This window comes from Methylosinus sporium (assembly GCF_003113265.1).
Classification (GTDB): Bacteria; Pseudomonadota; Alphaproteobacteria; order Rhizobiales; family Beijerinckiaceae; genus Methylosinus; species Methylosinus sporium.
On sequence record NZ_PUIV01000018.1, the window covers coordinates 1 to 57122 of the forward strand.

52 protein-coding genes, 1 tRNA gene and 1 pseudogene (1 of these 54 running past the window's edge) are annotated in these 57122 nt (G+C 65.7%); 36 read left to right on the forward strand and 18 right to left on the reverse strand.

Translation table 11 applies throughout. The features are described 5' to 3' along the window. Positions 1-30 precede the first annotated feature (30 nt). The 16 genes from murB to C5689_RS12025 all read left to right on the forward strand — a co-directional run bounded on the left by murB (position 31) and on the right by C5689_RS12025 (position 17318). A complete protein-coding gene (gene murB / locus C5689_RS11950; protein ID WP_108917503.1) occupies positions 31-951 on the forward strand; it encodes a UDP-N-acetylmuramate dehydrogenase in 921 nt (306 codons plus the stop codon). A 181-nt stretch (positions 952-1132) separates the two neighbouring features. Further along, complete coding sequence (locus C5689_RS11955; RefSeq protein WP_108917558.1) at positions 1133-2647, forward strand: hypothetical protein; 1515 nt, start codon at positions 1133-1135, stop codon at positions 2645-2647. A 62-nt stretch (positions 2648-2709) separates the two neighbouring features. Next, positions 2710-2946, forward strand: a complete 237-nt coding sequence (locus tag C5689_RS11960; protein ID WP_108917504.1) for an AbrB/MazE/SpoVT family DNA-binding domain-containing protein — start codon at positions 2710-2712, stop codon at positions 2944-2946. A gap of 99 nt (positions 2947-3045) precedes the next feature. Further along, positions 3046-3414 (forward strand): type II toxin-antitoxin system PemK/MazF family toxin, encoded by a 369-nt coding sequence (locus C5689_RS11965; RefSeq protein WP_108917505.1) that lies wholly within the window; start codon positions 3046-3048, stop codon positions 3412-3414. Next, the gene (locus C5689_RS11970; protein WP_108917506.1) at positions 3411-4334 is read left to right on the forward strand and encodes a D-alanine--D-alanine ligase; all 924 of its coding nucleotides are present in this window, start codon (positions 3411-3413) and stop codon (positions 4332-4334) included. The genes C5689_RS11965 and C5689_RS11970 overlap by 4 nt, the downstream gene beginning before the upstream one ends. Next, positions 4331-5326: a cell division protein FtsQ/DivIB gene (locus C5689_RS11975; RefSeq protein WP_108917507.1), complete on the forward strand. Its 996-nt coding sequence runs from the start codon at positions 4331-4333 to the stop codon at positions 5324-5326. The genes C5689_RS11970 and C5689_RS11975 overlap by 4 nt, the downstream gene beginning before the upstream one ends. Further along, positions 5323-6636: a cell division protein FtsA gene (gene ftsA, locus C5689_RS11980; protein WP_108917508.1), complete on the forward strand. Its 1314-nt coding sequence runs from the start codon at positions 5323-5325 to the stop codon at positions 6634-6636. Before C5689_RS11975 ends, ftsA begins: the two co-directional genes overlap by 4 nt. Before the next feature lie 97 nt (positions 6637-6733). Then, positions 6734-8440: a cell division protein FtsZ gene (gene ftsZ, locus C5689_RS11985; protein ID WP_108917509.1), complete on the forward strand. Its 1707-nt coding sequence runs from the start codon at positions 6734-6736 to the stop codon at positions 8438-8440. A 209-nt stretch (positions 8441-8649) separates the two neighbouring features. Beyond that, on the forward strand, positions 8650-9564 hold the full coding sequence (lpxC, locus tag C5689_RS11990) for a UDP-3-O-acyl-N-acetylglucosamine deacetylase (protein ID WP_244594678.1): 915 nt from the start codon (positions 8650-8652) through the stop codon (positions 9562-9564). A 199-nt stretch (positions 9565-9763) separates the two neighbouring features. Further along, positions 9764-10570 (forward strand): sterol desaturase family protein, encoded by an 807-nt coding sequence (locus tag C5689_RS11995; protein WP_108917511.1) that lies wholly within the window; start codon positions 9764-9766, stop codon positions 10568-10570. A gap of 196 nt (positions 10571-10766) precedes the next feature. Beyond that, positions 10767-11660 carry an outer membrane protein assembly factor BamD gene (locus C5689_RS12000; protein WP_108917512.1) on the forward strand — a complete coding sequence of 298 codons (894 nt, stop codon included), beginning with the start codon at positions 10767-10769 and terminating at the stop codon, positions 11658-11660. Positions 11661-11707: 47 nt separating this feature from the next. Beyond that, the gene (gene recN, locus C5689_RS12005) at positions 11708-13384 is read left to right on the forward strand and encodes a DNA repair protein RecN (protein ID WP_108917513.1); all 1677 of its coding nucleotides are present in this window, start codon (positions 11708-11710) and stop codon (positions 13382-13384) included. A gap of 101 nt (positions 13385-13485) precedes the next feature. After that, positions 13486-14175: a lytic transglycosylase domain-containing protein gene (locus C5689_RS12010; protein ID WP_108917514.1), complete on the forward strand. Its 690-nt coding sequence runs from the start codon at positions 13486-13488 to the stop codon at positions 14173-14175. A 213-nt stretch (positions 14176-14388) separates the two neighbouring features. Further along, positions 14389-15264, forward strand: coding sequence for a chorismate mutase (locus tag C5689_RS12015; protein ID WP_108917515.1), 876 nt, complete (start codon positions 14389-14391; stop codon positions 15262-15264). 4 nt (positions 15265-15268) lie between these two features. Further along, positions 15269-16390, forward strand: a complete 1122-nt coding sequence (gene hisC, locus C5689_RS12020) for a histidinol-phosphate transaminase (protein ID WP_108917516.1) — start codon at positions 15269-15271, stop codon at positions 16388-16390. Continuing rightward, entirely contained in the window at positions 16383-17318 is a 936-nt protein-coding gene (locus C5689_RS12025) for a prephenate/arogenate dehydrogenase family protein (protein WP_108917517.1), read from the forward strand. The genes hisC and C5689_RS12025 overlap by 8 nt, the downstream gene beginning before the upstream one ends. Positions 17319-17374: 56 nt before the next feature. Here C5689_RS12025 and C5689_RS18420 read toward each other — a convergent pair whose 3' ends face one another. After that, a complete protein-coding gene (locus C5689_RS18420) occupies positions 17375-17710 on the reverse strand; it encodes a hypothetical protein (RefSeq protein ID WP_158271804.1) in 336 nt (111 codons plus the stop codon). A gap of 9 nt (positions 17711-17719) precedes the next feature. Between C5689_RS18420 and C5689_RS12030 the strand changes: the two genes are divergently transcribed. After that, a complete protein-coding gene (locus C5689_RS12030; protein ID WP_158271805.1) occupies positions 17720-18403 on the forward strand; it encodes a hypothetical protein in 684 nt (227 codons plus the stop codon). A gap of 86 nt (positions 18404-18489) precedes the next feature. On the opposite strand, the gene C5689_RS12035 is transcribed toward C5689_RS12030, so the two are convergent. Then, complete coding sequence (locus C5689_RS12035) at positions 18490-18912, reverse strand: VOC family protein (RefSeq protein WP_108917519.1); 423 nt, start codon at positions 18910-18912, stop codon at positions 18490-18492. 182 nt (positions 18913-19094) lie between these two features. Further along, entirely contained in the window at positions 19095-19931 is an 837-nt protein-coding gene (locus C5689_RS12040; RefSeq protein WP_244594682.1) for a patatin-like phospholipase family protein, read from the reverse strand. A 235-nt stretch (positions 19932-20166) separates the two neighbouring features. Here C5689_RS12040 and C5689_RS12045 point away from each other — a divergent pair, with 235 nt between their 5' ends. Beyond that, positions 20167-21282 carry a sensor histidine kinase gene (locus C5689_RS12045; RefSeq protein WP_108917520.1) on the forward strand — a complete coding sequence of 372 codons (1116 nt, stop codon included), beginning with the start codon at positions 20167-20169 and terminating at the stop codon, positions 21280-21282. A 34-nt stretch (positions 21283-21316) separates the two neighbouring features. Here the strand turns inward: C5689_RS12045 and C5689_RS12050 are convergent, their stop codons facing one another. Then, positions 21317-22663 carry an FAD-dependent monooxygenase gene (locus C5689_RS12050; RefSeq protein ID WP_108917521.1) on the reverse strand — a complete coding sequence of 449 codons (1347 nt, stop codon included), beginning with the start codon at positions 22661-22663 and terminating at the stop codon, positions 21317-21319. Between the two features lie 172 nt (positions 22664-22835). On the opposite strand from C5689_RS12050, the gene C5689_RS12055 reads away from it, so the two are divergent. The 4 genes from C5689_RS12055 to C5689_RS12075 all read left to right on the forward strand — a co-directional run bounded on the left by C5689_RS12055 (position 22836) and on the right by C5689_RS12075 (position 25673). Beyond that, positions 22836-23807 carry a quinone oxidoreductase family protein gene (locus C5689_RS12055; protein WP_108917522.1) on the forward strand — a complete coding sequence of 324 codons (972 nt, stop codon included), beginning with the start codon at positions 22836-22838 and terminating at the stop codon, positions 23805-23807. Positions 23808-24405: 598 nt separating this feature from the next. Next, the gene (gene rsfS, locus C5689_RS12065; protein ID WP_108917559.1) at positions 24406-24750 is read left to right on the forward strand and encodes a ribosome silencing factor; all 345 of its coding nucleotides are present in this window, start codon (positions 24406-24408) and stop codon (positions 24748-24750) included. A gap of 69 nt (positions 24751-24819) precedes the next feature. Continuing rightward, positions 24820-25299, forward strand: a complete 480-nt coding sequence (rlmH, locus tag C5689_RS12070; protein ID WP_108917524.1) for a 23S rRNA (pseudouridine(1915)-N(3))-methyltransferase RlmH — start codon at positions 24820-24822, stop codon at positions 25297-25299. A 95-nt stretch (positions 25300-25394) separates the two neighbouring features. Further along, positions 25395-25673, forward strand: coding sequence for a (2Fe-2S) ferredoxin domain-containing protein (locus tag C5689_RS12075; RefSeq protein ID WP_108917525.1), 279 nt, complete (start codon positions 25395-25397; stop codon positions 25671-25673). An 11-nt stretch (positions 25674-25684) separates the two neighbouring features. On the opposite strand, the gene C5689_RS12080 is transcribed toward C5689_RS12075, so the two are convergent. Further along, positions 25685-27232: a DEAD/DEAH box helicase gene (locus C5689_RS12080; protein WP_108917526.1), complete on the reverse strand. Its 1548-nt coding sequence runs from the start codon at positions 27230-27232 to the stop codon at positions 25685-25687. Positions 27233-27483: 251 nt separating this feature from the next. Then, the gene (locus tag C5689_RS18235; protein WP_146188379.1) at positions 27484-27810 is read right to left on the reverse strand and encodes a hypothetical protein; all 327 of its coding nucleotides are present in this window, start codon (positions 27808-27810) and stop codon (positions 27484-27486) included. Positions 27811-28252: 442 nt separating this feature from the next. On the opposite strand from C5689_RS18235, the gene clpS reads away from it, so the two are divergent. The 4 genes from clpS (at position 28253) to C5689_RS12100 (ending at position 33014) form a co-directional block, all read left to right on the forward strand. Next, complete coding sequence (gene clpS / locus C5689_RS12085; protein ID WP_108917527.1) at positions 28253-28681, forward strand: ATP-dependent Clp protease adapter ClpS; 429 nt, start codon at positions 28253-28255, stop codon at positions 28679-28681. Between the two features lie 13 nt (positions 28682-28694). After that, positions 28695-31196 (forward strand): ATP-dependent Clp protease ATP-binding subunit ClpA, encoded by a 2502-nt coding sequence (gene clpA, locus C5689_RS12090; protein WP_108917528.1) that lies wholly within the window; start codon positions 28695-28697, stop codon positions 31194-31196. Between the two features lie 137 nt (positions 31197-31333). Next, entirely contained in the window at positions 31334-32437 is a 1104-nt protein-coding gene (locus C5689_RS12095; protein WP_108917529.1) for a glycosyltransferase, read from the forward strand. A gap of 91 nt (positions 32438-32528) precedes the next feature. Continuing rightward, positions 32529-33014, forward strand: a complete 486-nt coding sequence (locus tag C5689_RS12100) for a DUF2059 domain-containing protein (protein ID WP_158271806.1) — start codon at positions 32529-32531, stop codon at positions 33012-33014. Positions 33015-33018: 4 nt separating this feature from the next. On the opposite strand, the gene uvrA is transcribed toward C5689_RS12100, so the two are convergent. Next, a complete protein-coding gene (uvrA, locus tag C5689_RS12105; RefSeq protein ID WP_108917531.1) occupies positions 33019-36054 on the reverse strand; it encodes an excinuclease ABC subunit UvrA in 3036 nt (1011 codons plus the stop codon). Positions 36055-36398: 344 nt separating this feature from the next. Between uvrA and mtnC the strand changes: the two genes are divergently transcribed. From mtnC to C5689_RS12130, 5 genes are all read left to right on the forward strand, one after another. Further along, on the forward strand, positions 36399-37085 hold the full coding sequence (gene mtnC / locus C5689_RS12110; RefSeq protein ID WP_108917532.1) for an acireductone synthase: 687 nt from the start codon (positions 36399-36401) through the stop codon (positions 37083-37085). Positions 37086-37087: 2 nt separating this feature from the next. Continuing rightward, entirely contained in the window at positions 37088-37417 is a 330-nt protein-coding gene (locus C5689_RS12115; protein WP_108917533.1) for a 2Fe-2S iron-sulfur cluster-binding family protein, read from the forward strand. A gap of 26 nt (positions 37418-37443) precedes the next feature. Then, positions 37444-38391: an aldo/keto reductase gene (locus C5689_RS12120; RefSeq protein ID WP_108917560.1), complete on the forward strand. Its 948-nt coding sequence runs from the start codon at positions 37444-37446 to the stop codon at positions 38389-38391. 84 nt (positions 38392-38475) lie between these two features. Further along, positions 38476-39792, forward strand: coding sequence for a C4-dicarboxylate transporter DctA (gene dctA, locus C5689_RS12125; protein WP_108917534.1), 1317 nt, complete (start codon positions 38476-38478; stop codon positions 39790-39792). Between the two features lie 391 nt (positions 39793-40183). Further along, complete coding sequence (locus tag C5689_RS12130) at positions 40184-40573, forward strand: hypothetical protein (RefSeq protein WP_108917535.1); 390 nt, start codon at positions 40184-40186, stop codon at positions 40571-40573. A 95-nt stretch (positions 40574-40668) separates the two neighbouring features. Here the strand turns inward: C5689_RS12130 and C5689_RS12135 are convergent, their stop codons facing one another. The 8 genes from C5689_RS12135 to C5689_RS12175 all read right to left on the reverse strand — a co-directional run bounded on the left by C5689_RS12135 (position 40669) and on the right by C5689_RS12175 (position 50228). Beyond that, on the reverse strand, positions 40669-43167 hold the full coding sequence (locus C5689_RS12135) for a TonB-dependent siderophore receptor (RefSeq protein ID WP_108917536.1): 2499 nt from the start codon (positions 43165-43167) through the stop codon (positions 40669-40671). A 174-nt stretch (positions 43168-43341) separates the two neighbouring features. Beyond that, on the reverse strand, positions 43342-44277 hold the full coding sequence (locus C5689_RS12140; protein ID WP_108917561.1) for a FecR family protein: 936 nt from the start codon (positions 44275-44277) through the stop codon (positions 43342-43344). A 130-nt stretch (positions 44278-44407) separates the two neighbouring features. Next, positions 44408-44908 carry an RNA polymerase sigma factor gene (locus tag C5689_RS12145; RefSeq protein WP_108917537.1) on the reverse strand — a complete coding sequence of 167 codons (501 nt, stop codon included), beginning with the start codon at positions 44906-44908 and terminating at the stop codon, positions 44408-44410. Positions 44909-45854: 946 nt separating this feature from the next. Continuing rightward, a complete protein-coding gene (locus tag C5689_RS12155) occupies positions 45855-46724 on the reverse strand; it encodes a LysR family transcriptional regulator (protein ID WP_158271807.1) in 870 nt (289 codons plus the stop codon). Positions 46725-46729: 5 nt separating this feature from the next. Continuing rightward, positions 46730-47716, reverse strand: a complete 987-nt coding sequence (locus tag C5689_RS12160; RefSeq protein ID WP_108917540.1) for a phosphonate dehydrogenase — start codon at positions 47714-47716, stop codon at positions 46730-46732. Positions 47717-47729: 13 nt separating this feature from the next. Beyond that, positions 47730-48569 carry a phosphonate ABC transporter, permease protein PhnE gene (phnE, locus tag C5689_RS12165; RefSeq protein ID WP_244594679.1) on the reverse strand — a complete coding sequence of 280 codons (840 nt, stop codon included), beginning with the start codon at positions 48567-48569 and terminating at the stop codon, positions 47730-47732. Continuing rightward, positions 48566-49435, reverse strand: a complete 870-nt coding sequence (phnD, locus tag C5689_RS12170; protein WP_108917541.1) for a phosphate/phosphite/phosphonate ABC transporter substrate-binding protein — start codon at positions 49433-49435, stop codon at positions 48566-48568. Before phnD ends, phnE begins: the two co-directional genes overlap by 4 nt. A gap of 25 nt (positions 49436-49460) precedes the next feature. Beyond that, complete coding sequence (locus tag C5689_RS12175) at positions 49461-50228, reverse strand: phosphonate ABC transporter ATP-binding protein (protein WP_244594680.1); 768 nt, start codon at positions 50226-50228, stop codon at positions 49461-49463. Between the two features lie 223 nt (positions 50229-50451). On the opposite strand from C5689_RS12175, the pseudogene C5689_RS19120 reads away from it, so the two are divergent. Continuing rightward, positions 50452-51078: pseudogene (locus C5689_RS19120) on the forward strand (phage portal protein); the annotation flags it as partial. 1 nt (position 51079) lies between these two features. Further along, positions 51080-51409, forward strand: a complete 330-nt coding sequence (locus C5689_RS12185; protein WP_244594681.1) for a tyrosine-type recombinase/integrase — start codon at positions 51080-51082, stop codon at positions 51407-51409. Between the two features lie 62 nt (positions 51410-51471). On the opposite strand, the gene C5689_RS12190 is transcribed toward C5689_RS12185, so the two are convergent. Beyond that, positions 51472-51547 (reverse strand) — tRNA-Ile (locus C5689_RS12190). A 184-nt stretch (positions 51548-51731) separates the two neighbouring features. Here C5689_RS12190 and C5689_RS12195 point away from each other — a divergent pair. Together C5689_RS12195 and C5689_RS12200 are read left to right on the forward strand one after the other, a co-directional pair. Next, positions 51732-52478: a proteasome-type protease gene (locus C5689_RS12195; protein WP_108917543.1), complete on the forward strand. Its 747-nt coding sequence runs from the start codon at positions 51732-51734 to the stop codon at positions 52476-52478. Next, positions 52475-53455 (forward strand): L-threonylcarbamoyladenylate synthase, encoded by a 981-nt coding sequence (locus tag C5689_RS12200; RefSeq protein ID WP_108917544.1) that lies wholly within the window; start codon positions 52475-52477, stop codon positions 53453-53455. Before C5689_RS12195 ends, C5689_RS12200 begins: the two co-directional genes overlap by 4 nt. A gap of 17 nt (positions 53456-53472) precedes the next feature. Here C5689_RS12200 and C5689_RS12205 read toward each other — a convergent pair whose 3' ends face one another. Further along, positions 53473-54510, reverse strand: coding sequence for a C45 family peptidase (locus tag C5689_RS12205; protein WP_166145616.1), 1038 nt, complete (start codon positions 54508-54510; stop codon positions 53473-53475). A gap of 234 nt (positions 54511-54744) precedes the next feature. On the opposite strand from C5689_RS12205, the gene pgi reads away from it, so the two are divergent. After that, complete coding sequence (gene pgi, locus C5689_RS12210; protein ID WP_108917545.1) at positions 54745-56385, forward strand: glucose-6-phosphate isomerase; 1641 nt, start codon at positions 54745-54747, stop codon at positions 56383-56385. 24 nt (positions 56386-56409) lie between these two features. On the opposite strand, the gene C5689_RS12215 is transcribed toward pgi, so the two are convergent. After that, positions 56410-57122, reverse strand: the 3' portion of a protein-coding gene (locus tag C5689_RS12215) for a Mu transposase C-terminal domain-containing protein (protein WP_108917546.1). Its footprint extends 421 nt past the window's final position; 713 of the gene's 1134 nt are visible here — the last part of the coding sequence; its start codon lies off the right edge, out of view; its stop codon occupies positions 56410-56412.

The following is a 57122-nucleotide window of genomic DNA, read 5'->3' on the forward strand; positions in this document are numbered from 1 at the left end:
GGGAGAAGGAGACGCGCACGGAGATTGCGGATGAGCTTTTCGGATATCTCGGCCGAGATCGTGGCGCTCATGCCCGATTTGCGCGGGCGTCTCGCCGCCAATGAGCCGCTCGCGCCGCTCACCTGGTTTCGCGTCGGCGGGCCGGCGCAGCTTCTCTTCTCGCCGGCGGACGAGGAGGATCTCGCTTATTTTCTCGCGCGTCTGCCGCGTGAGATTCCTGTCATGGTCATCGGCCTCGGCTCCAATCTCATCGTGCGCGACGGCGGCGTCGACGGCGTCGTGGTGCGGCTGACGGCCAAGGGCTTCGGCGCCATCGCCGTGGAAGAGGGCGAGCGCATTCGCGTCGGCGCGGCGGTTCCCGATGTGAAGCTCGCGCGCGCGGCGGCGGACGCCGGCATAGACGGTCTCGCCTTTTATCGCGGCATTCCCGGCGGCGTCGGCGGCGCGCTGCGCATGAACGCCGGCGCGCATGGCGGCGAGACGAAAGATGCGCTGATCGAGGCGCGCGGCGTCGATCGCTCCGGCAATGTGCGCGTCTACACGAACGCCGAGCTCGGCCTCTCCTATCGCCATAGCGACGCGCCGGAAGATGTGATTTTCACGCAGGCGCTGTATCAGGGCCGCAAGGGCGATCCCGCGACGATCCTCGCCGAGATGGAGCGCATCACGCAGGCGCGCGAAGCCTCGCAGCCCATTCGCGAGAAGACCGGCGGCTCCACTTTCGCCAATCCGCCGGGGCATAAGGCTTGGGCTTTGATCGACGAGGCCGGTTGCCGCGGGCTCGTCGTCGGCGATGCGCAGGTCAGCGAGATGCATTGCAACTTCCTCGTCAATCGCGGCCATGCGACGGCCGCCGACGTCGAGGCGCTGGGCGAGGAAGTGCGGCGGCGCGTGCAAGAAAAGAGCGGCATTCTCCTGCGCTGGGAGATCAAGCGGATCGGCGTCCCATGAGTCCTCGGCGGCGGGCGCTCTCTACCCTCCCCTTCACGGGGAGGGTCGGATCGCGAAGCGATCCGGGGTGGGATGAAATTCCCCAGATTCGGAGGCTCACCCCCTCCCGAGCGCCTTCGGCGCTCGACTTCCCCCCTCGAGGGGGAGGCGAAGCCGTCTCGGCTCGCAGGGAATGCTCGAGATGAGCGTGATCGAGAAGAGCGCCGTCGCCGCGCCCGCGCAGGACGACGGACTCCTTCGCGCAGCGTCGAGCCCGCTGCTCGGCGGAGCGCTCGCGCTCGTCGCCATCGCGCAGCAGCTCATCGGACATATCGATTGTGATGTCTCCTGGTTTTTGACCTTTGCGGAGAAAGTCCTCGATGGGCGCACAGCCTATGTCGAGGTGAGCGATCCTAATCCGCCGGCGGCCTTTCTTTCGCTCATGCCTGCCGTGCTGCTCGCCCGCGCGCTGCATCTTCGGGCGGAGGCGGTCGTCGTGGCGCTCGTCTTCTTCGCCGCCGTGGCGTCGATCGGCTTGTCGTTTCATCTGCTGCGGCTGAGCGCGGCGCGCAGCCTCCGCGAATGGATGCCGCTCGGCAATGCGGCGATCTTTCTGCTGCTGGTCGCGCCGGAGATCGTCTTCGCGGAACGCGAGCATATCGCGCTGCTCGCGCTTCTGCCGCTGCTCGCGACGCTGGCGGCGGAGGAGGGCGCGCGCCCGTCGCCGTGTTTCGCGCGGATCGCCGCGGGAGTTTGCGGCGGCGTCGCGGTGACGCTGAAGCCGCATTTCGCGCTCGCCGTCATTCTGCCGGCGCTGGCGATCGCATGGCGCGCGCGCTCGCTTCGCGCTCTGTGGCGCGTGGAGCTCGTTTCCGCCGCGCTCGCCTCCATCGCGCTGACGGGCGCGACGTTGCTCGCCTTTCCGGCCTATCTCTCGCAGGCTCTGCCGCTGGCGCTCGAGGTCTATGGGCCGGCGCGCGACGATCTCGGCCACTTTCTGACCCATTCGCTCGCTCTGGCCTATCTCGCGCTTATGGCCGGATTTCTCGTCGCGGCGCGCGGCGCGCTCGGCCGGGCGCCTCTCGTCGCGCTCGCCGCCTCGCTCGGCTTTTTCGTCGCCTTTCTGCTGCAAGGGAAAGGCTGGATGAATCACGCCTATCCGGCGATGATCCTGCTGCTCTTCGCCTGGATATTTTTCGCGCTGCGCGAGGCGGCGCCGGCGACCGGCGCGAAGTCGGCGCTGATGAAATTCCTGTTCCTGCCCGCGCTGCTCGCCGCGCCGGCCTATTTCGGAATCGTCGAGCAGCTGACCGACCGCGAGGAGCATGAGGGGCTGCTGGCCGCCGTCGCCGAGGTCGCGCCGCCACATCCGCGCATCGCGACTATCGCCAGCCAGCTCGATTTCGGCCATCCGCTGACGCGGCGGCTCGACGGCGAATGGGTCGGACGGCAGAATGCGCTGTGGACGACGGCCTTGGTCGGGCGGCTGCTGGAGACGGCGAGGCCGCCGCGGCGCGAAGCGCTGGAGGCGCGGCGCAGCGCCGATCTCGCCGCATTGGCGCAGGATATTCGGGCGGGGCGCCCGGATGTCGTCGTCGCCGAGGATCGGGCGACTCGGGAATGGGTGCTGAAACGCCCGGAAACGGCCGCCGCGCTGGACGGCTACAGGCTCGCGAAACGGGCGGGGGATGTAGAGATTTGGCGGCGGGCGGAGTGAGCGTCTGGACATGCCGTCCGTTCGGCCTATAGTAAGACGGTAAGACGTAAGGAGCGCGAGCCATGCCGTCCGTTAGGCGCCAGACGGTCTATTCGAAGGTTTCGGTGAAGAGCCAAACGGTTCTGCCCGCCGAGGTCCGCGAGCGTCTTCGCATCAAGCCGGGCGATCGGCTGCGCTATGTGATCGACGACTCGGGCGTGCGGATCGAGCGCGGCGCGGCGAATGAGGAGGAAGATCCCTTCGCCACTTTCACCGAATGGGCGAGCGACGCCGACGACGAGGCCTATGCCGATCTTTGACGCGATATTCGCGATCGGCGAGAGCGAGCCTGAAGGCTCGCGGTCCGTGGGGCCGTTTTGGACCGCGAGCCTCGAGGCTCGCTCGCGGAGGCGCGCGCAATGACGCGCTATGCGCCGGGCGACGTGGTCGTCGTGCCCTTTCCCTATTCGGATCGATTTGCGGAAAAGCGACGGCCGGCTCTGGTCGTCTCGAACGACGAGGTGATGTCCGCCGGCTTTCTCTGGCTCGTCATGATAACGACAGCGCAGAATTCCGGCATGGAGCAGGACATCATAATCGAGGATTTGTCGGCCGCCGGGCTTTCGCGCCCGTCGATCGTGCGGCCGGTCAAGATCGCCAATGTCGAACCGTCTCGGATCGTGCGGCGCGCCGGACGACTGGGGGCCGAGCAGGCCGAAGCGGTGTTCGCAGCGGTGCGTTCCTTTATCGGGCGAGATCGCCCCAAACCACGCAAAGGTGCGTCATGACAGCTCACATCGCCGTGCTCATGGGCGGATTCTCCTGCGAGCGCGAGGTCTCGCTGCGGTCGGGCGAGGCGAGCGCCAAGGCGCTGGAGAGCGTCGGCTATCGCGTCACCCGCGTCGACGTCGGCCGCGACGTCGCCGAGGTTCTCGCCAAGCTCGCGCCGGATGTGGCGTTCAATGCGCTGCACGGACGTTTCGGCGAGGATGGCGCCATTCAGGGCGTGCTGGAAATTCTGCGCATTCCCTATACGCATTCGGGCGTGCTCGCCTCGTCTCTGGCGATGAAGAAGGATGTGGCCAAGAGCGTGATGGCGGCGGCTGGCGTGCCTGTGCCGCGGGGGCGGGTGGTTCATCGTCTCGAGGCGGCCAAGGCCCACGCCCTCGAGCCCCCTTACGTGCTGAAGCCGGTGAGCGAGGGGTCGTCCTTCGGCGTGTTCATCGTGAAAGAGGGGCGCTCGCATCCGCCGCAGGAGCTGGCGAGCGCCGATTGGCGGCATGGCGATTTCATGCTGGCGGAGAATTTCGTCGACGGCCGCGAGCTCACTTGCGCGGTGATGGGCGACCGTCCGCTCGACGTCATCGAAATCCTCCCGGTGTCGGAGGAGTTCTACGGTTTCGACGCGAAATACGCGAAAGGCGGTTCGAAACACGTGCTTCCGGCAAATCTTAAACAAAATATTTACCAAGAGGTCCAACAGTTGGCGCTCGAGGCTCATCGGGCTCTCGGCTGTCGCGGCGTCAGCCGCGCGGACTTTCGATACGACGATCGCCCGGAAGGCACGGGCGAGCTCGTTGTGCTGGAGGTCAACACGCAGCCGGGCATGACCGAGACCTCGCTGGTTCCCGAAATGGCGGCCCATGCCGGCTATTCGTTTGGCGAGCTCGTGAGATGGATGGTGGAAGACGCGTCCTGCGATCGTTGAGAGAGCCTGTCGAGGCTCTCTTCGATGTCGCGCATCCGCATCCCGTCCAGGCTGGTTCTCTTCACGCTGGTTCTCTTCACGCCGGCGCCTATTCCGCCCCTTACGTAAATCCCGTCGGCTCCGAGCCCGCCGAGCGGCGCGGCCGCTCGGCGGCTTCCGCCGCGCAGGCGGAGCGCGGGCGTCTCTCGCGCATCGCGGCTCTGCCGGGGATCGGCACGGCGGCGCTCGCTCTGCTGTTCGGCGCTGTGGGCTCGGCCGGCGTCGCGCACAATGGCGGCTATGCGGAATTCGTCGCGCGCAACGGCGCGCCACGCGACATAGTGGCGCGCGCGCTCGGCTTCTCCATCGAGGTCGTCACCATCAGCGGGCTCGGAGAGCTCTCCGAAAGCGACGTGCTCGCCGCCTCGGGCGTCAAGCCCACCAACTCGCTGCTCTTCCTCGACGCCGAGACGATTCGCGAGCGGCTGACCGCGCTGCCGCTGGTCGAGAGCGCGCGCGTGCTGAAGCTCTATCCCGATCGGCTGATCATCGCGCTCGAGGGGCGGCGTCCTTTCGCGCTCTGGCAGCGCGACGGCAAGCTCTCCGTCGTCGCCGCCGACGGCGTCGTCATCGACGAGATGCGCGACGAGCGTTTTATCGGCCTGCCCTTCGTCGTCGGCGAGGGCGCGGAGAAGCGGCTCGACGAATATATGCGGCTGCTGGAGGCCGCCGGCGATCTCAAATCGCGCGTGCGCGCCGGCGTGCTCGTCTCCGGGCGGCGCTGGTCGCTCGACATGACCAATGGCGTCGAGGTGAAGCTCCCCGAGCGCGAGCCGGAGGCGGCGCTGGCGCTGCTGCAGCGACTCCAGCGTGAGGCCAGGATACTCGACAAGGATGTGATCTCGATCGATTTGCGTGCGTCCGGACGCGTCGCGGTTCGCCTTTCCGAAGAGGCGGTCGCGGCGCGCGCGGCCGCGACGTCGCGCAATTCACGCAAGGGCGGCCAGACATGAAGCCACATATCTTCCCGCCGCGAATGAAGCAGCTCGGCGCCCGCCGCAGCGCCACCATGGCGGTGCTCGACGTCGGCACGTCGAAGATCGCCTGCATCATCGCCCGGCTGACGCCGGTGGGCGAGGGCTCGCCGCGCGGGCGCACGCATCGCGCGCGCGTGCTCGGAATCGGCCATCAGCGCTCGCGCGGCGTCAAGGCCGGCCAGATCGTCGATATGGAGGAGGTCGAGAGCGCCGTCCGCCGCACGGTGGACGCGGCCGAGCGCATGGCGCGCTCGCAGGTCGACGCCATCGTCGTCACCGCTTCGGGCGGCCGGCTCGCCTCGCAGCATTTCGCCGCCAAGACGCGCGTCGTCTCCGGCGCCGTCGCGCCCTCCGACGTGCATCGCGTGCTCGAGGCCTCCGCCGCCCATGTGACGGAGCGTGGCCGCATCGTCGTCCATTCGCTGCCCACCGGCTTCTCGCTCGACGGCACCGCCGGCATTCGCGAGCCCGCCGGCATGGTCGGCGGCGAGCTCGGCGTCGATCTCCATGTCGCCAGCTGCGATCAGGCGGCGATGCGCAATCTTCTCGTCGCGGTGGAGCGCTGCCATCTCGGCATTGAGGCCGCCGCCGCGGCGCCCTATGTCGCCGGCCTCGCCGTGCTGGAGGCCGATGAGGCGGAGCTCGGCGCCATCGTCATCGACATGGGCGCCGGCGTCACCTCGCTCGCCGTCTTCTCCGGCGGCGCGCTGGCGCATGTCGACGCGGTGACGCTCGGCGGCAATCACATCACCATGGACATCGCCCGCGGCCTCGATTGCCGCCTCAGCGACGCCGAGCGTCTGAAGACGCTCTATGGCGCAGCGATCTCCTCGCCCTCCGACGATCGCGAGACGATCGCCTTCGATCATGTCGGCGAGAGCGGCGAATATCCGGCCCATGCGCCGAAATCGCATCTCGTGCGCATCATTCGTCCGCGCGTCGAGGAGACTTTGGAATTCCTGCGCGATCGGCTGGCGGCGTCGGGCTTTTCGGCCCATGCCGGCCGCCGCGTGGTGCTCACCGGCGGCGCCTGCCTGCTCACCGGCCTGCCGGAGGCGGCGCGCCGCATATTGGGCGGACAGGTGCGCGTCGGCCGGCCGGCCGGCATAGACGGCCTGCCCGAATCGGCCCGCAGCCCGGCTTTCGCCGCGGCCGTCGGCCTGCTCGTCTATCCGCAATTTTCGGGGCGCGAATATTTCGAGCCGCGCCAGGAGGCGGAGATGCGCGGGACCGGGACCAATGGCTACTTCTCTCGGGTCGGACAATGGTTGAGGGACAGTTTTTGAAGTTTTCGAGCAAGGAGAGCGAGGCGCGCGTCGGCGAAACGCTCCGGGGACGGCAACCGACGCGCAGTCGCATGAAAATCAGTCGAAAGGTCTGGCGATGACGATCAATCTCAAGGCGCCCGAGCTCCGGGAATTGAAGCCCCGCATATTGGTGTGCGGCATCGGCGGCGGCGGGGGCAACGCCGTCAACAACATGATCATGTCGGGCCTCTCGGGCGTGGACTTTCTGGTCGCCAACACCGACGCGCAGGCGCTCGCCTCCGCGCGCGCCGAGCGCGTCATCCAGATGGGCCTGCAGGTGACGGAAGGCCTCGGCGCCGGCGCGCAGCCGGAAGTCGGCCGCGCCGCCGCGGAAGAGGCCAAGGACGAGATTCGCGAGCATCTTTCCGGCGCGCATATGGTGTTCGTCACCGCCGGCATGGGCGGCGGCACCGGCACCGGCGCTGCGCCCGTCATCGCCGCCACGGCGCGCGAAATGGGCATTCTGACCGTCGGCGTCGTCACCAAGCCCTTCCATTTCGAGGGCGCGCGGCGCCTGCGCATCGCCGAGAGCGGCATCGCCGAGCTGCAGAAGTCGGTCGACACTCTGATCATCATCCCGAATCAGAATCTTTTCCGCATCGCCACGGAGAAGACCACCTTCGCCGACGCTTTCGCCATGGCCGATCAGGTGCTCTACTCGGGCGTCGCCTCGGTCACCGACCTCATGGTCAAGGAAGGGCTCATCAATCTCGACTTCGCCGACGTGCGCTCGATCATGCGCGGCATGGGCAAGGCGATGATGGGCACGGGCGAGGCCACCGGCGAGCGCCGCGCCAGCCTCGCGGCGGAGGCGGCCATCGCCAATCCGCTGCTCGACGAAGTGTCGATGAAGGGCGCCCGCGGCCTCTTGATCTCGATCACCGGCGGCAACGACCTCACCCTCTATGAGGTGGACGAGGCGGCGAGCCGCATCCGCCAGGAGGTGGACGAGGACGCCAACATCATCCTCGGCGCGACCTTCGACTCCTCGCTCGAGGGCGTGGTGCGCGTGTCGGTGGTGGCGACGGGCATCGATCTGCCGAGCACCGCCGCCGAGGACGCCGCCGCCGCGGAAGCCCGCGTGCTCGAGGCCGCCGAGCGTCTGCGCGCGCAGGTGGCGGCGCAGAGCCGCCCCTCGATCGTTCATACGATCGCCGAGCCGGCTCCGCAGCCGGCGCCTCATGCCTATGCGCCCGAGCCCGCGCCGGTCCCGACGGAGCGCCAGCCCTCGTCCTATTACGGCGAGCCGCAGCAGCAGGCGCCCGCCGCTTCGCGCGACGTCTATCTGGAGCAGGTGGCGACGCGCCCGGCAGCCTATGCGCCGGAGCCCGCTCCCCAGCACGCCCCGATGATGGAGGCGCATGAGCCCTACATCCCGCCGGCCGCCGAGCTGCCGCGTATGCGTATGCCGCAGATCGAGGATTTCCCGCGGCCGGTGCAGGAGCAATATCGGCAGGCGCGCGGCGAGGCCGCCGGCCAGGCGCCGGAGGCCGCGCGCCGCCGCACGCTGCTGGAGCGTCTCGCCTCCTTCGGCGCGAGCCGCCAGGAGGATGCGCTGCAGGGGCCGGCGACCGCCGCCCCGCGTCCGCAAATGCGCCCGCAGGCTCCCGCGCCCTCGCAGAGCCATGCGGAATACGCCAAGCGCCCCGTCGCCCCCGCGCCGCAGCCGGCGGCGGGACACGCCGGGCTCGATCCGCATGGCCGCCGCGTCGCGCCGGCCCGCTCGATCGAGGACGAGCAGCTCGAGATTCCGGCCTTTCTGCGCCGCCAGATCAACAGCTGATCGCGCCCGCTGGATCGCGAAATCTGTGAAAGGCCCGCTTCGGCGGGCCTTTTCTCATTCGCGCCGATTGTAACATTTTGTAAAAAACCGTGACTGGAGCCCCGCTGCGGCGCGGATTATCTTGCGCCGGCGCCACTCCGCCACAATGGCGCACAGTTGCGCGCGATGCGGCGCGCGAACCCGCCTCTCCCGGGAGTGAAACGGAAGTCATGACCTCGCGTCGACCGACGATGCAGACGACGCTCGCCGCCGCCGTGACGCTGGAGGGCGTCGGCGCGCATAGCGGCCGCGCCGCGCGGCTGGTTCTCGCGCCCGCCGAGGCCGGCTCGGGGATCGTCTTCACGCGGTTCGGCGGCGTGGATGCGCTGCGCGCCGAGGCGCATAATGTCTCCTCCACCGAGCTCTGCGTGCGTCTGGGCTCCGGCGCCGCGTCGATCTCGACCATCGAGCATCTGATGGCGGCGCTGCGCGGCCTTTGCGTCGACAATGTCGCGATCGACGTCGACGGGCCGGAGATACCGGCGATGGACGGCTCGGCGGCGGCCTTTGTCGCGGCGATCGACGAAGCCGGGATTGTGAGGCTCGCCGCGCCGCGCCGCTCGATCGAGATACGCGCGCCGGTGCGCGTCGCCGACGGCGCCGCCTGGGCCGAGCTTTCGCCCGCGCCCTCGGGCTTCTCCCTGGACGTCGAGATTTCCTACGCCGCCGCGCCCATCGGCCGCCAGCGACTGCGGCTGCGGCTGACGCCGGCGCGCTTTCGCACCGAGATCGCGCGGGCGCGCACCTTCGGCTTTTTGTCGGACGCCGAGCGTCTGTGGCGCGAGGGCAGGGCGCTCGGCGCCTCGCTCGACAATACGATCGTCATAGCGGAAGGGCGCGCGCTCAATCCGCAGGGCCTGCGATTCACCGATGAGTTCGTCCGCCATAAAATGCTCGACGTGCTCGGCGATCTCGCGCTCGCCGGCGCGCCGATCATCGGCGCCTTCCGCTCCTATCGCGGCGGCCACAGTCTCAATCTCGCGCTCGTCGAGACGCTTCTGGCGACGCCCGCGGCCTTCGCCTTCGTCGGCGCCGACGAGCGGCCGCGGCCTCGCGGTCCCGCGCTTCTTTGCGCGTCGCGCTGAAAGAGCGAGCCTGAGGCTCGCGGTCCGGTGGCGCGCTCGAACCGGCGCGCAAATCGCAGGATGTGAGCGGGATGTGTCGTCGCGCCTCACTAGAAATCCGCCCTGAACTCGGCTATAGGACGAAAAAATATCCTCCGTTCGCCGCGCGGATTGCGGCCGGCGCGACGAACGGATCTCCATGCTCGGAGTCCGCCCTCCCATGTCGCTCGAACCATTCGGATATATTCCTTTGTCGTTGTTCGCCTGGGCCGCGCAGATGATCGCGTTCCATGGGATCGGCTACGCATTCGAATGGTGCGATTCGACCGGCCGGCTGCGACGCTTCAAGGTTCGCGATCTCGATCGCATGAGCTATCGCGCGCTGCTGCCGCGCGTATTGTTCAACCAGACGGCGATTCTGCTGCCCTCCATGCTGGCGGTCGAATATCTCGGCCTCGCCTTCGTCGGCGCGCCGCATCTGACCTGGACCGCGCTCGTCCTCACCATGATCGGAATGCTGATCGGTCATGATGTGGTGCAATATGTCGCCCATCGCCATCTGCTGCATCATCCGGCGCTGATGAATCGGCTCGGCCATGCGCTGCACCACCAGACCGGCGCCAGCAAGGCGATCAGCGCCTGCTATCAGTCGAGCGCGGATTTCTTCTTCGAGATCGTGCTGCCCTATCTGCTGCCATTGGTTCTCGTCGGCGGCGGCGGCGCCAGCGTCGCCTTTCACTTGTGGACGACCAGCCTCGGCGCGCTCGGAGGGCTCTATGAGCATTCGGGCTATGATTTCGGCCTCGCCTTCCGCGATCCCGCCGCGACCGGCTGGCGCAAGCGGCTCAACGCCGCGCTCGACCATCTCACCACCAGCATGGCGCACGGCTATCACCACACGCGCGGCAATGTGAGCTTCTCCGACGGCTTCGGCACGCCCGGCATTTGCGATACGCTGTTCAAGACGCGCTGGGACCTCGTGCCGGAGCGCGTGCGGCGAAGAGAGCGGGCGGCGGCCTCCGCCTGACGTTTCGGTCTTCCGGCAGCATTTCGCCTTCGCGCGAAAGTCTCGACCGCAAAGGGCGGCGCGCGCCATAATCTCGCCCGATCCGGCACGTCTCTTCGAAACAGGGGAGGGCGTTCGTACGAGCGCCTTCCCGAGTGGCGCCCTTCGGCGAATTGGTTTAGAGAAGCTTAAATAACGTCCCCGCGAGGCCGAATCCATGATCGCAAGCCCGTTTCGCCCCACAGATCTCGCGCGCGCAGCGCTGGCGGCGGTCCTCGTCGCGGCTCTCCCGGCGGCCAAGGGACGCGCCGATATTCTCGACAGCATAACGAGCGGCTTCGGCCTGTTCTCCGGCGAGAAATACAAGACCGAGATTCTCCCCGAAATCCCGGCCGAGGATATCTATAATCAGGGCCTAGCCCGCATGGAGAAGCATGATTACGAGAACGCCGCCAAGAAGTTCGGCGAGCTCGAGAAGCAATATCCCTTCTCGCAATGGGCGCGCAAAGGCCTCTTGATGCAGACCTTCGCCCAATATCAAAAGCCCGCCTATGACGATGCGGTCGCCTCGGCGCAGCGCTACATCGGCCTCTATCCGACCTCTCCCGACACGCCCTATATGTACTATCTCGCGGGAATGTCTTATTATAATCAGGTCCCGGCGGTGATGCAGGACCAGGAGAGCGCGGAGAAGGCGCTGGCCATTTTCACCCAGCTCGTCGAGAAATTCCCCAAGTCGGAATATGTGACCGACGTCAAATACAAGATCCAGGTGGCGCGCGACCAGCTCGCCGCCAAGGATATGATGGTCGGCCGCTTCTATCTGACGCGGAAGAATTATCCGGCCGCGGTCAATCGCTTCCACGACGTGCTCGCCAAATATCAGACGACCCGCCACGCCGAGGAGGCGCTGTATCGGTTGACGGAAGCCTATTTCGCCATGGGCGTCGTCAATGAGGCGCAGACGGCGGCTGCAATTCTGGGGCATAATTTCCCCGATTCGTCCTGGTACAAGGACGCGCATTCGCTGCTCGCGACGGGCGGCGTCGCGCCCGAGGAACATCATGGCTCCTGGCTCTCCAAGATCGGCAAGACGCTCGGCTCCAGCTGAGCGTTCGCGAGGGCGAGCCGAGGGGGCCGGAAGAGTAGAGCGCGCTCATGCTCGTCCGTTTGTCTATCCGTGATATCGTTCTCATCGACAGGCTCGATCTCGAATTCTCGTCTGGCCTGACGACGCTGACCGGCGAGACCGGCGCCGGCAAATCCATCCTTCTCGACGCTTTCCTGCTGGCGCTGGGCGCGCGCGGCGACGCTTCGCTCGTGCGCGCCGGCGAGGAGCAGGGGCAGGTGACGGCGGCTTTCGATCTGCCGCGCGACCATCCCGCGCTCGCCGCGGCGCGCGAGTTCGGCCTCGACGCCGAGGATGAGCTGGTCTTGCGCCGCGTGCAGACCAGCGACGGCCGCACACGCGCCTTCGTCAATGATCAGCCGGCCAGCGCCCAGGCGCTGCGCGCCATCGGCGCCTCGCTGGTCGAGATCCATTGCCAGCACGATGATCGCGCGCTCGTCGATCCGAGCGCGCATCGGGCGCTCGTCGACGCCCATGGCGCGCTCGGCGACAGAGCCGCGCAGGTGCGCGAGCTGTATGGCGCATTGCAGCGCGCGCGCCGCGAGCTGGCCGAGGAGGAGGCGCGCGTCGCCAAGGCGCGCGCCGAGGCCGATTATCTGCGCCACGCCAATGAGGAGTTGGACGCGCTGGCGCCGCAGCCCGGCGAGGAGGCCGCGCTGGCCGAGCGGCGCCAGACCATGCAGCGCTCCGAGAAAGTGGCCGGCGATCTGCGCGACGCGCTCGAGGCTTTTTCCGGCGATCATTCGCCCGCCGGCGAAATCGCCTCCGCCGCCCGTCGTCTGGAACGGCGCGCGACCCAGGCGCCGCAGCTGATCGAGCCGCCGGCCAAGGCGCTCGCTCAGGCGCTCGATGCGCTCTCCCTGGCCGAGCAGGCGCTGGAGCAGGCGCTCCGCGACGCCGATTTCGACCCGCGTGAATTAGAGCGCATAGAGGAGCGGCTGTTCGCGCTGCGCGGGGCCGCGCGCAAGCATCAGACCAGCGTCGACGCGCTGCCCGCGCTCGCCGAGCGTTTCGCCGCCGATCTCGCCGCGCTGGACGCCGGCGAGGCGCGCATCGTGACGCTGAGCGAGGCTGTCGCCAGAGCGCAGGCCGCCTACGCCAAGGCGGCGGAAAGCCTTTCGGCGGCGCGGCGCGCGGCGGCCAAGACGCTCGACGCTCTGGTGGAGGGCGAGCTGAAGCCCTTGAAGCTGGAAGGCGCGCGCTTTCGCACGGAGATCGTTAGCGATCCTGCGACCGGCGGGGCGGAGGGCTATGACCGCGTGGAGTTCTGGGTGCAGACCAATCCGGGCTCGCGGCCCGGCCCGCTCGTAAAAGTCGCCTCCGGCGGCGAGCTCGCGCGCTTCATGCTGGCGCTGAAAGTCGTGCTCGCCGATCGCGGCTCGGCGCCCACGCTGGTTTTCGACGAGATCGACACGGGGGTCGGCGGCGCGGTGGCGGACGCCATCGGCCAGCGTCTGGCGCGGCTCGCGAAACGTGCGCAAGTGCTCACCGTCACCCATGCGCCGCAAGTGGCGGCGCGCGCCGGCCGGCATTTGCGCATCGCCAAGGGCGCTGTGAAAGGCAAGGCGAAAGATCATGTGGCGACGCGCGTCGCCGAGCTGGAGGAGGCGGAGCGGCGCGAGGAGATCGCCCGTATGCTCTCGGGCGCGGCGATCACCGACGAGGCCCGCGCGGCGGCCCGCCGGCTGCTGGAAGGGGCGGGGTAGGACGCCTCCGCCGCTCTCGAGCCCCGTACGGATTCGCGCCGATTTGGCGAAAGCTCGATCTCGGGTTAAGAAGCGCTAACCAAATCGGCTCGGGAGGACGAATGAGACTGGCGATTTGCGCGGCGACGGCCGCCATGGGCTTTGCGCTCGCGGGCTGCAATTCTTACGCTCCCGAGAATCAATTCGTCGCCAAGGCGGTGGACGAGCCGCCGCCGCCGAAGGCGAAGCTCTCGCAGCGCGAGAAGCTGGAAGACAGCATTTCCCGCTGCGCTCGCACTTACGACATTCCCGAATCGCTGATCCATACCGCGGTGCGCCGCGAAAGCAATTACAATCCCGCCGCCAAGAACGGGCCCTATTGGGGCCTGATGCAGATTCGCTACGATACGGCGCGTAGCGTCGGCTACAGCGGCCCGGCCAAGGGCCTGCTCGACGCCGAGACCAATCTCTCTTATGCCGGCGCCTATCTCGCCAACGCCTTCCGCGTCGCCGGCGGCGACGCGCAAAGGGCCATTCAGCTCTACGCCAAGGGTTTCTATTACGAGGCCAAGCGCAAGGGGCTGCTCGGCCAGATGGCCAGCGGGCGCTCGGTCACGGATGAGCAGAGCGAGCCGATCGCGCCCGCCGTGGCGAAAGCCGAGCCGCAGCCGTTCGTGCTGGCTGCGATCGATATTCCCGCCGGCAAGCATGTCAGGGCGGCGGAACCGCAGGCCCAGCCGGAGCCGGTCATGATGTATACGGAGGCGCAGGCTCCGATCGCGCTCGAGGCGCAGACGGCGCAGCAGCAGTAGAGCCGCCGGTTCTCAGTCGTTCTACGGGGCGGGGATTTCGTTCTGTTCATGTTTCCCGCGTCACGGCCGCGCTCGTCGCGGGGCATGACGCGGCTGCATAGGAATCGTCGAGCCGGGCTCGGAGCTTCGGCCCGAGCCCGGCTGCTCGCATTGCCTCCCGCGCCGCGCTGGCCTAAGACAGCCCGCCGCCCTTTTCGCCACCAGCACGCGCCGATGCGAGACGATTCTTTGCCCAAGATCGAGACCGAAACGCTCGCGGATCTGCGCGACGAGATCGACCGCATCGATCGCGAGATGCATGGCCTGCTCATGCAGCGCGGCGAGATCATCGATCGGCTGATCGCGGTCAAAGGGCCGAACGGCGCCTCCGCCTTTCGCCCGGACCGCGAGGCGAAGATGATGCGCGCGCTGGTCTCGCGGCATAGGGGCCTGTTGCCGGTCGATACGGTCGAGGGCATTTGGCGCATCATCGTCTCCACCTTCACCTATATGCAGGCGGAATACTCCCTCCACGCCGATGATTCCGGCGGCGACGCCGCCATGCGCGACAGCGCGCGCTTCCACTTCGGCTTCACCGTGCCTTATGCCGCGCATCATGGCGCGGGCGCCGTGGTCGCGGCGGTGGCGGGCTCCAAGGGCGATCTAGGAATGCTGCGCTCCGCCGGCGCGCAGGAGGAGGGCGCCTGGTGGGCGAGGCTCGTCGGCGAAAACGCGCCCAAGATCATCGCGCGCCTGCCCTTCGTCGAGCGGCCCAATCATCCGGCCGGCCTGCCGGTGCTGATCGTCGCGAAACCCCTGGCCGAGGCCGCCTCGCAGGATATCGCCCTCTATGCGCTCACGCTGCCGAAATGGCATCCGGCCGCCCCTGCGGCGATCGACGCGCTGGCCGGCGAGATTCTCGCCACCGCGCCGCATGGCGGGGAGCTGTCTCTGCTCGTCGCCGCGCCCGGCCATGTGAAAGCCGCGCAATTTGTGGAAGAGCTGGCGCGCGCCGGCGTCGGCCGCGTCCGCGCCGAGCCGGTCGGCAGTCATGCGGCGCGTTTCGAATTGGACACTGCCCGCAGCGGCGTTTTTGCCCCGAGGAGTTGACGAGATGACCAAACCTGTCGTGCGTCGAAGCGTGCTGGCGATCGACGCTTACGTGCCCGGCAAGAGCGCCGCGCCGGGCGCCGCGCGCGTCTTCAAGCTCTCGGCCAATGAGACGCCGCTCGGCCCGTCTCCCAAAGCCGTGGACGCGCTGCGCGCGCTGGCGCCGAAGATCGCCGCCTATCCCGACGGCTCGGCGACGCGGCTGCGGCAGGCGATCGGCGCGGCGCATGGGCTCGACCCGGAGCGCATCGTCTGCGGCGCGGGCTCGGACGATATTCTGGCGCTGCTCGCGCATGCTTTCATCGAGCCGGGCGACGAGGGAATCTACACGCAATATGGATTCCTGGAGTATCGCATCGTCATTCTCGCGGCGGGCGGCGTTCCGGTCATCGCGCCGGAGACGAATTACAAGGCGAGCGTCGACGCGATTTTGGAGCGGGTGACGGAGCGCACGAAAATCGTCTTCCTCGCCAATCCCAATAATCCGACCGGGACCTATCTGCCGAAGTCGGAAATACTGCGGCTCGCCGATGCGCTGCCGCCGCATGTCGTGCTCGTCATCGACGCCGCCTATGCGGAATATGTGCGCGCCGAGGATTATTCGGCGGCTCTCGAGCTCGCCGCGACGCGCGACAATGTGGTGACGACGCGCACCTTCTCGAAAATCTACGGCCTCGCCGGGCTGCGGCTCGGCTGGGGCTATGGCGCGGCGCCGATCATGGATGCGCTGAACCGGCTGCGCGGCCCTTTCAATGTCAGCGCCGCGGCGATCGAGGCGGGCATAGAGGCGGTGCAGGACAAGGCGCATGTCGAGGCGGCGATCGCGCATAATGCGCGCTGGCTGCCTTTCCTTACGCGCGAGATCGAGGCGGTGGGGCTCGAGGTGCTGCCGAGCGTCGCGAATTTTATCGCCATTCGCTTTCCCGATGAGGCGGGGCGCACGGCGGCGGACGCCGATCGTTTCCTCACCTCGCGCGGGCTCGTGCTGCGCGCGATCGGCGCTTATGGAATGCCGCAATTCTTGCGGTTGACCGTCGGCTCGGAGGAGGCCGATCGCCTCGTCGTCGCGGCGCTCGGCGAATTCACCGCCTCATGGCGCGCGGCGCCGCGGGCCGCGCATGGCTGACGCGCGCGCGCCGATCTTCGAGAAGGTCGCGCTGATCGGCCTCGGCCTCATCGGCTCGTCGATCGCGCGCGGCGCTCGCGCCTATGGCGCCGCGACTCGCATCGCCGCGAGCGACGCCTCGGAACAAGTGTGCGCGCGCGTGCGTGAGCTCGGCATAGCCGATGAAACCACCGCCGATCTCGCGCAGACCGTGACGGGCGCCGATCTCGTCATTCTCTGCGTGCCGGTCGGCGCTTGCGGAGAGGTTGCGCGCGTGATCGCGCCGCATCTTTCGCCGGGCGCCATTCTCTCCGACGTCGGCTCGGTGAAGGGCGCGATTGTCGCGCAGGTCGCGCCGCATGTGCCCGCGAGCGCGCATTTCATCCCCGCGCATCCGATCGCCGGCACGGAATATTCCGGCCCGGACGCCGGCTTCGCGACGCTGTTTCAGAATCGCTGGTGCATTCTCACGCCCCAGGACGGTTTCGACGGCGAGGCGGTGAGGAAGCTCTCGGCCTTTTGGACGCGGCTCGGCGCCAATGTCGAGACGATGAGCGCGACGCATCATGATCTGGTGCTCGCGGTGACGAGCCATCTGCCGCATCTCATCGCTTACAATATCGTCGGCACGGCCGCCGATCTCGAGGAGGTCACGCAGTCGGAGGTGATCAAATTCTCGGCCTCCGGCTTTCGTGATTTCACGCGTATCGCCGCCTCCGACCCGACCATGTGGCGCGACATTTTCTTGAACAACAAGGACGCCGTGCTGGAGATGCTCGGCCGTTTCGACGAGGATTTGACGGCGCTGCGCCGCATGATCCGCACCGGCGACGGCGACGGACTGTTCGCGCTGTTCACGCGCACGCGCGCCATCCGCCGCAGCATCATCGAGCAGGGGCAGGATACGGCGGCGCCGGATTTCGGACGCTCGGCGCCGCGCGAGGAGTGACGGTCGGGATCTTTCCAAAGCGCGCGGATTGGCGGAAGCTTCATCGATAGATTTTTTCATGTTCTTTCGAGAGTTCTTCGATGACGCCGAGCATCCATCGATCCGATCCGAACCGACGTCCCGATCATGACTTCGTCGATGGCGAGCTGAAGTTTCTGGTCGTCGGCAATTTTTGCCGTCTGTTGGACAAGAGGCGGACGCCCGGTCGAATCGAAGCGGTCATGCCGTCTTCCGCGTCGTTTCGTTGGCGGATACTCGACTTCGAGGATGCCGGGGCGCATTGGGACGTTCCTTTCGAAAAAGTCGTCGAGCTCCAGTTCGAGATCGGAAGCGACGAAGAGCCGCCGTCGATCGTCGACGAATTTCGAAAAGAGATCGAAAAATTCCGACATTCGCTCGTCGTGAGAGCGTCGCTCGTCGAGAGAGAGGCGACGCTGCGCCGCATTCGCGAGGAGGCGTCGGCGATCGAGGAGCGGCTCAGAGCCGACCTGCCCGCTTTGCGCGACCTCTCGGTCCTGGAGTGGCAGGCCGCGACAGCGATCCCGATCGCGTTACAAAATTACATGGAGGAGAGCGGTTGCGCCGAGCAGGAACGCATGACGGCGCAAATCTATGTCTCCAATCCATCATCGGGCGAATGGATCAAGGCCATGGAGATCGTGCTGGCCGAGATGGGGTTGAAGGATTTCGTCGGCCGCGCGATCCGCTCCGAAGGTCTTTTCGAGGGAGTCGGGAGCAAGGAGCTTCGTCGGCGATATCTACTCGCGCGAATGGCTTTTCTTCGAGCGTTATTTCGCCTGCTCGGTCATGACGAGGTCCGGCTCTTTCGCGGCATGTCGAGCGAAGGCCGATGGCGTAGCGGAGCCGAAAAGCTCTTCTCGTCATGGACGTTCTCGCCGGACGTCGCGAGGAGCTTCGCCACCTTCGACGGTGACGGGCGTATGCGGCAGTCCTACTTGGTCATGAGAACATTCCCCGTCGAGAAGCTCTTCATGACCTGCATCGAAACGCAGCAGATGAGGGAACGCTTTCAGGAGGCCGAGGCGGTGGTGATGCATGACGAGGAGGATCGGCTGCTCTGGTGATCGTCAGCGCGTCCGACAGCTCCTCGTCGCGCATCCGTCGCCTTCGGCGATGGCGCAGGGCGGCTCGGCGGCCCCCCCTTTTCTGGTCAAATGTCGAATGTCACATGGCCGTGCGCGTCGATCGGCCACGACGGATTCCAGGCGATCTCCCATGCGTGGTCGTCGGGATCGGCGACATAGCCGCGAAAGCCTCCATGCGGTGGCGCGTCGGCCGGCCGCAAAAGCGCGCCGCCGGCATCCAAGAGCCGTCGCATGACCAGCTCGACATCCTCTTTATTCGAGACATTATGCGCGAGCGAGAAAGCGCCCGGCGTGCGGAGCGCGGAGCGATTCATATCGGCCTCGAGCGCGTCTTTCCGAAAGGCGCCGAGAACGAAGCCGTTCATCTGGTAGAAGATGATTTCCGGGCTCTCGAAGACGGGCCTCCAGCCGAAGCCCTCGACATAGAAACGACGCGAGCGCTCCAGATCGGAGACGCCGAGCGTGATGACGGAAATCTGCTGTTGCATTCCACGACCTCATTGTCCGCCGGCGCGTGATTGCGCAGGCGTTAAAGGCCATGGGACACATCGCGGCGAGCGAAGGTCAGGACCCGCGATCGCGGGGATCGGGCCAACCGCACCGATCTCTCCTTTTTTGACGGCTGATTTTTAATCCGCCGCGCGTCGCGGGGCAAGACGAGGAGCGTCGCCTAAATCAGCCCCATCACCTGCAGCGCGTCGGCGATCTCCTCGCGCCGTTTCTCCACCGCCGCCTCGCCTTCGCGCACGGCTTCCTCCGTGCGGTCGAATTCGAGCAGACCGATATGGCCGACGCGCGGCGTGATGTGCACGTCGGGCGGATCGCCGGCGAGGCGCGAGCGCGTCAAGCGGTCCTGCATTATGCTGAGCGATGTCGTCATCACGCCGAAAATGCTCGGGCGGTCGGGGTCGCGGCGGAAGACGCCGCGCGTGAGCGCCTCGGTGAGCGAGGCGACGAAGGGCTTCTGCTTTTGCTCGAGCAGAGTCGCCGGATCGAAGCCCATGGTCGAGGGAATGCGCGCGGCGTCGCGCGACTTGCCGATGATGTCGGTGTTGAGATTGACGGCGATGACGAGTTCCGCGCCGAGCGCGCGGCAGGCGGCGACGGGCAGAGGATCGACCAGCGCGCCATCGGCGAGCCAGCGCCCGTCCACCTCCATGGGCGGGAACAGGCCCGGCAGCGAGAAGGAGGCGCGCAGCGCTTCGGCGAGATCGCCCTTTTGCAGCCAGATCTCATGGCCGGTGACGAGATCGGTGGCGACGGCGACGAAAGGCGTCGGCAAGGTCTCGACGCGCATGGGGCCGAGCGCGCGGCGCAGCTCCATCAGCAGGCGGTCGCCCTTGATGAGTCCGCCATAGCCGAGCTGGAGATCGAGATAGGAGACGATCTTGCGCTTGTCGAGCGAGGCGGCCCAGGCCTCCAGCTCGTCGAGCTTGCCGGCGAGAAAGCAGCCGCCGACGAGCGCGCCAGCCGAGGTTCCGGCGACGACATCGAAGGAGACGCCCATCTTCGTCAAGGCGCGCAAGGCGCCGGATATGCGCCCAGCCGCGCGCCATGCCGGAGCTGAGCGCGAGGCCGATTCTCCGCCGGCCGAGCGGATGCTCCGCGGTTTCGTGCGTTTCCGTCGCTTCCATCGCCATTGCCGCTCAGGCTCTTTTCTTCCGTCCGCGTCGCTCACATATCATATTCGCTACATTCGTGGGACGGGGTGGCGCAGCTCATGTCGCGAGGGGACGGCCGAAATGAGCGGCGAGACGATCGAATATGATCGCTTTCGGGTGATGGTCGAAGCCTCGCCGGCGGCGATCCTCATCGTGGGCGCCGACGGGCTGGTGCGCTACGCCAATCGCGAGACGGAGATTCTCTTCGGCTATGCGCGCGACGAATTGATCGGGCGCTCGGTCGATCTGCTGACCCCGGCCGTGACGCGCCGCCGACATGCGGCGTTTCGACGGCTCTATTACGTCGATCCCGGCCGCCGCATGATGGGCGTCGGCCATGAGATAAGGGCGCGGCGGCGCGACGGCTGCGAGTTTCCAGTCGAGATCGGCCTCGCGCCGCTCATGACGGAGCGCGAGCTTCTCGTCACGGCGACGATCATCGATATGAGCGAGCGCCGCGCGGCGGAGCGGGCGCTCGCCGGGAGCGTCGCCGAGCTGGAGCGCGTCAATGAGCGGCTCGGCCAATTCGCTTATGTCGCCTCGCTCGATCTGCAGCAGCCGCTGGCGGAGATCGCGTCGCAATCATCGCGCCTCGAGGCGGCGATGAATGCGGGAGGCCTTGATGAAATCATGCAGGCGAGCGCGCATATGCGCTGCGCCGCGGTGCGCGCGCGCAAGCTCGTCGAGGATCTGCTCATTTATGCGCGAACCATCTATGGCGATCAGCAATTGGAGGCGCTGGAGCTGCGCGAGGAAGTGCAATTCTCGCTCGCCGCGCTGGCGCAATCGATCGCCGCGGGAGAGACCAGGCTCGAGGTCGATCTTCCCGCCGCCGCTTTCGTCGGCGACCGCGCGCAATTCGCTTGCCTGATGCAGAATATCGTCGCCAACGCCATCAAATATCGCAAGCCCGGCCGGCCGGCCGAGGTGACGATCGCGGCGACGCTGGAGGAGGGCGCGATCCATCTGTCGATCATCGACAAGGGCGTCGGCTTCGAGCAGCAATTCGCGCAGAAGATTTTCGAGCCGTTCAGCCGGCTGCAGAGCGATGTGGAATATGCCGGCACGGGCATAGAGCTGGCGATCTGCAAATCCATCGCGGATCGCCACGGCTGGGAGATAGAGGTCGAATCGCAGCCGGGCGACGGGACGGCGTTTCGCTTCGCGATTCCGACGCTGTTCGCGCCGTCTCTGTAAGTCCTTCTCCCGCATGCGGGAGAAGGAGCGCGCGTCAGCCGAGGCGCGAGGCGGTCTCGCGCAAATGGGCGAAGGCGCCTTTCGCCGCGTCGACGATCGCCTCCGGCCCGCGCGGGCGCTTGCCGCGCATTCGCGGTTCCTTCGGCGCCTCGTCGCGCATCAGCCGCGGCTGCGCGAGATGCGGCGCCACGCCCTCGCGCATCACCGCGCGGCGTAGTGGGCCGAGCGCCGTCATGGCGATGAAGCCGGCACCGCGAATGAGATCGATCGGCAGATAAGGGATGATCAGCGAGCGATTGAGCAGATCGACCCCATGGGTGCGGAAGCCGATATCGGCGCGGCGGTGCATTTCGTAACGCATCAGGGCGCGCGAAAGCTCCTTGGGATTGCGCAGATCGACGCTGGCGAGGCAATCCTCGAGATCGGCGACGTCGCGCAGGCTGAGATTGAGCCCCTGCGCGCCGATCGGCGGAAACACATGGCAGGTCTCGCCGACCAGCGCGAGCCGCGGCGCGGTGAGCCGCGACACTTGCAGCCCGCCCATGCGGAACTCGCCAATGCCGCTCTCGATCGTGATGGAGCCGAGTTTTTCCCGAGAGTAGTCCTCCATCTCATATTGCAGCTCGTCGCGCGGCTTGGCGAGGCGGCGCTTGGCGTCGCGCGGGCTCATCAGCCAGACGAGGCTGGAGCGATGCTCCGCGCCCTCGCGCGGCGGCAGCGGCACCAGAGTGAAGGGGCCCGAGCGCGTGTGAAATTCGGTCGAGACATTGTCGTGCGGCAGCTCGTGGCGCAGCAGGGCGGTGAGAGCGACCTGCGGATAAGTCCATTCCTTCGTGTCTATGCCGGCGGCGGCGCGTGCGCGGCTGGCGCGGCCGTCGGCGGCCACGATGAAATCGGCGGCGATGCGGCGCCCGTCGGCGAGGATCGCGGCGGCGCCGTCGTCCTCGAATTCATAGTCGGCGATGTCGCTCTCGACGATCTCGAAGCTCTGCTCGGCGCGCGCGTGCTCGAGCAATATGGCGGTCAGCTCGTCATTGGAGACGTTGAGGCCGAAGGCGGGAAGATCGATCTCCTCCGAGCGCATCACGAGATCGGGCACGGGGAGAAGCTGGTCCGTGTCGTCGATCATCTGGATCGTCTCGATCGGACAGGCGGCGGCGCGCACCTTCTCCAGCACGCCGATCGAATCGAGAAAGCGCACCGAGGCTTCGAACAGCGCGATGGTGCGGCCGGGCAGAGGCGGAGGAAAGCGCCCGGCGAGCGTCACGCGCCAGCCGGCCTTCGCGAAAGCGAGGGCGGCGGCTATGCCGGTGGAGCCGGCGCCGGCCACGAGAATCTGCGTGTCGATCGCAGGGCTTTCGCCCGCTATAGTCTCGGCCATATGCTTCGTCTCCGTTTCGGGAATCCTTCTACACCAAGGGGAGGGGAAGGCGAAGCCGTCCGCCGGCGGCTTTCCGTCGCTACTCGAAAATCTGTTGGCTTTGTCGCCTGCGTCAATCCATGGTCGCAATCGACGCGGATTTTTTGCGCTGCGAAGTCATTCGGAGACGATCATGGTGAAGGCGATACGCATTTACGAGACGGGCGGGCCGCAGGTTCTGCGCTATGAGGATGTCGAGCTTCCTCCGCCCGGCCCGGGCGAGGCGCAGATCGTCCAGAAGGCGATCGGCGTCAATTACATCGATGTCTATTTGCGGAGCGGCTCCTATCCTTCGACGCTCCCCTTCGTCCCCGGCTTCGAGGGCGCCGGCGAGGTGGTCGCGCTCGGGGAGGGCGTCGATGAATTCGAAATCGGCGATCGCGTCGCCTATGTCGGCCCGCTCGGCGGCTATGCGGAGGCGCGTAATCTGCCTGCGGCCGCGCTGGTGAAGCTGCGGAAATCGTTTTCTTTCGAGACCGGCGCCTCGATGATGCTCAAAGGGCTCACCGCGCAATATCTGCTGCGCCGCACCTATAAGGTGAAGGAAGGCGACCGCATTCTCGTCCATGCGGGGGCGGGCGGCGTCGGCCAATTGCTCTGCCAATGGGCAAGCGCGCTCGGCGCGCATGTGATCGCCACCGTCGGCGACGCGGAGAAGGCGAAAATCGCCAAAGAGGCGGGCGCGGAGCATACGATTCTCTATCGCAGCGAGGATTTCGCCGCCGCCGTGCGGGACATCACCGGCGGCAAGCTCTGCGACGTGGTCTATGACGGCGTCGGCCAGGCGACTTTTCCCGCTTCGCTCGATTGCCTGAAGCCTTTCGGACTTTTCGTCAGCTATGGCTCGGCCTCCGGCAAGATCGAGGCTTTCGACATAAATCTCCTGTCGCAAAAAGGCTCGCTCTTCGTCACGCGCCCCTCGCTCTTCGCTCACATCGCGCGGCGCAAGGATTATGAGAAGATGACGAACGACGTGGTCCGCGCGATCAAAAAGGGCCTATTGCGGCTCGAGCGGCCGGCGCTCTATCGGCTCGAGGACGCCGCTCTCGTCCATGCGGATCTCGAGGCGCGGCGCACGACAGGCGCGCTCGTGCTCGTCCCCTGAGCCGTCGCCGCAAAATCTTCGCAGATGTGACATTTTGGTCACAGCGCGGGCGTTGCGGCGTAGGTCGCAGAATTTAGCGGATTGAATTTGCGGGCGCTGCCGAATCGCTATGTTCGGCCCCGCCCGCTCGGGCGGCGCTCGAGCGCGGCCGTGTGAGCGCTTTTCGCGGCCAAGCCTGGACAAATGCGACCTTTTATGCCGGGCGCAGCCTCGCGGAATCGGATAGGCTCCGCAATTGTTCCGGCTTCGAGGTTCCTCCCACCTCACGATGGGCCGGGGCCCACTTCCAAAACCCGGCGTTCTCGCCGGGTTTTTTTCCGCCCGCGGCCGTCGCTCGGGCCGCGCGTCTTTCCGCCTTTTTCTATGATTAATAGAAGCTTATGTCGATGTGTCGGGCCTGCGAGGGACGGCGAGCGCCGTCTTTGCCGCGCGCTTTCGCTCCCGCGCGCGCTTCTGCGCGGTTGCATTCGGGCTCAAAACGGCACATCTTGAAGGACGCGGCGCCAGCGCCGCGAAGCATGAGGGTCACAAGCTGACGACAAGTCTTCCCGGGGCGGCGCGCGCGCCGTCTCAGCCGGCTTCCGGGCCGATCGGCCAGATCGCCGGCTCCATCGTCCAAAAAGTCCTCACCAGCCTCGACGACTCCAAGGCCGAGGACGTCATCTCCATCGATCTGCGCGGCAAGACGTCGATCGCCGATGACATGGTCATCGCGACCGGCCGTTCGACCACGCATGTCGGCGCCATCGCCGACAAGCTGCTCAAAGCCTGCAAGGAGGCCGGTCTCGTCGCTCCGCGCGTCGAGGGTTTGCCGCAGTGCGATTGGGTGCTGATCGACGCGGGCGACGTCATCGTCCACATTTTCCGGCCCGAGGTGCGCCAGTTCTACAACCTCGAGAAAATGTGGGGCGGCGCGCGGCCGAGCGAGCTGCGCGCGGTCTAAAAGCGGCGCCGCTGGGGGCGAAACGAGACAGGGCGGCGTTCGCCTCGACGCGAATGTCCGTAAGGGGACATGCGTCTCGGAATTCTTTGTGTCGGGCGGCTCAAGGCCGGCCCGGAGCGCGATCTCTACGCGCGTTACGCCGCCCGCATCGCGGCGATGCGAAATCTCGGGCTCGTGGGGCTCGATCTTCAGGAAATCGACGAGAGCAGGGCGCGCAATCCGGCCGAGCGCATGGCGCAGGAGGGCGAAGGACTGCTCGCCGCTCTGCCGGCCGGCGCAAAGCTCGTCGTCTTCGACGAGCGTGGGACCGCCGCCAGCAGCGCCGATTTCGCCGCCATGGTCGCGAGCCAACGTGACAAAGGCGCGAAATCGCTGTGGTTCGCCATCGGCGGCTCGGAGGGGCTGACGCCTGCGGTGCGGGAGAAGGCGGGCGCGGTCTTTTCCTTCGGGCGCATGACGCTGCCGCATCAGATCGTGCGCATTCTCGTCGCCGAGCAGATCTATCGGGCGACGACCATTCTCGCCGGACATCCGTATCATCGCGCCTGAGGCGCCTTCATGCGTCCCCGCCGAGGGGACACGGAGCGAAGGGACACGATGATTGCATCTCGAGGGTCGGCCGCGATCAGAGCCAGAGGACCGAAATGACCGAGCCGCCGCTGATACGCTTCGTCGTCTGCGTCGGAGACGTTTGCGACCGCGAGGGACGCGGGAGCGTGCTGCACGAGCGCTTGAGCGAGGCGCTCGACTTCGATTTCGGCAAAGGGATCGCCGCCGGCGAAATCGCCTGCGTGCGGCGCAGCTGCCTGCGCCATTGCTCGCGAGGAATCCCCATGGTGCGGATCGAGCCGTCCGGCGACGTTCACGCCGATCCGGACATAGAGCAGATGCTCGATCTCGTCGTCGAGGCGCTCGCCGGCTGAGTGAAAACGCCTTATTCGTCCCCGACCTTGGCCGGCTTGAGCACCACAGGGCGCAGCAGGAAGGATGGAATATGGTCGCCGAGGCCGATGACCGGCGGCCCGTCGTCCTCCGGTTGGCGCGTCGGCCGGCGGTCGCGCCGATCGCCATAGGTCGGCGGCCGCTCGGGACGGGCCGGCCTGGCCGGCGGCCTCGCCTCCCGCTCTGGTCTCGCCTCGCGATCTTGGGCGGCGCGCTCCTGACGGGGAGCGCGCTCTCGAGGCGGCTCACGCTCCTGCCGGGCCTCGCGACGCGGCTCACGCTCGGACCTTGCTTCACGCTCTGTTCTGGCCTCGCGTTCTGGCGCGGCGCGTCGGCCGCTCCGCTCGCCGCTGCTGCGCGAGCGCCCGCGTCCGCGCGATTCACGGGCCGGCGCTTCGGAGGGCGGCGGCAACTCGTCGAGGCCGGGGCCCTCCCAATCGATCTTCTTGCCGATCAGCGTCTCGATCTGATCGAGATATTTGCGGTCGTCGTCGGTGACGAGGGTGAAGGCCGTGCCCGAGCGGCCGGCGCGGCCGGTGCGGCCGATGCGATGGACATAATCCTCGCTATGCGTCGGCACGTCGAAATTGAAGACATGGCTGACGTCGGGAATATCGAGGCCGCGCGCCGCGACGTCGGAGCAGACGAGGAGATTGACGTCGCCATTCTTGAAGGCGTCGAGCGAGGCCATGCGCGCGAGCTGGTCCATATCGCCGTGCAGCGCGCCGGCGGAAAAGCCGTGCTTGTCGAGCGAGCGATGCAATATGGCGACATCGCGCTTTCGATTGCAGAAGATGATCGCGTTTTTGAAGCTGTCCGCGCCGCGGATGATCCGGCGCAGCGTCTCGCGCTTCTCGGCGTGGCCATGGGTGGCGACCAGCGCCTGGCGGATGGTCGCCGCCGTCGTCGAGGCGCGCGCCACCTCGACTCGTACAGGATTGTGCAAAAAGGCCTCGGTGAGGCGCGTGATCTCCGGCGGCATCGTCGCGGAGAAGAACAAAGTCTGCCGCGTGAAGGGCACCAGCTTGCAGACGCGCTCTATGTCCGGGATGAAGCCCATGTCGAGCATACGATCGGCCTCGTCGATGACGAGGATCTCGATATTGGTGAGCAGCAGCTTGCCGCGATCGAAGAAGTCGAGCAGGCGGCCGGGCGTCGCGATCAGCACATCGGCGCCGCGCATGATCTTGGCTTCCTGATCGCCAAAGGAGACGCCGCCGATCAGCAGCGCGACATTGAGCTTGTGATTCGCGCCATATTTGGCGAAGCTCGCCTCGACCTGCGCGGCGAGCTCGCGCGTCGGCTCGAGAATCAGCGTGCGCGGCATTCGTGCGCGGGCGCGGCCCTGCTCGAGCCGGCACAGCATGGGCAGCGTGAACGCCGCCGTCTTGCCTGTGCCCGTCTGGGCGATGCCCAGAATGTCGCGCCCCTGCAGCGCCGGAGGAATGGCCTGTTCCTGAATGGGCGTCGGCTTGGTGTAGCCGGACGCCTCAACGGCCGCGAGGACCTTTTGGGAAAGGCCGAGTTCGTCGAAGGTCATCAATTGTCCTGGTCGCGGCTTTCATGACATTTGGCAAGGGAAGGGCGCGCGTGTGCCGCGGGGGCGCGCGTCGTCCTCGAGAGGCGGGACCGTCGCAAATGACGTTTGTGTTCCGCTGGCGTTCTGCTCGTCGTCGGGGGAGCAAGACGCGCGCCATGCTTGAAGCCGAACGCGTCGGATGTCAATGGAATTGACGCGGCGCATCATGAGCGGCGCGCGGGGGCAGCGGCCGCGCGCGCTTCGATTTCGCCCTATTTCGTGCCGGGCCCGCAGGGCGTGGCCGGCGCGACGGCCTTTTGGCCTGGCGCGATCGAGCCGGTCGCGGCGTGATCCACGCCGACGAAGCCGATGTGATGCAGAGACTGAGCCGTCGACGCGGGCTGCGCCGCCGCCGCCTGCACGCGGCCGCGCTCCTCTTTGTGAACAAAAGCGAGAAGCGGCAGCTCACCGTTTTGTAACTTTGCCGACAGGACGTTGGCGCCGAGCACGCAGGCGAGCGCCACCACAGCCGAACCCAAGGCAACTTTTTCGACGAGCTTGCCCGCCGTGTCCCGCCGAAACCGATCCAGCATCGTCATTCGCGCCTCTTTTGATTGCGCGCCACGCTTTTTGACCGGCCTCGATTTTAGGGGGTGGGAGTAAAGGACGTGTTTACGCTCGTGGTTTTCGACAGGTGCGCCGTCGCGGGGGCGGAATCGAGTTATTGGCGGCGCCCTTTGGAAACCCAATCGCGGCGCCGGGTCGCGCCTCGCGCCTCATTCACTTGTTCCGCCGCTGCGGCACATTATGTCCTAGGCGTATTGTGGACGGCGGCGCGCTGGAGGCGTCGCATCCGAGGCGCGCCTCGGAGTTTTTTCGGCGGTTTCAGCTTTTCGGGTCTTGCCAATGCTCCCGCGAGAAAGAACACTCGGCGTCTCTCCGCTTCGCCCGCGCCGCGAAAGTCGGCGAGGGGCCCGCGGCACGGAGAATGCTACGCATACGCCGGACGGGCCTGTCGCGGGCGAAACTTCGGAAAGGGGAATGAGGAAAGCCGAGGTGACAGTGATCGACGATCTTACACTCGACAGCCGGGTTCCCTTCGCTACGGAACGCCGCGCGTCTCCCCATGCGGCCGGGAAAGAGCCTCGAAAGAGCGGCGGCGGCGGCGACGGTGGGTCGGGAACGGCGCTGATCACCCGCACGCGGACGCAGACGCGGCGGCCCAACATGTATCGCGTCTTGTTGCTCAACGACGACTACACGACCCAGGAGTTCGTGGTCATCGTTCTGCGTAAATATTTCAACAAGAGCCTGGAAGAAGCCACTCGGATAATGCTGCACGTGCATAATCACGGCGTCGGCGAATGCGGCGTCTACACCTATGAGGTGGCGGAGACGAAAGTCACGCAAGTGATGGATTATGCGCGCAAGCACCAGCATCCGCTTCAGTGCATCATGGAAAAGAAGTGAGGGCGGACGATCGATGCCGACATTCTCGCGCAACCTGAAGCAGTCACTCGACCGCGCGCTCGCCTCGGCGAGGGAGCGGCATCATGAATATGCGACTTTGGAGCATCTGCTCCTCAGCCTCATAGACGACCAAGACGCCGCGGCCGTGCTGCGCGCCTGCTCGGTCGATCTCGATCTGCTCGCCAAAAATTTGCGCGAATACATCGATCACGAGCTGGACAATCTGGTCAATGAATCGGCAGGCGACTGCAAGCCGACCGCCGGCTTCCAGCGCGTCGTGCAGCGCGCCATCATCAGCGTGCAGTCCTCCGGTCGCGAGGATGTGAGCGGCGCCAATGTTCTGGTCGCGCTCTTCGCCGAGCGCGAGAGCCACGCCGTCTATTTCCTGCAGGAGCAGGATATGACGCGCTATGACGCGGTCAATTACATCAGCCACGGCATCGCCAAGCGGCCGGGCCTCTCGGACGGCTCGCGCGCGCCGCGCGGCGTCGAGGACGAGGCGGAGCGGGGCGAGGGACGCGAGGGGCGCGAGGGCGAGCAGCGCAAGAAGGAAGGCGCGCTCGAGGCCTATTGCGTCAACCTCAACCGCAAGGCGCGCGACGGCCGCATCGATCCGCTGATCGGCCGCGAGTCCGAGGTGCTGCGCACCGTGCAGGTGCTCTGCCGCCGGCAGAAGAACAATCCGCTGCTGGTCGGCGATCCGGGCGTCGGCAAGACGGCCATCGCCGAAGGTCTCGCTCGCAAGATCATTCAGAACGAGGTTCCCGAGGTGCTCTCCGGCGCGACGGTCTTCGCGCTCGACATGGGCACGCTGCTCGCCGGCACGCGCTATCGCGGCGATTTCGAGGAGCGGTTGAAGCAGGTCATCAAGGAGATTGAGGCGCATAAGAATGCGATCCTCTTCATCGACGAGATCCATACGGTGATCGGCGCCGGCGCGACCTCCGGCGGCGCGATGGACGCCTCCAATCTGCTGAAGCCCGCGCTGGCGCAGGGCACGCTGCGCTGCATCGGCTCGACCACCTATCGCGAATATCGCCAATATTTCGAGAAGGACCGCGCTCTGGTGCGGCGCTTCCAGAAGATCGACGTCAATGAGCCGTCGATCCCGGATGCGGTGGAGATCGTCAAGGGCCTCAAGCCCTATTTCGAGGAGTTCCACAAGATCCGCTACACCACCGAGGCGCTGAAGGCCGCGGTGGAGCTCTCGGCCCGCTACATCCATGACCGCAAGCTGCCGGACAAGGCGATCGACGTGATCGACGAGACCGGCGCCGCGCAAATGCTGGTGCCGGAGTCCAAGCGCAAGAAGACGATCGGCCTCAAGGAGATCGAGACCACCATCTCGACCATGGCGCGCATCCCCGCCAAGACCGTCTCCAAGGACGACGCGGAGGTTCTCGCCCATCTCGACGAGACCTTGAAGCGCGTCGTCTATGGCCAGGACAAGGCGGTCACGGCGCTCACCTCGGCGATCAAGCTGGCCCGCGCCGGCCTGCGCGATCCCGAGAAGCCGATCGGCTGCTATCTCTTCTCCGGCCCGACCGGCGTCGGCAAGACGGAGGCGGCGCGCCAGCTCGCCACCTCGCTGGGCATTGAGCTGATCCGCTTCGACATGTCGGAATATATGGAGCGTCATACGGTGAGCCGGCTCATCGGCGCGCCTCCCGGCTATGTCGGCTTCGATCAGGGCGGCCTGCTGACCGACGGCATCGACCAGCATCCGCATTGCGTGCTGCTGCTGGACGAGATCGAGAAGGCGCATCCCGATCTCTTCAACATTCTTCTGCAGGTGATGGACCACGGCAAGCTGACGGATCACAATGGCAAGCAGATCGACTTCCGCAATGTGATCCTCATCATGACGACCAACGCCGGCGCCGCCGATCTCGCCAAAAAGCCCATCGGCTTCACGCGCGGCAAGACGCATAGCGCCGAGGACAATGAGGCGATCAATCACCTCTTCGCCCCGGAGTTCCGCAATCGTCTCGACTCGATCGTCCATTTCGGCCATCTGCCGGAGGAGGTGATCGCCCGCGTCGTCGACAAATTCATCCTGCAGCTCGAGGCGCAGCTCGCCGACCGCAATGTCACGATCGAGCTCTCCGACGAGGCGCGGTCCTGGCTCGTCGAGCATGGCTATGACCAGGCCATGGGCGCGCGTCCAATGGGCCGCGTGATCCATCAGCACATCAAGACGCCTCTGGCCGACGAGGTGCTGTTCGGCCGGTTGAAGAATGGCGGCGCGGTGCGCGTGGTGGTGGTGACGGACGACGACGGCGCCAAGACGCTGGGCTTCGTCTTCCCCGAGGGTCCGGTGCTGCCGCGTCCCGAGCGCGACATTGTCGAGGCCGGCAAGAAGCGGGCGTCGGCGGCGGAGAGCGGAGCCGAGCCGCGCAAGAGCCGCAAGGCGAAGGACGGCGACGGCGGCAAGGATGCGGGCAAGGGGGAGCCGGCGCCGCGCAGCGCCAGCGCGCGTCCGCGCAGCGTTCCGGAGACGCCGCTCAAGAATTGAGCGCGCGAAATCCTCACGGGATGTTAATGACTTCGACTGTATTCTCGAAGCCGGGCTCATGCCCGGCTTCGTCGTTTGCGCACTCCTGCGCGTTTGTCCGAGAGTCGAAGTGGGTGAGCGTCGAGGTAGGAACATAGATGCGTGTGGCGATCGTTCACTATTGGTTCGTCGGCATGCGCGGCGGCGAGAAGGTCGTCGAAGCCCTGATTCGCTTGTTTCCGCAGGCCGATCTCTTCACCCACGTCATCGATCCGGCCGCCGTCTCGCCGACGATCCGCTCGCGTCCGATCACGACCAGCTTCATCCAATCGCTTCCCCGCGCGGCGAAATATTATCGGCAATATCTGCCCTTAATGCCGCTCGCCTGTGAGCAGCTCGATCTGCGCGGCTATGATCTCATCATCTCGAGCGAGTCCGGGCCCGCGAAAGGGATCATTCCGCCGCCAGAGGCGCTGCATGTGTGCTATTGCCACTCGCCGATGCGCTATTTGTGGAACATGTACCATGAATATCGCGAGGAATCCGGCCGGCTCACGCGGCTGCTGATGCCGCCGCTCGCGCATTATCTGCGCAATTGGGATGCGCTGTCGGCGACGCGCGTCGATCATTTCATCGCCAATTCCACGACGGTCGCGCATCGCGTCGAGCGCTATTATCGCCGCTCCGCCGATGTCGTGCATCCGCCCGTCGCCGCCGACGCTTTCTCCATCGCGCCGGCTGATGAGATCGGCGATTATTATCTGATGGTCGGCGAACTCGTCGGCTATAAGCGGCCAGATCTCGCCATCGACGCCTTCAATGCGAGCGGCAAGAAGCTCGTCGTGATCGGCGGCGGCGCCAATCTGGAGGCGATCCGCCATCGCGCTGGCGCGACCGTGTCCGTGCTCGGCCCGCAGCCTTTCGACGTTCTGATGCGGCATTATTCGCGCTGCCGCGCGCTGATCTTTCCGGGCGAGGAAGATTTCGGCATCGTGCCGCTCGAGGCGATGGCGAGCGGGCGTCCGGTGATCGCCTTCCGCCGCGGCGGCGCGACCGAGACTGTTGTCGAGAATGAGACAGGCGTCTTCTTCGAGACACAGACGGTGGACGCGTTGAGTGAGGCGGTCGCGCGCTTCGAGCGCATGGAATTTTCGTCCGAGCGCATTCGCGCTCATGCGTTCGGCTTCGGCGAGGAGCGGTTTCTGCGCGAGATGCGCGAGAAGATCGACTCTTATTTCGCGGCCCGCGAAGCGAAGCGCTGAGCAATCTCTCCTCCCGCGAGCCTCGACCGTGGCGCTTTCGGGCGCGCGCGTCCTAGCGTATGATATGCGCGCGTTTCATCGGGAGGATTGCATGAGACTTTTTTTCGCGTCATTCGCCGTGCTGCTCACGCTCTGCGGCGCGCCGGCGCGCGCCGACGACAGGGGCGAGCGCATCGCCGTCGCCAAGGAGCTGCTCGTCGCCATGCATGTGACGGATACGGCCAAGCAAATGCTGCCGGCGCTGATGGAGCAGATCAAATCGCTGCTCGGGACGCAAAATCCGAAGCTCGAAAAGGATCTCGCAGAAATATCGCCGCGGATGCAGGCGAAATTCATCGCCAGTCTGGACGAGCTGACAGGCCAGATGGCCGCCATCTACGCCGATAATTTCAGCGTCGCGGAACTTCGCGATGTGCTGAGCTTCTATAAATCGCCGACAGGCTCGAAGCTCGCCGTGAAAATGGGTCAGCTCGCCAAAAGCGGAATGGAGATCGGCAAAGCCTGGGGCGTCAGGGTCGGCGAGTCGTTGCAGACCGATCTCAAATCCGAGCTGCGCAAGCGCGGCTATTCGATCTGACGTCTCACTGCTCCTGCGCGGCGCGCTTGCGGCGTGGCGCGGGCGTCTCCTTCTCCGCTTTCGGCGCTTTCGTCTTCTCCGCGCGCGGCGGGCGGCGTTTCAGCACTTCGGCGAGATAGCGGCCGGTGTGGCTGCGCTTTGCGGCGACGATGTCGGCGGGCGGTCCGGCGGCGACGATCTCGCCGCCGCCATCGCCGCCCTCCGGCCCGAGATCGATGATCCAATCGGCCGTCTTGATGACCTCGAGATTATGCTCGATGACGACGACGCTATTGCCCTGATCGACGAGCTCGTGCAGCACCTCGAGCAGCTTGGCGACATCGTGGAAATGCAGGCCCGTCGTCGGCTCGTCGAGAATGTAGAGCGTGCGGCCCGTGGAGCGGCGCGCCAGTTCCTTGGCGAGCTTGATGCGCTGCGCCTCGCCGCCCGATAAGGTCGTCGCCTGCTGGCCGACGCGAATATAATCGAGGCCGACGCGCTTCAATGTCTCCATCTTGTCGCGGATCGCCGGCACGGCTTTGAACAATACGGCCGCCTCCTCCACCGTCATGTCGAGAACGTCGGCGATGGATTTCTCGCGATATTTCACCTCGAGCGTCTCGCGATCGTAGCGCTTGCCCTTGCAGACGTCGCAAGTGACATAGACGTCGGGCAGGAAGTGCATCTCGATCTTGATGACGCCGTCGCCCTGGCAGGCTTCGCAGCGTCCGCCCTTCACATTGAAGGAGAAGCGTCCCGGCGCATAGCCGCGCGCCTTCGCCTCCGGCAGGCCGGCGAACCATTCGCGAATCGGCGTGAAGGCGCCCGTGTAGGTCGCGGGATTGGAGCGTGGCGTGCGGCCGATCGGCGATTGGTCGATATCGATGATCTTGTCGATATGCTCGAGCCCGTCGATCTTGTCGAAGGGCGCCGGATGCTCATGCGCGCCATTGAGGCGCCGCGCCACGGCTTTATACAGCGTCTCGATGACGAGCGTGGATTTGCCGCCGCCGGAGACGCCGGTGACGGCGGTGAAGAGGCCCAAGGGAATCTTCGCCTCGACATTTTTGAGATTGTTTCCGCGCGCGCCGCTGATCTTCAGCCAGCGGCCGGGGTCGGGCTTGCGTAGCGCATGGCGCAAGGTCACTTGCTTCGCGCCGGTCAAATATTGGCCGGTGAGCGAATTGGGATCGTCCATGATCTCCTGCGGCGCGCCTTTGGAGACGATATGGCCGCCATGCACGCCGGCGCCGGGGCCGACATCCACCACATAATCGGCGGAGAGAATGGCGTCCTCGTCATGCTCGACGACGATGACGCTATTGCCGAGATCGCGCAGCCGCCGCAGAGTGTCGAGCAGACGATCATTGTCGCGCTGATGCAGGCCGATCGACGGCTCGTCCAGCACATAGAGCACGCCGGTGAGGCCGGAGCCGATCTGCGAGGCGAGGCGAATGCGCTGGCTCTCGCCGCCGGACAAAGTGCCGGAGGCGCGCGAGAGCGTCAGATAATCGAGTCCGACATCGACGAGGAAGGTGAGGCGGTCGCGTATTTCCTTCAATATGCGATGCGCGATCTCATTGCGCTTGGCGTCGAGCTTCTCCGGCAGAGCGCGAAACCAATCGAGCGCCGCGCGCACCGAGAGGTCCGACACTTCGCCGATATGAAAGCCGTCGATTTTCACGGCGAGCGCTTCCGGCTTCAGGCGATAGCCGAGGCAGGCCTTGCAAGGCTCGGCCGACATATAGCGGCCGATTTCCTCGCGCGCCCATTCGCTGTCCGTCTCGAGGAAGCGGCGCTGCAGATTGGCGACGACGCCTTCGAAAGGCTTCTTCACATCATAGGCGCGCGCGCCGTCGTCATAGGAGAAGCGGATCTCCTCTTTGCCGGAGCCATGCAGCAGCACGTCGCGCACCGATTGCTCGAGCTTCTCGAACGGCGTATCCATGCGGAATTTATAGTGACGGCCGAGCGACTCCAGCGCTTGCCCATAATAGGGCGAGGATGATTTCGCCCAAGGCGCGATGGCGCCTTTGCGCAGCGAGAGCTTGGGATCGGGAACGACGAGATCGGGATCGATCACCTGCTCCTGGCCGAGGCCGCTGCAGACCGGGCAGGCGCCGAAGGGATTGTTGAAGGAGAAGAGCCGCGGCTCGATCTCCGGAATGGTGAAGCCGGAGACGGGGCAGGCGAATTTCGACGAGAAGACGATGTGATCCGCCGCATAATGCGTGGAGGCGTAGGCGGCGGGCGTCGCCGCCGTCGGGGCGTCGCCGCCGTCTGCGCGCTTGCTGTCGGCGAATTCCACCATGGCGAGGCCATTGGCCAATTCCAGCGCCGTCTCGAAACTATCGGCGAGGCGCGCGGCAATGTCGGAACGCACCACAATGCGATCGACGACAATGTCGATATCGTGCTTCAATTTCTTGTCGAGCGGCGGCGTGTCGGCGATCTCGTAATAGACGCCGTCGATCTTCAGACGCTGAAAGCCGCGCTTGGTGTAGTCGGCGATCTCTTTTTTATATTCGCCCTTGCGGCCGCGCACGACGGGCGCGAGCAGATAGAGCCGCGCGCCTTGCGGCAGCGCCAGCACGCGATCGACCATTTGCGAGACGGTCTGGCTCTCGATCGGCAGGCCCGTCGCCGGCGAGTAGGGAATGCCCGCGCGCGCCCACAGCAGGCGCATGTAATCGTGAATCTCCGTCACCGTGCCGACGGTGGAGCGCGGGTTTTTCGAGGTCGTCTTCTGCTCGATGGAGATGGCGGGCGAGAGGCCGTCGATCTGATCGACGTCCGGCTTCTGCATCATCTCGAGGAATTGCCGCGCATAGGCGGAGAGCGACTCGACATAGCGGCGCTGGCCCTCGGCATAAATCGTGTCGAAGGCGAGCGAGGATTTGCCCGAGCCCGAGAGCCCGGTGAAGACGACGAATTTGTCGCGCGGAATGACGAGATCGACATTCTTGAGATTATGCTCGCGCGCGCCGCGAATGGAGATCACCTTGCCGTCGAACAGCTCGTCGAGCGAGGTTTGGGCGGCGGATTTTTTCGAGCTTCGCATGGGCACGACCAGAACTGGAGCGGCGGGCAGTCTCACCCTCCCTTGTGAGGGGGAAGGTCGCGCCGAAGGCGCGGGGTGGGGTGTCTCCCCGAGTCTCGCGGCGCACCCCACACCGGACGGCTCAGCCGTCCGACCCTCCCCCTGCAGGGGAGGGTGGAATGCGCCCATTTCCCCGGGCCGGCGCGATCTTACGCCCTCCAGCCCTTCTTGCCATGCTGCGGCGCGGTAATCCACAGCCTCGAGCAGGGCGCGGCACAAATCATGCTGTCTTTCCTCAAACAACCGGGAAAGGCGCGCGCTTCGATGGCGTTATTCGGACAATTCTGCGCGGGGGAGGCGGCGCGATGAGCGAGCCCATTCGCGCCATATTGATCGATCTCGAAGGCGTGGTCCTACCCATGACCTTCATGAACGACACGCTGCTGCCGCTCGCGGCCACGCGGCTCGGCGGCTATATCGACGAGCACGCCTCGGACGAGGTCGTCGAGGAGGCGCTGGAGGAGACCGGCCGCCTCATGGGCGGCTATGAGCTCGATCCCACTCAGGCGGAATCTCTGCTGCTGCGCTGGATGAAGCAGGGTCGCAAGGCGACGCCGCTGAAAGTCATTCAGGGCCTCGTCTGGCAGGAGGCCTATGCATCGGGCGCGCTCGCGGCGGAGCTCTATCCCGATGTCGCCGGCTGTCTCTCGGCCTGGGCCGCGGCCGGGCTTCGCCTCTTCGTCTACTCCTCCAATTCGGAATTGGCGCAGAAGCTGCTGCTGAGCCATTCCTCCTCCGAGCAGGTGACGGCTCTGTTCGAAGGCTTTTTCGACACCACGCTCGGCCAGAAGATCGAGCCCGGCTCCTATCGCGACCTCTGCGAAAATCTCGGCCTCTCCGCCGGCTCCGTCCTCGTGCTGTCGGAGAATGAGGAGGAGCTGGACGCCGCCCAGACGGCGGGCCTCGCGACAGTCCGCATGGCGCGCGATGGAAATGTGGCGAGCCGCCATACCGTGAGCGCGGATTTGCTCTCCTTGAACATCGGACAGTGACGATGACCAAATTCACGCTCGAAACGCGCGACGGAACGCGGTCGGAGATCGCCGGCAAGGATCGCGCGACGATGATGAAGCTGATCCGCAAATCCGGCGTCGAGGAGCTGGTCGCGGAATGCGGCGGCAGCTGCACCTGCGCCACCTGCCAAATCTATGTCGATCTGCCCGAGGGCGTCGCCATGCCCCCCATGGAGCCCGCCGAGGCCATCATGCTGGCCAAGGCCGCCAATCGCGAGATCAATTCGCGCCTCGCCTGCCAGATGAAATTCGACTCGAGCCTCGACGGCATGCACGTCCGCATCGCCCCGGAAGATTACAGCAACTGCTAGCTGTGAGCCGGAAGCGGAGCATTTCGATGGAACATCGTCGGCTCGGTCGCTCGGGCCTCGCCTGCGCGCCGCTGGCGCTCGGCTGCCACGTCTTCGGCTGGACCGCCGATGCGGCGGCCTCCGGCGCCATTCTGGACGCTTTCGTCGATCGCGGCTTCTCTCTGCTCGACACGGCGGACACTTATTCGACCTGGGTTCCCGGCCATAGCGGCGGCGAGTCCGAGACGATCATCGGCGATTGGCTGAAGGCGACGGGAAAGCGCGATCGCGTGCTGATCGCCACCAAGGTCGGAGGCGCCATGCCCGATGTGGGCAAGGGCCTCTCCCGCGCGCATATCATTCGCTCGGCCGAGGACTCGCTGCGCCGTCTGCGGACCGATCGCATCGATCTCTATCAGGCGCATTTCGACGATACGGCGACGCCCTTCGAGGAGACGCTGGAAGCCTTCGCGACGCTCATACAGAGCGGCAAGGTGCGGGCCATCGGCGCCTCCAATTATTCGGCGCCGCGCCTCGCCGAGGCGCTGGCCGCGGCGCGCGCCCACGGGCTGCCGCTCTTCTCCTGCCTGCAGCCGCACTACAATCTCGTCACCCGCGCCTATTACGAGGGCGATCTGCGCAGGCTGTGCCTCGAGGAGGAGCTGGGCGTCATACCCTTCCGGGCGCTGGAGGCGGGCTTCCTCACTGGCAAATATCGCTCCATGGAGGATACGGTCGGCGCGGCGCGCGGCGCCGTCGTCGCAGGCATTCTCGACGAGCGCAGCCTCGATATATTGCGCGAGCTGGACCGCGCCGCCGCGCAATTTCGCGCCACGCCGGCGCAGATCGCCGTCGCCTGGCTGCTGGCCCAGCCCGGCGTCACCGCGCCCATCGTCAGCGTGACCAGCGTTGCCCAGCTCACAGAGATTTTCGGCGCGCTGACGCTGACGCTCGATGCGCGAACGCTGATGCGGCTCGACATGGTGAGCGCGTGAGCGGCCGGTCTCGGCTTGCCATTGCCGGCTCTCTTCTCCAGGTCTAGGAACAGTCGATCGAATAGCTGGAAAGAGGGACCAAAATTGACCGCAGCCGCCATTGCCGAGGCGCCGCCGCGCAAAAACGCGCATAGCCTCTATCTCCAGGTGCTCGCGGCGATCGTGCTCGGCGCGCTGCTCGGCGTCTATTTCCCCGACATCGCCCAGAGCCCCTGGATGGAGGCGATGGGCAAGGGCTTCGTCAATCTCATCAAAATGGTGATCGCGCCGATCATCTTCTGCACCATCGTCTCCGGCATCGCCCATCTCGAGAGCGCCGCCAAGGTCGGCCGCGTCGGCATGAAGGCGCTCATCTATTTCGAGGTCGTCTCGACGATCGCTCTGGCGCTCGGGCTCCTCGTCGGCAATGTGCTGCGTCCAGGCGAAGGTTTCTCCGGCAAGGCGGACCCCGCCGCCGTCGCCAAATTTCTCGAGCCCGGCGCGCAGCGCACGCCGGTGGAATTCGTGCTCGGCGTTATTCCCGACAGCGTCATCGGCGCCTTCGCCAAGGCCGACATTCTGCAAGTTTTGCTGTTCTCCATCCTATTCGGCTTCGCGCTGATGGCGATGGGCGAGCGGGGCAGGGCGCTGCGCGGCTTCATCGACGAGGCCGGCCACGCCATGTTCGGCGTCATCGCCATTGTAATGAAGGCCGCGCCGATCGGCGCTTTCGGCGCCATGGGCTACACGGTCGGCAAATATGGCTCGCAATCGCTGCTCAATCTCGCCTGGCTGGTCGGCTCCTTCTATGTCACGTCCATCCTCTTCGTGATCGTCGCGCTCGGCCTCGTCGCGCGCATCGTCGGCTTCGATATATTGCGATTCCTCGCCTATATTCGCGACGAATTGCTGATCGTGCTCGGCACCTCATCCTCGGAGAGCGCGCTGCCGCAGCTGATGGAGAAGCTCGAGCGTTTGGGCTGCTCGAAATCGGTCGTCGGCCTCGTGGTGCCGACAGGCTATTCCTTCAATCTCGACGGCACCAATATCTATATGACATTGACCAGCCTGTTCATCGCTCAGGCGCTCGGCGTGCATCTCACGGGGGGACAGCAATTCGTCATCCTCACTGTCGCCATGCTGACATCGAAAGGCGCGTCGGGTGTGACCGGGGCGGGCTTCATCACGCTCGGCGCGACGCTCTCCTCTATCGACCCGCGTCTCGCGCCGGGCATGGCCATCGTCATCGGCGTCGATAAATTCATGAGCGAGTGCCGCGCGCTCACCAATATTTGCGGCAATGGCGTCGCGGCCATCGTCGTCGCCTGGTGGGAGGGCGAGCTCGATCACGGCAAGCTCGCCGCCGGCCTCGCGCGGCGCATCGACCCGAGCGACGTCGAGACCGCCGTCGCGACGGAATAGAGACAGCGCGCCGGTCGGTCGGAAAGCGCCGGCGAGGAAAGAGAGAGCCTTCGGTCGAAGCGCTCTCGCGCAGCGAGGCGCGTCCGCCATGTTCGCGCCATCCGCGCTCGTGGGTCCACGCGAAAGATCGATTCAGCGCCGCGTCTCGTTGCTTCGGCGTCTCCCGCGTCGATCTGCCGAAGACGAGGCGCGGTCCCGAAACGCTCGGGCGCGCTCGAGGCTCCCTGCCGCCGCCGTCATGGCGCCCTCGCTTCCTGCAGCCCCCAGCCGCCGGGAAATTCTCCGCTGTCGGGACAATTGCCCAGATATACTCGGGCAATTTTCTAGAGCCGCGAGCGGCCACGCCGGATGAGAACAGGCTAGGCCACTGAAAAATTACAAGGAAACGCCGATGAAAATCCTGCTTGTCAGCTCCGCGGCCTGTATCATCGCTCTCATTACGACAGCGTGGCTGATGACATTCGCGAAATGGTTCCCGATAAAGGCCGTCGACAGCTTCGTCATCGATTATAAGACGATGATCAGAGCGCATGTCGACTATGCGTTGATGGCGCTGTTCGGCGTCGGATTCTACGGCTCTGGAGTCGAGCTTCCCCTTATCGCTTGCTGGTGCGTCGCCATCGGCGGATTTTCCAATCCGACGGTCTTCACCATCGCGGCCTTCGATCCGAGCTTCTGGAGCAAGCCTTTGTGGAAGGTCTACACGGCTCTGAGCTTCCTCGTGTCGTCCGTGGGGTTTGTCTGGATCGCCTATGCGCTGGCGGCTCATGCGCTCGGCTAGAGTCTTTCCGTGTTTCATTGAAATACGGAAAGACTCCAGGCTTTTGTTTTGACGCGTTTCCAACGCCGAACCGGCGTCCGCTTCGGCTGGAAACTCTAGAACTCCACGCGCAGAGAGCCGAGGAAAGTGCGCGGCGTTCCGGTCTGGATTGTGTAGCGGTCGTAAGAGGCCGGAAAATATCTCGCATCGCCGATGTTCTTCACATTCAGCTGACCCGTCACGGTGAGGCCGGCGATCTGCGTCGTGTAGGAGATCATGCCATTGACGATCGCATAGCCCGGCACGACGAAGGAATTCGCATTGTCGCCGAGATAGCTCTCGGAGACCGACACGCCGGCGCCGAGACCAAGACCGCGGAAATCGCCGTCCGCGTCATATTTCACCCAGAGGTTCCCGTAATTGCGCGGGCTCCCCGCCAGCTTCTTTCCAGAGACGGCGATCTGGGTCGTGATGAGGGTGAGCGGATTATAAGAGGGCGATCCCTCCACGGTGCGCACATCGTCATGCGTATAATTGGCGATCACGCTCCAATTGTCGTCGATGCGGCCGGTCAGATCGAATTCGAAGCCCTGGCTGCGGGCCTTGCCGATCAGCAGCGTGTTTTGCGTGTTCGTCGGATCGGTATAGGGGACGTTGGACTTGACGATGTCGAAATAGGCCATCGTCAGCGAGAGGCGCTTGTCGAGGAGCTCCGCCTTGACGCCTGCTTCATATTGCTCGCCTTTCTGCGGAGCCAGAGGCGCGAGATTTTGCGTCGTGCCGTTGTTCGCGCCGAAGGACTGCGTGAAATCGCCGAACAGCGACAGCCAGGGAAGCGGCTGGTAGACGACGCCGACGCGCGGGCTGAAGGCGTTGGAGTAGACATTCACATAAGAGGCGCGCGCGGCATAGTCGGACGTGCCGATCTTGTTCGAGCCCGTTTCCGTCCAGTCGTAGCGGCCGCCGAGCAGCACATGTACCGAATCGTCGAAGAAGGAGAGCATGTCCTGGCCGTAGACGCCGGTCCATTTCTGACCCGCCGCGCCGTAGCTGGCGATCCCTCGATAGGGGTTCTCGGGTAGCCAATAAGTGGGCGCATAAATATTGATCGCTCTGATCGGGCTGAAGAAATAGGTGAGGTTCACGGGCAGGTAGGTCCCGAAATAATCATATCCGAGCAGCACGGAATGCTCGATCGGCCCGGTCGAGAAATGTCCCTTCAGATCGAGATTGGCACCGAAGCTGTCCTCGCCATAGCCGGGCAGGAAATTCACGACACGGTTCATCACGCCCGTCGCCTGATTGACGCCAAGTATCGAGAGATTCTCGTTCCTCGTATCGATATGGTAATAGCTGAGCCGGTTCGTCAGGCTCCAGCCGGGAAGGAATTCGTAAGTGGCGTCATAGGCGATGCGCTTGCGCTCGAAGTGGTTGGGGGTCGAATTCATAATGGACGGCTCGCCCAAATATCGGCTCACCGGAATATTGGCCGGAGCGCCGCCGATCGCAGGGAAGATCGGATAGTCGTCGACATAGGTCTTGTTCTGATATTCGAAGTCGATGTTCATCTTGAATTGTTCGACCGGCCGAATCGTGATCGTCGGCGCGATGAAGAGATTCCGGTCGGTCACGAAATTGCGATAGGAATCGGTGCTGTAGAATTCGCCGTTGAATCGGTAGAGAACGCTCTTTTCGTCGTTCAGCGGCCCGGTGGCGTCGAGCGTCGTTCGTGTCCCGCCGAAGGATTTCACCTGTTGGTGCAATGAAAAATAGGGCGTCTCGAGCGGACGCTTGACGACCAGATTGATGATGCCGCCGGGCTCGCCTCTGCCGAACAGCATGGCGGCCGGACCTTTCAGCACCTCGATTGATTGAAGGTTGGTCGTGTCGAGATTGCGCAGCCTATATTCCATCAGCCCGTTCTTGTAGACATTGCCGACGGTGCTATAGAAGCCGCGCACCTTGAACAGCTCGATGCCGCTGATGCCCTGCGTCACGCCGCTGACATTGGAGAGCAGCGCGTCGTTGACGCTGATCGCCTGCTGATCGTCCATCGTCTGGCGCGTCACCACCTCGACCGCGATCGGCGTCTTCAGCAGCGGCGTGTCTGTTTTCAGCGTCGAGGGTGCGTTCTGAGCGTTATAATACCCTGTGTAGCGGTCGCCCGGCCCCTGCGGCGCGCCTGTTCCGCGTCCAGACCTCTCCTTTTCCTCCGCGCCCACATTGATCACCGGCAGCGGCGTCGCGCCGGAGGCGTCGTTCATCGTCCCACGATCGTTCTGCGCCAGAATGATGAACACGTCGCGGTGATTGTCAGCGAGGCGATAGCTCAGCCCCGTTCCCGCCAGCAGCTGGTCCAGCGCTGCGCCGAGCGTATAGTCTCCCGTCAATCCGACGGTCTTCACATTGCGCGTCAGCCCGGCGAGGAACACCATCTGCACGCCGTTCTGCTCGGCGATGCGGGCCAGCGCCATGCCGACCGATCCGGCCGGAATGCGATAGGATTGCACTTCCGCGGCGATCTCCGCCGCCTGCATCCGGGCATGGGCCGCCGCCGGCGCATCCGCGCCGAATGTGAAAGCTCCCATCGCCGCCGCCGCGAGAACCGCGCTCATACGCTCGTCCCTCCGACCCAAACCCTTGCGCCTCATCCGCCGCTTTCTCGCTCTTTGCCGGGGACGAGCGCGTCCCCATTGATCAGGACGACCGGCGGAGGCGTTTGGAAGGGTCGGGTCTGCGAATTATTTTCACTTTTCGGCGCGATCGACCGCGCCGCGCCGTCTCCACTCCTATTTATATATAAAAATCATATATTTGCTTATAGAGAGCGTCTTCACGCCCAACGCGGCTTCGAGAGCGCTCGCGGCGCCGATCGGATTGGCCGCGTCGAAGGAGCCGGTCACGAGCAGGCCCCGCACAGAGGGAGCCGCGAACAAAAAGCCATGGTGATAGCGGCCGAGCGTCGCCAGCACATCGGCGAGCGGCTCATCCTCGAAGACGAGGCGTCCGCGCCGCCAGCCGCCGATGCGAAAGAAATCGACCGGCGCCGGCTCGGTGATCGGGGCGCCGGCGCCGAAACGGCTGTGCCGGCCTTCCTCCACAATGGCGCGGGCGCCGCCGCTCGCGACCGCCACCCTATGCTCGGCGACGGCGACCTCGGCGTTCGATTTGTCCTCGAGAGCAATGTCGAAGGCCGTGCCGAGAGCGGTCACAGTCGCGCCCGCCGCCTCCACCACGAAGGGGCGCGCCGGATCGGGCGCCGCCTCGAAATAGGCTTCTCCGGCGAGCAAGGCGAGGCGTCGCTCGCCGGCGCGGTAACGAATGGCGAGCGCCGAGCGCGCCGACAGATGCGCGCGAGAGCCGTCCTCCAGCTCGACGACGCGAGTCTCGCCGGTTCCGGTGAGGACGTCGGCGCGAAAGCGGAGAGCCAGCTCGTCGAAGAGCAGAAATGCCGCCAGCGAGGCGGCGAGTAGCGCCGCGACCGGGGCGACCCGCGCGGGCCGCTTCCGGGCGCTCACCTGGCCTCCGGTCCACAGATCCTGCACCTCGCTGAACAAATGCGCCGCCTCATCGAAGGCCGCGCGATGGGCGGGATCGGCGGCGAGCCAAGCCGCGAAAGCCACGCGATCGGCGGCGGAGAGCGGACCGGCGTCGCATTTGACCCACCACGCGAGCGCCGTCGCGGAGGGATCGGCGTCCCGGTTCGGCTCGTCGTCTCGGCTCATCGAAAAATCATCGCCTCCGGCGCAGGATTTCGGCAAGACAGCCTCGGGCGGCGCAGTCCATCGGCCGCGCGCGCCGCCGTCTCAGTTTCTTTAGACGCGTAAGAAGCTGGAATGGAAGGGTCCGCACCCGCTATTTTATCGCCGTGCGGCATCGCTCCATTGCGAGACGGAAGTGCTGCTCGACCGTCTTTCGCGAAATGCCCAGCGTTGCGGCGATGTCGCGCTGCGACATGTTCTGACCGACGCGCATTTCGAAAATCTCCCGGCAGCGCGGCGGCAGGGCGGCGACGGCTTTCGCCAGTCGCGCCCTTCGCTGAGCGTCCTCGACGAGATGTTCGGCGCTCGGCTCCTCCGATGCGGCGTCGCAGGAGTCCGCATCGGCATCGACGATTTTTCGCTCGAGCGCCCGATGCCGAGCGAAATCCTTGGCGAGATTTCCCGCGGTGCGGCGCAGATAGGCGGGAGGATCGACGATCTCGGCCGCCGTCTCGCGCGTCAAAAGGCGCACGAAAGTCTCCTGAAGCAGATCGGGCGCATTCTCGCGACCCACGCGTCGCGTCAAATATCGTAAGAGCGCGCGCCGGTTGCTCATGAAGAGCGCGCGGAACGAAGCTGTTGTCTTGTCCACCATATGCGGCTTCCGACGAAAGATCGGGCTCGACGCCGACGCACGGGAGCTTCCCGTCCATTCGGCGGTCCAGACAATGGGCAGATCGTGAAAACGAGGAATGGCCCCATTCGCCGGGGAAGCGGCCCGAGCAGGAAAATATCGTCTCGAGCGATCAGCGCGCCGGCGGCGCGCGCGACGACCAGGAGCTGATCCAGCCGGCCGGGGACGATTTCTCTACGGTTTGAAAAACATCGATCGGAGTGATCGCGGCGGCCGGGAATGAAAAAGTTTCGCCTTTCGGAAAGGACGAGAGAGTTCCGGTCGGACTGTCGAGCTGACTCGAGCGACAGGGAATGCAGCAGGAGCACGAATTTAGCCCGGGGGAGCGATGGTCGTCGGAGCCGCCAGGCGCGGCGCAATGACCAAAATCCGCTGCGGCGACGCCTTGGCCGACCATGTGGGCCGACGCGGCGGCCATTCCCGACAAGACCAGCGCCCAAGCCAAGAGGCCCGCGATCAATAGGCGGGCGGCTCCTTTCGGCCAAAGCGCGAACCTGTCCATATCGCTTACGGAACCCCTGGAGCCCACATAGAGTCAAGGTCGGGGAGCGGCGGACGATCAAAAGCCTCGTCCATGTTGCCGAAACGCAACACGGCCGATCGCCTCGCTCGAGGCCGAGAACAACCGCGACCGCGAGACTCCTGTCGCGCGCGGCGCAGCCTCTGTCTCATCCGTGTCTTGTTCATGGTGGACGGGCGCCTCGTCGAAGCGGGACCGAGCCGCCAAATATTCGAGACGCCGCGCAGCCGGCTCGTCGGCGATTTCGTTTCTGGACGCCGCGGCTGACCGCGCGAGGCTGGCGGGACGCCGGCGCTCGGCTGCTGCGGCGGCTCGCGGCGTGCGGGCGCCGATCATTGCCGATGTCGCTCGGCCGACGCGGTATGGCGCCTGGACGGATGCGGGCGATCATATTCTCGCTTCGTCGACCAGATGCTCGATGAGCGTCTGGATCGATGGGCTTGCGCTGAACCAGCTCCTCGAGACGATCATTATCTCTTTTTCCAGCCGAACGCCTCGGATCGCGACCGAGGCGAGCAATCCATCGGCGATTTCTTCGCGTGCAGCCGCGGACAGGACGATAGACACGCCGAGTCCGGCCCGGACAGCGCGCTTGACCCCTTCTGTGCTGCCATAGCCGGCTCGAACTTTCAGACTCTCCGCGAGCGGTCCGAGAGCGCGGCGCAACGCCGCGCCTGTCCCCGTGCCGCTCTCGCCGCCGAGCAGGGGCTCGCTCGTCAATTCCTCGGGATCGATCTCGCCGCGACGGGCCCATTCATGGCTCGTGGGCGCGACCAGGACCATGGGCTCTTTTCGCCACGGACGCGCCACGAAGGACGGACGATCGTCCCACCATTCCATGAGCGCGACATCGGCCTTTCCGGATTCCAGACGCTCTGCGACCGCGGGATTGGCGCCGATCCAGGGCTCGATCTCGGCGCCATGGGCGGCGGCGAAGGAGGCGAGCGCTGGTTGCAGCAGATAGACGCCGACATTGCTCGCCGCGGCGACGCGCAGTGGTCGCGACGATCGCAGCGAACGACAATGCGACTCGATCTCCATCAAAGCGAGCGCCAGGGGCTCGAACAAACGTCCCTGCTCGGTGAGCGCCACTTTGCCGCGGTCGCGCACCAGAATGCGGACGCCCAATTCCGCTTCGAGCTGATCGACATGCTCGACGACCGTCGAGGCCGACAGACCGAGCTGACGCGCGGCGGCGCGAAAGCCGCCGAGCTCTATGACCTTCAGCAAGGTCTGGACATGATTCAAATTCAGCACATTCGTCACTTTTGCCGAAAATTCGCCAATTCGCGCGGCGCGTGGCCGGACAGCGCCTCGATGATGCTCTCCGCCGCCGAAGCTTCGATGGCGCGGCGCACCTCTATGACGGCCGAACCTATGTGGCTCGTCAGAACAGTCGGCGCGTCGGGCGCAATGAGACGCGGGTCGACGCCGCTCGGGCGATCCGCTTGCGCCCAGTCTTCGCATTGAAAGACATCCGCCGCATAGCCGGCGAGATGGCCGGATGCGAGAGCCTCGGCGACGGCCGCCTCATCGACCAGCGAGCCGCGCGCCGGATTGACCAGAAGCGCGCCCGGCTTCATCCGCGCGATCGTCTCGCGATCGAGAATATATTTGGTCGCAGACGTCAGGGGCAGCGCCAGAACCACATAATCCGAAACAGCGATGATCCGCTCGAAGGGCGCGAGCTCGGTTGTTTCATCGGACGCGAAATTGAGATCGGTCGCGAGAATTCGGCAATCGAATCCGGAGAGGCGGCGCGCGATCGCCTGGCCGACGGCGCCATAGCCGATGATTCCGACGGTGGCGCCGGCGAGGCCGCGTCCATAGAACGTCGGACGCCAGCCGTGGAACCCCTCCGCGCGAATTCGCCTGTCGGAGGCGAGGACATTGCGTCCGAGCGCCAACATCAGCGCAATGGCGAGCTCGGCGGTCGGCGCCGTGAGGAGATCCGGCACGATAGAGACCCACACCCCGGCCTCTTCCGCCGCGGCGACGTCGATATTGTCGTAGCCCTTCAGCGCCGCGGCGATGATCTTCAGCTTCGGACAGGCGGCGAGAAACGCCGCATCTATTCGGTCGGTCATGAACGCCATCATTGCTTCGGCCCGCGAGGCGTGGCCGAGCAGCTCGTCGTGCGGCCATGGCTCTTCCGACGGATTGACGACGACCGTTCCGACCGTCGCGAGACGCTCGGCGGTTTCGGCGAAAATGCGATTGGTGACGACGATCGACGGCGTTTCGGTCATTCTTCTCGTTCTTTCATTCCAGTCTCTCGCGCAGCAGCGCGCCGACGCCATCGACGATTGTCACGCAGACGAAAATGCAGATGATGATCGCCGAGACCTGCGCGTAATCGAGGATGCGCAGCGACGAGATCAGCTCGAAGCCGATGCCGCCCGCGCCCACCGCGCCGAGCACGGTGGAGGCCCGGAAATTATATTCCCAACGATAGATGGCGGTGTCGGCGAGCTGCGGCAGAATTTGCGGCAGCAGCGCGCGCCAGATGATCTGAAACGGCGTCGCGCCGGCGGCGCGCGCGACTTCCAACGGCTTGGGATCGGCGTGCTCTATGCTCTCGGCGAAGAATTTCGCCACCATGCCGGCGGAATGCAGGCCGAGCGCGAGCACGCCCGGCAGCGATCCGAATCCGACGAAGGCGACGAAGAGAATGCCCATGATCAGCTCGGGAATCGAGCGCAGCAGATTCAGCAGCAGACGCGCGGCGCGATAATGGATCATGCTCGGCGTCGTCGTCCGCGCCGCCAGCAGCGACAGCGGCGCCGCGAGGGCGACGGCCAATGCGGTGCCGGAGATCGACATTGTGAAAGTGTCGAGCAGAGGCAGGGCCCATTGCGAGGCGCGTCGAAAATCGGGCGGAAACATTTCGCGTGAGATCTGCGCGATCGCGGGCCAGGCGTCGGCGAAGCGTTCGGGGTCGAGCACGCCGGTCGTCCACATAGAGGCCAGCACGACCACCGCGAGCGAGGCGACGAGGAATAGGCGTTTCGCCCGCGATCTGTCGTCGCGGGCGATCATTGCGTCGTGGGAGATCATGGCGTCATGTGCGTTCATGGCGTCATGGGCGGCTTCGGCGCTCATCCCTTGATCTTGGTCAGGTCGAGCGACAGCACTTTGGCGGTCTCGCGTAGGATGTCGTACGCGGAATCGCCGGTGGTGACGAACCCGTCCGCGCGGAAGGTCTTCAGGATCTCTCGGTCTTTGAGGTCGAGAAAGGCTTTCTTGATCGCCATTTTCAGATCGGAGTCGAGATCGCCCTGCATCACCATCGGATAGTTGGGAATCGGATCGCTCTCGGCGAGAACCTTGATCTTGGCGCCGTCGATGGAGCCCTTGGCGACCAGCGAGTCGAAAATCGCCTTGCTCAGGCCGCCCGCCTGGACCTGCCCGCCCTGAACCGCGCGCGCCACCGCGTCATGGGCGCCGAGATGGACGAATCTGTAATCCGCGCTGGCGACCAGTCCGTGACGGGCGAGATAAGCGCGCGGAATGAGATGGCTGGAGGTCGAGGCGTCGTCGCCGAAGCCGAAGGTCTTGCCTTTGATGTCGCCGATCGTCTTCACGGGGCCGTCGGCGAGCGCGACGATCACGCTGCGATAGGTCGGCGAGCCTTTGCTGAGACCTACCGCGAAAGGCTCGATCGCCGGCGCTTTGGATTTGGCGAGTACATAGGAGAGCGGGCCGAAATAGGCCACTTCGATGCGATGGAACCGCATCGCCTCGATCATCGAGGAATAATCGGTCGTCACGATGATTTCGACCGGCCTGCCCAGCGCCTGCTCGAGATAGGCTTTGAAGGGCTGCGCGCTCTGGATGATGGCTGCGGCGTTCTCGTCCGGAAGAAGCGCGACGCGCAGTGTTTTCGGCTTGGCGGCATGGCCGGGCGTTGCGGTCGCGCCGACGAGGGCGAGGCCGGCGGCGGCCGAGAGAAAGCGTCTGCGATCCATTGTACAGCTCCCTTGCGTAGTGGGCCTATTCCGCGGCGAGCGCGCCGGCTGGACGCTCGACGCCGTAAATTTGGTCGACCGCGTGATCGTCGAGCGCGGCGGGCGGACCGTCGAACACGATGCCGCCATGCCGCACGCCGACGATCCGATCGGCGAAACGGCGCGCGAACTCGACCTGATGCAGGCTGACGATGGCGGTCAGTCCGTCGTCGCAGCAAATGCGGCGCAGATCGCCCAGCATGCGCTCCGCCGAGGCGGGGTCGAGGCTCGCGATGGGTTCGTCGGCGAGAATGATCGACGGCCGTTGCGCCATCGCTCGGGCGATCCCGACGCGCTGCTGCTCGCCGCCGGAGAGCCCGTCGGCGCGGTCGAGCGCGCGCGCCGCCAAGCCGACACGGTCCAGCGCGGCGATTGACAGAAGGCGGTCTCTGCGGCTCGGCGGCAAGATGGTTTGCAGCCAGCTCCACGCGCCCAGCCGGCCGAGCAGCACATTGTCGAGAACCGTCAAACGTCCGATCAGGTGATGCTGCTGGAAGATCATCGCCGTCGAGAGGCGATGCGCGCGCATGGCGAGCGGCTGCTCCAAAGAGCCGATCCCTTTGCGGACGACCGCTCCCTGCGATGGCGGAACGAGGCCGTTGAGCAGGCGCAGGATGGATGACTTTCCAGCTCCGGACGGGCCGAGCAGGACTGTGATCTGTCCTTCGGCGAATTGGATATCGGTCGGGGTCAGCGCCGTTCGTCCGCCGGGGTAGGTAACCGAAGCCTGCTGAAGGCCGAGCAAGTGCGCCACTCCAATCGATGTCTCGAAACCTTTGTTGTTCGATTATTTCGAACAAACTGGCTTCTCGTTTGGAAGTAGCGAAGAGACTTGACGGGTTCGTGACGATCGCCGTTCACGCATATCGAGCCGGTAACCGGTCGCTCGGCGATTTTCCGCAAATGCGCTTTCTCGATTGGATCGAGGTCTGGAGAGATCCGCTTCGGCCGGTTTCATCAGCTTTTCGGCGGCGTCGGTGAGTGGACGAGAAGATCGCCAGCCGAGGCGCTTCCTGAAAGGCTCCGAGCGGCGGCCCGACCTCGATGATGAAGCGAACGCGATCGAGGCCCGCTGGAGGAGAGCTCCGCCGCCCGTAACATGCGCCCGAGTCGCGCGTCGACATGATCGTCGGGATATCCAACTTATTTCGAGCGCCATCGGAACGCTTCCCTTCAGCCTCTTTCGCCATACCGACGCGGGCGGCAAAGAACCCGTGACCGATCATCCGGCCTTCGATCTAGTCGCCGATTCGCCGAACGATTGGACGGCTTCAAGCGACCTTCGCGCCCAACTCGCGCAAGACGCGATGCTGCACGGTGACGCCTACGCATACGCGAACAAGATTGACGGTCGCGTCGTCGAGATCATCCGGCCCGTTCCCGGCTCGGTCACGATGCTTATTAATTATGCGACCGGCGAGCCGAGCTATCGGATTAATCCCGTCGCAGGGCAGGGGAACCTAGACGGGTCGGCCGAGGCCGTGGGCGACGCAGGCGAGTCCCGCGTCCTTCCTTACGACGAAGTGATTCACATTCGCTCGCCGCTTTCCCTCAATGGCGATACCGGCATAGCGCCTATTCAGCACGGCCGCGAAGCCATCGCCCTTGCGCTTACCCTCGAACAGCACGCCGCGCGCCTCTTCGGCAATACGCGACGGCGAGCGCGTTATTGGTCATATCGTCACCTTCAACGGCGAGCCGGTTCAATCAGTAAAGGTTGCTCTCGGTCGCGCGGTGACGCTCGCGAAGCTGGACGCCGGAGTCACGGCCTACACGCTCCGGCACTCTTGCGCGTCATGGCTTGTCACGAAGGGCTTGCCGACCCGCAAGGTCGCGGATTTCCTGGGGACAAGCGAGCAAATGATTATCGAGCATTACGGCCACCTTGCGTCCGACTACCAGGACGAGGCGGCGCTGGCGATCGGCCGAAAGTAAGGTTTCGGTGCGCTAATCGGTGCGGGGCGAAATGAGCGAGTTTTATAAGTTATTGATTTCATTGGTGGGCCGGGCAGGACTCGAACCTGCAACCAGACCGTTATGAGCGGCCGGCTCTAACCATTGAGCTACCGGCCCAGCCGCCGTTTCGGCCGGGGATAGTGTTCCTATAGCGGATTCGCGCCGCGCCGCAACGCCCGATCGAAAATTGGGCGCTCGCCGAATTTCGCGCGGCCAAATCCTTTGCGATGCGCTAAGTTGCGCCCGCCCGCCCTCCGGACGCGCCCGGCGTCGGAACCGGGCGGTAGCTATCGGAGCGGCGATGACCTATTGTTGTGGCATTCTCGTGCGCGGCGGCCTCGTCATGATCGCCGACACCCGCACCAATGCGGGGCTCGACAATATCTCGACCTTCCGCAAGCTCCACGTCTTCGAGCAGCCGGGCGAGCGCGTCATGATGCTCGCCACCGCGGGCAATCTCTCCGTCACCCAGGGCGCCGTCACTCTGCTCGCCGAGGGGCTCGAAAACCCCGAGACGCACGAGATCGAGCGGCTCGTCGACGCGCCCGGCATGTTGGAGGCGGCGCAACTCGTCGGCCGCGCGGTGCGGCGCTCGCACGCCATGGCGGGGGAGGGGGCGGAGGATTCCGGCGTCAGCTTCGATGTGTCACTGTTGTTCGGCGGGCAGATCGGCTCCGGCCCGCTGCGGCTGTTCATGGTCTATACGGCCGGCAATTTCATCGAATGTACGCAGGACACGCCCTATCTGCAGATCGGCGAGCACAAATACGGCAAGCCGATCCTCGACCGCGCTGTCTCTTTCGACACCGACGTGCTCGACGCTCTCAAGATCGGGCTCATCTCGATGGATTCGACGATTCGCTCCAATCTCTCCGTGGGCCTGCCGGTCGATATCGCGCTTTTGCGTCGGGATACGCTGCGCACCGACGTCTCGACGCGCATAGACGGTTCCGATCCTTATTTCCGGGATTTGCGCGAGAGCTGGTCGAGGGCGTTGCGGGCGGCGCATATCGCCATTCCGGCTCCGCCCTATGGCGGGGCGCGATGACGCGCGGCGAGGATGACGCGGCGGGGCGCGCGCCGGCGGGCGAGGAGGCGATCGAGAGAGGCGGGCGAATTTTGCGGGAGGGCGGATTGGTCGCTTTCCCGACCGAGACGGTCTATGGGCTCGGCGCGGATGCGACCTCGGCTGCCGCGGTGGCGAAAATCTACGCCGCGAAGGGACGGCCGAGCTTCAATCCGCTCATCGCCCATGTCGCCGATATCGACGCCGCGCGGCGGGAGGCGGAGCTGTCGCCGGCGGCGCTGCGGCTCGCCGAGGCCTTTTGGCCGGGGCCGCTGACCTTGGTGGCGCCGCGGGCGGCGGGCGGCTCGGTTTGCGAGCTCGCCCGCGCCGGCCTCGAGAGCGTCGCTCTGCGGGCTCCCTCGGCGCCGGTGGCGCGGGCGCTGATTCTGGCGGCGGGGCGGCCCATTGCCGCGCCTTCGGCCAATCGCTCGGGCCATGTCAGCCCGGTGACGGCGGCGCATGTGCTGGGGGATATCGGGCCGAGGGTCGATCTCGTCATCGACGGCGGGCGTGCGGACAAAGGCGTCGAATCGACGATCGTGGCCTTTCTCGGCGCGCGGCCGCGGCTGCTGCGGCCGGGCGCCTTGGCGCGGGAGGCGCTGGAGCAGGTCTTGGGCGCGCCGCTGGAGGGCGAGGGCGGCGCGGCGGCGGTCGTCGCGCCGGGGATGACCGCCTCCCATTATGCGCCAATGGCGCGGCTGCGGCTGGAGGCCGAAGAGCTGCGCGCGGGCGAGGCCGGGCTCGATTTCGGTGGCCGCCTCGCCGAGCGGGGCGGGGAGGGGCCGATCTTGGATTTATCCCCATCCGCCGATCTCGCCGAGGCGGCGGCCAATCTCTTCCTCTATCTGCGTGAGCTGGACGCGGGCGGGGCGCGCGCCGTCGCCGTGGCGCCGATTCCGGCGCATGGGCTCGGCGAGGCGATCAATGATCGGCTGAGGCGCGCGGCCGCGCCGAAGTAATCAGGCGGTACAAGCAATCATGCGGCGAGGGCGGCTGCGCCGTCGCCGAGGCGGAAATCCGCCGTCGCCGGCTCCGGCAGGCTCCGCCAGGGCGCGCATTCATAGCCGCGCGCGGCGAGGCCATCCGCGCGGGCGGAGGTCATCTCGACGACGAGGCGGGTCGTATGATTGAGCACGGGCGGGATCGCCCAGGCGAAGGGTGCGGCGTCGGCCGGGGTTCGCCGCATCAGCGCGCGACGGGCCTCGTTGTTTTCCGGCCCCATGCGGCCGCGCCAGCCGGGGCGCGGCTGCTGCCAATCATTGGCGACGATGACCGGGCCGCGCAGCACATTGGCGTCGCGTTCGGTCCGCTCGATCAGCGCGATCTCCTGCGGCTTCGTTCCGGTCAGCGTGAACAGCACCGGCCGCGCCAGCGGCTCGCGCGCCAGCAGAGCGACCGCCTCCTCGAATGTCGCGCAAGTCTCGAAGGCGTAGCGCAGGAGATGATCCGGCGGCCAGCCGGTCTCACATTTCAGCGCATTGGCGAGATTGAGCGCGAAATCGTAAGGGAAGGCGGCGAGGCCGTCGATGCGGCGGCGCATCGGCGCCTGATTGATCACGGCGGAGAAGCGGCCCGGCGCCATTGCAGTGAGAACGCCGACCGCTCCCGGCCAAGTCACATTGTAGAAGCCGCCCGCCGTCCCGGCGGCCCAGGCGATCTCGACGCCGCGGCCGAGCCCGCGAAAGGGCCAGTCGAGCGAGCGCCGGATCATGGGCGCGCCGTCCGGCCCGACGAAGGCTCGGGTGGTGCAGGCGAAGAGATAGGACATGTTGAGAGTAGCCGCGCCATGGAACCCCAATATCTCGGCGATGCGCTCCAAATCCTCGAAATAGCGGGAGGCGGATTTCTGCAGCCAGGATCGCGCCAGCCGATCGAGCGGCGCGAGACAGACATGGCCCCAGCGCGGCATGGGCGCGAGGCAGGCGTCGCGCAGCGCCTCGGCCGCAGCGATGCGCGCCGTCGCATGGGCGATCGGCCCGCCGTCCCGCACGTCCAGGAAAGGAATTTGCCGCACCGAGGCCCCTCCGTTTGTCATCTGAACGATATAAATCACACATGTAAGTGTCATAATACAGTCAGAAAGCAACAGGCGTATATGGCTGCCGAGGTCGGGCGGCGAATTGATTCGCGCAATTGCGTGCGTCGAGAGCATGTTGCGCCGCAAAGGCGCGCGTTCCGGCGGAAGGCCGAGAAGACAATAACGAAGCGGCGCGCCGCGAGCGTCGCCGTCGTTCCGGGAGGAAATCCAATGTCCCGTCCGCGCGTTCTCGAAGCGATGGCGGCGCTGCAGGAGCGGGCGCGGATTTTGCGCGCCGCGCGCACGCTCGATCTGTTCGCCGCCGATGCCGATCGTTTCGCGAAATTTTCTGTGGCGCTCGACGATTTCCTTTTCGATTTCTCCAAGCATCGCATCGATGGCGAGACTTTGCGTCTTCTCGTCGCGCTCGCCCGCGCCGCCGATCTCGAAGGCGCGCGCGCGGCGCTGTTTTCCGGCGCGCCCATCAATCTCACCGAGGGCCGCGCCGCCGCCCATTGGGCGCTGCGCGATCTCTCGGATCGCCCGCTGATCGTCGGCGGCGAGAATATGCGCGGCGCGATCGAGGCGGAGCGCGAGAAAGTCTACGCCTTTGCGCGCGCGCTGCGCTCGGGCGAATTGCGCGGCGCCGGAGGCGCGCCCTTCACCGATATCGTCAATATCGGCATCGGCGGCTCCGATCTCGGCCCTGCCATGGCCGTGCGAGCGCTCTCGCCTTTCGCCAAAGGACCGCGCGCGCATTTCGTCTCCAATGTCGACGGCGCCGATATGGCGGATACGCTCGCCGGCCTCGATCCGGCGCGCACATTGTTCGTCGTCTCCTCCAAGACATTCACGACACAGGAGACGATGGCAAACGCCGCTCTGGCGCGCGCTTTCATCGTGGAGAAATTGGGGGAGGCTGCGGTGGCGGCGCATTTCGCCGCCGTGTCGACGCGGCTCGACAAGGTCGCAGAATTCGGCGTCGATCCGTCGCACGTCTTCGGCTTTTGGGATTGGGTCGGCGGTCGCTATTCCATCTGGTCGGCCATCAGCCTCTCGCTCGTCATCGCCATCGGCCCGGAGAATTTCACGGAATTTCTACGCGGCGGCTCCGACATGGACGCGCATTTCCGCAGCGCGCCGCTCGAGCACAACATACCGGCGCTGATGGGGCTGATCGGCGTGTTTCACCGCGACGTCGAGGGCAGGGCGGCGCAGGCGATCATTCCCTATGATCAGCGCCTCGCGCGTTTTCCCGCCTATCTGCAACAGCTCGACATGGAGTCGAACGGCAAATCGGTGACGCGCGACGGCGGCGTCGCGGAATTCGCGACAGGACCGATCGTCTTCGGCGAGCCGGGAACCAATGGTCAGCACGCTTTTTTCCAGCTACTGCATCAGGGAACCGACGTCACGCCGATCGATTTCCTCATCGCCGCCGAGCCGATCGACGCCGACGCGCATCATCACGCGCTGCTCTTCGCCAATTGCCTCGCGCAGAGCGAGGCCTTCATGCGCGGGCGCACGCTCGCGGAGGCGAAAGCGCAGCTCGCCGCCGCGGGGCTGGACGCCGCGCGTGTCGAGGCGCTGGCGCCGCACAAGGTGTTCACTGGCGATCGGCCGAGCAGCGTGCTGCTCTATTCGAAGCTCGATCCGCGCACGCTCGGGCGTCTCGTCGCGCTCTATGAGCACAAGGTTTTCGTGCAGTCGGCGATCTGGGACATCAACCCCTTCGATCAATGGGGTGTGGAGCTCGGCAAGGAGCTGGCCAATCGTTTGGCGCCGATCGTCGAGAATAAGAATGCGCCGCTCGATGGGCTCGACGGATCGACGGCGGGGCTCATTCGCCGGCGGCGGGAGAGTGGCGGCTGACGCCGCGAATCTCCCGCTCTCCGTTCAGCGATCGGCGAATGTGAAAGGGCAGGCCTCGGCGCATTTGCGCACGCATAGCGTCGCCGCTTCGCTGGTCACGAAGGAGCGGCCGGCCGAGTCCTCGCATAAGTCGAGGTCGCTCGACGGCGCATCTTCGCAGAGGGGAGAAACGAAAGGCGGAGCAATGGTCGATTCGCGGCGCGTCGTTACCGCACGACGATCGGAGGTCGCGGCGACGGCGAGCGCGCCCAAATCCGATTCGTCTTCGCGCAGCGGCTCGAAACGCCGCATCTCGCGCGCCTTCACGAATCGGCCCGAAGGGCGGCGCAGGAAAATGCGCGAGAGGTCGCGCGGGTCGTAGCGGGCCTCGATGCGCCGGCGCCCGGCCGCGAAATCATCGGCGAGCGCGCGCGACCAATAGAGGCGGCCGAAGAGATGCAGGCCGTCCTCCGCCAGCGCGCCTTCCTCGTCCGGCAGCAGCGACAGGCGGAAATTCACGCAATCGAGCGGCATTCGCAGCAGATCGGAACGCATATGCTTGCGCCACAGCGTCAGCGGCGCACGGCAAAGATCGCGATGCTTGCGGCAATGATAGACGCCGGCGATTTCGGCGGCGAGCCAGCTCTCGAGCTCGCTCAGAGTGAGGCGTTGCGCATGGGGCCCCACATAGAGATCACGCTCGCCGCGCTCCATCGGGCCGACATTGGTGACGAGCGGGATGCAGCCCAGGCGATTGC

Excerpts from the sequence above, each read along its gene's own strand:
- lpxC (WP_244594678.1), top strand. The coding sequence starts at position 8,650 with ATGACCTCGCGTCGACCGACGATGCAGACGACGCTCGCCGCCGCCGTG.
- rlmH (WP_108917524.1), top strand. The coding sequence starts at position 24,820 with ATGCGTCTCGGAATTCTTTGTGTCGGGCGGCTCAAGGCCGGCCCGGAG.
- C5689_RS12195 (WP_108917543.1), top strand. The coding sequence starts at position 51,732 with ATGACCTATTGTTGTGGCATTCTCGTGCGCGGCGGCCTCGTCATGATC.
- C5689_RS11960 (WP_108917504.1), top strand. The coding sequence starts at position 2,710 with ATGCCGTCCGTTAGGCGCCAGACGGTCTATTCGAAGGTTTCGGTGAAG.
- pgi (WP_108917545.1), top strand. The coding sequence starts at position 54,745 with ATGTCCCGTCCGCGCGTTCTCGAAGCGATGGCGGCGCTGCAGGAGCGG.
- uvrA (WP_108917531.1), bottom strand. The coding sequence starts at position 36,054 with ATGCGAAGCTCGAAAAAATCCGCCGCCCAAACCTCGCTCGACGAGCTG.
- C5689_RS18235 (WP_146188379.1), bottom strand. The coding sequence starts at position 27,810 with ATGACGATGCTGGATCGGTTTCGGCGGGACACGGCGGGCAAGCTCGTC.
- C5689_RS12140 (WP_108917561.1), bottom strand. The coding sequence starts at position 44,277 with ATGAGCCGAGACGACGAGCCGAACCGGGACGCCGATCCCTCCGCGACG.
- phnE (WP_244594679.1), bottom strand. The coding sequence starts at position 48,569 with ATGAGCGCCGAAGCCGCCCATGACGCCATGAACGCACATGACGCCATG.
- ftsZ (WP_108917509.1), top strand. The coding sequence starts at position 6,734 with ATGACGATCAATCTCAAGGCGCCCGAGCTCCGGGAATTGAAGCCCCGC.
- mtnC (WP_108917532.1), top strand. The coding sequence starts at position 36,399 with ATGAGCGAGCCCATTCGCGCCATATTGATCGATCTCGAAGGCGTGGTC.
- C5689_RS18420 (WP_158271804.1), bottom strand. The coding sequence starts at position 17,710 with ATGTCGGAATTTTTCGATCTCTTTTCGAAATTCGTCGACGATCGACGG.
- C5689_RS11965 (WP_108917505.1), top strand. The coding sequence starts at position 3,046 with ATGACGCGCTATGCGCCGGGCGACGTGGTCGTCGTGCCCTTTCCCTAT.
- C5689_RS11970 (WP_108917506.1), top strand. The coding sequence starts at position 3,411 with ATGACAGCTCACATCGCCGTGCTCATGGGCGGATTCTCCTGCGAGCGC.
- C5689_RS12055 (WP_108917522.1), top strand. The coding sequence starts at position 22,836 with ATGGTGAAGGCGATACGCATTTACGAGACGGGCGGGCCGCAGGTTCTG.
- C5689_RS11995 (WP_108917511.1), top strand. The coding sequence starts at position 9,764 with ATGTCGCTCGAACCATTCGGATATATTCCTTTGTCGTTGTTCGCCTGG.
- clpS (WP_108917527.1), top strand. The coding sequence starts at position 28,253 with ATGAGGAAAGCCGAGGTGACAGTGATCGACGATCTTACACTCGACAGC.
- recN (WP_108917513.1), top strand. The coding sequence starts at position 11,708 with ATGCTCGTCCGTTTGTCTATCCGTGATATCGTTCTCATCGACAGGCTC.
- C5689_RS12080 (WP_108917526.1), bottom strand. The coding sequence starts at position 27,232 with ATGACCTTCGACGAACTCGGCCTTTCCCAAAAGGTCCTCGCGGCCGTT.
- C5689_RS12115 (WP_108917533.1), top strand. The coding sequence starts at position 37,088 with ATGACCAAATTCACGCTCGAAACGCGCGACGGAACGCGGTCGGAGATC.
- C5689_RS12135 (WP_108917536.1), bottom strand. The coding sequence starts at position 43,167 with ATGAGCGCGGTTCTCGCGGCGGCGGCGATGGGAGCTTTCACATTCGGC.
- C5689_RS12120 (WP_108917560.1), top strand. The coding sequence starts at position 37,444 with ATGGAACATCGTCGGCTCGGTCGCTCGGGCCTCGCCTGCGCGCCGCTG.
- C5689_RS12025 (WP_108917517.1), top strand. The coding sequence starts at position 16,383 with ATGGCTGACGCGCGCGCGCCGATCTTCGAGAAGGTCGCGCTGATCGGC.
- C5689_RS12200 (WP_108917544.1), top strand. The coding sequence starts at position 52,475 with ATGACGCGCGGCGAGGATGACGCGGCGGGGCGCGCGCCGGCGGGCGAG.
- C5689_RS12035 (WP_108917519.1), bottom strand. The coding sequence starts at position 18,912 with ATGCAACAGCAGATTTCCGTCATCACGCTCGGCGTCTCCGATCTGGAG.
- C5689_RS12010 (WP_108917514.1), top strand. The coding sequence starts at position 13,486 with ATGAGACTGGCGATTTGCGCGGCGACGGCCGCCATGGGCTTTGCGCTC.
- hisC (WP_108917516.1), top strand. The coding sequence starts at position 15,269 with ATGACCAAACCTGTCGTGCGTCGAAGCGTGCTGGCGATCGACGCTTAC.
- C5689_RS12095 (WP_108917529.1), top strand. The coding sequence starts at position 31,334 with ATGCGTGTGGCGATCGTTCACTATTGGTTCGTCGGCATGCGCGGCGGC.
- C5689_RS12075 (WP_108917525.1), top strand. The coding sequence starts at position 25,395 with ATGACCGAGCCGCCGCTGATACGCTTCGTCGTCTGCGTCGGAGACGTT.
- C5689_RS12130 (WP_108917535.1), top strand. The coding sequence starts at position 40,184 with ATGAAAATCCTGCTTGTCAGCTCCGCGGCCTGTATCATCGCTCTCATT.
- murB (WP_108917503.1), top strand. The coding sequence starts at position 31 with ATGAGCTTTTCGGATATCTCGGCCGAGATCGTGGCGCTCATGCCCGAT.
- C5689_RS12015 (WP_108917515.1), top strand. The coding sequence starts at position 14,389 with ATGCGAGACGATTCTTTGCCCAAGATCGAGACCGAAACGCTCGCGGAT.
- C5689_RS12040 (WP_244594682.1), bottom strand. The coding sequence starts at position 19,931 with ATGGGCGTCTCCTTCGATGTCGTCGCCGGAACCTCGGCTGGCGCGCTC.
- C5689_RS12145 (WP_108917537.1), bottom strand. The coding sequence starts at position 44,908 with ATGGTGGACAAGACAACAGCTTCGTTCCGCGCGCTCTTCATGAGCAAC.
- C5689_RS12000 (WP_108917512.1), top strand. The coding sequence starts at position 10,767 with ATGATCGCAAGCCCGTTTCGCCCCACAGATCTCGCGCGCGCAGCGCTG.
- C5689_RS12050 (WP_108917521.1), bottom strand. The coding sequence starts at position 22,663 with ATGGCCGAGACTATAGCGGGCGAAAGCCCTGCGATCGACACGCAGATT.
- C5689_RS12100 (WP_158271806.1), top strand. The coding sequence starts at position 32,529 with ATGAGACTTTTTTTCGCGTCATTCGCCGTGCTGCTCACGCTCTGCGGC.
- C5689_RS12045 (WP_108917520.1), top strand. The coding sequence starts at position 20,167 with ATGAGCGGCGAGACGATCGAATATGATCGCTTTCGGGTGATGGTCGAA.
- C5689_RS12160 (WP_108917540.1), bottom strand. The coding sequence starts at position 47,716 with ATGACCGAAACGCCGTCGATCGTCGTCACCAATCGCATTTTCGCCGAA.
- C5689_RS11955 (WP_108917558.1), top strand. The coding sequence starts at position 1,133 with ATGAGCGTGATCGAGAAGAGCGCCGTCGCCGCGCCCGCGCAGGACGAC.
- clpA (WP_108917528.1), top strand. The coding sequence starts at position 28,695 with ATGCCGACATTCTCGCGCAACCTGAAGCAGTCACTCGACCGCGCGCTC.
- ftsA (WP_108917508.1), top strand. The coding sequence starts at position 5,323 with ATGAAGCCACATATCTTCCCGCCGCGAATGAAGCAGCTCGGCGCCCGC.
- phnD (WP_108917541.1), bottom strand. The coding sequence starts at position 49,435 with ATGGATCGCAGACGCTTTCTCTCGGCCGCCGCCGGCCTCGCCCTCGTC.